The organism is Bradyrhizobium sp. IC4060, assembly GCF_020193715.1.
GTDB lineage: Bacteria > Pseudomonadota > Alphaproteobacteria > Rhizobiales > Xanthobacteraceae > Bradyrhizobium > Bradyrhizobium yuanmingense.
The window spans coordinates 957,774-1,015,444 of sequence record NZ_JADYVJ010000002.1 but is presented as its reverse complement, the minus strand read 5'-3'; the positions used below and the strand labels follow the sequence as shown (position 1 = coordinate 1,015,444).

Genomic DNA, 57,671 nt, shown 5'->3' with positions numbered 1-57,671 from the left:
ATCCCTATGCGAGCCTGAACCCGCGCTTCCGGGTCGATGCCATCATCTCCGAGCCGATCCGTGCCTTCGACCTGATCCAGGGCGAGCGCGACATCCAGGCTCGCGTCGGCGAGCTGCTCAGCCTCGTCGGCCTGCATCCGGACGACCGGCTGAAATATCCGCACGAATTCTCCGGCGGCCAACGCCAACGCATCGCGATCGCGCGCGCGCTCGCGTCCGACGCCGAATTCATCGTCTGCGACGAGCCGACCTCGGCCCTCGACGTCTCCGTGCAGGCGCAGATCCTGAACCTGATGCGCGACCTCCAGGACAAGTTCGGCCTGACCTACATGTTCATCAGCCACAACCTCGCCGTGGTGCGCCACATGGCGAGCCGCGTCGGCGTGATGTATCTCGGCCGCATCGTCGAGATCGCGGACGGACGCGAGCTGTTCGCAAATCCGCGCATGCCCTACACCAAGATGCTGCTGGGCGCCGTGCCTGATCTTGCCATGAGCGGCCGCCAGCGCATTCCGGTCAAGGGCGAGATCCCCAACCCGATCAATCCGCCCTCCGGCTGCGCCTTCAATCCGCGCTGTCCGCTGGCGTTCGATCTCTGCCGCAAGGAGACCCCGGAACTGATCGACGGCGTCGCCTGCCATGCGGTCAACACCGCGCCGGTCCCGGCGTGACGCGCGCGTGCCATGCAGCCTGCGCATTTGGAAGCGGCGTGGCCCTGTGATCAATTGCGCGCGCCGGAAATAAGGTGGTGAAGTCCCATGGGCAGTAATATCAATCCCGATCCGTTCACGACGAGGCCCGAGATCGAGGGCACGTTCGGGGTCGTCGCCTCGACGCACTGGATTGCGACTGCCGTGGGCATGGCCATCCTGGAAAAGGGCGGCAATGCCTTCGATGCCGGCGTTGCCACCGCCTTCACGCTCCAGGTGGTCGAGCCGCATCTGAACGGTCCCGGCGGCGACGTGCCCATCATCGTGCATGACGTCAAGCGCGGCCGCACCGAGGTAATCTGCGGCCAGGGCCCGGCGCCGGCGCGGGCCACCATCGCGCATTACAGAAGCGAAGGCCTCGACATGGTGCCGGGCACGGGTCTGCTCGCCGCCTGCGTTCCCGGCACCTTCGAATCCTGGATGATGCTGCTGCGCGACTACGGAACGATGCGCGTGCGCGACGTGCTGGAGCCGGCGATCTCCTACGCCCGCGACGGCTATCCGCTGGTCGAGCGCGCCTGCGCCACGATCCAGACCGTCGAGCAGCTGTTCCGCAGGCACTGGCCGACGTCCGCCGCGGTCTACCTCCCGAACAGTGAAGTGCCGAAGCCAGGCACGCTGTTCACCAACAAGACACTGGCTGCGACCTACGCCCGGATCCTGAGCGAGGCGGAAAGCGGCGGCGGTGGCCGCGATGCGGAGATCGAGCGCGCGCGCAAAGCCTGGTCGCAAGGCTTCGTCGCGGAAGCCGTCGACAAGTTCTGCCGAACCCAGGAGGTGATGGACGTCAGCGGCTCGCCACATCGCGGCGTGCTCTCCGCCGACGACATGGCGCGCTGGCAGCCGACAGTCGAGGCGCCGCTCACCTACGATTACGGCCGCTACACGGTCTGCAAGGCCGGCGTATGGAGCCAGGGCCCGGTCACGCTGCAGCAGCTCGCGCTGCTGAAGGGCTTTGCGCTCGACGGCCTCGACCCGACAGGGCCGGAGTTCATCCATCTCCAGATCGAATGCGCCAAGCTCGCCTTCGCCGACCGTGAAAAATTTTACGGCGATCCCAAGTTCAACGAGATCCCGATCGCAACGCTGCTGTCGGATACCTACAACGACGAGCGCCGCAAGCTCGTCACCGACAAGGCTTCGCTCGATTTCATTCCGGGCTCGGTTGAGGGCTTCGGCGGTGTCGTCAAGCTGCGCCGCGCCGAGGGCCAGCGCGAGGCGGTCGGCGCGCTCGGCGCCGGCGAGCCGACTGTGGGCCGCTTCGGCGAGGTCCGCGGCGACACCGTGCATTTCGACATCATCGACAGGGACGGCAACATGGTGTCGTCGACGCCGTCGGGCGGCTGGCTGCAATCCTCACCGATCATTCCCGAGCTCGGCTTTTGCCTCGGCAGCCGCGCTCAGATGTTCTGGCTGGAGGAAGGCCATCCCGCCGCGCTCGCGCCGGGGAAGCGGCCGCGCACCACCCTCTCTCCGACCATGGCGCTGCGCGATGGCGAGCCCTACCTGGCCTGGGGCTCGCCCGGCGGCGATCAGCAGGACCAGTGGATCACGCAATTCTTCCTGCGCCACGTCCATTGCAACTTCAATCTCCAGGAAGCGATCGACGCGCCGGCCTGGCATTCCGAGCATTTCCCGATCTCGTTCTGGCCTCGCACCGCGCGTCCCGGGGTGCTCGTGGTCGAGAACCGCGTGCCGAAGGCAACCATCGAGAACCTGCGCGAGCGCGGGCATATCGTCGAGGTCGGGCCGGACTGGTCGGAAGGACGCCTCACCGCGGCCTCACGCGTCGGAGTACGCCGGCGCGCCGCCGCCAATCCGCGCGGCATGCAGGGCTACGCGGCGGGGCGCTGAAGGCAGCACATGACCTGGTCGATCATCGCGCGCGATCCTGCCACCGGCCAGTTCGGCATCGCGGTTGCGACTCGCTTCTTCGCCGTCGGTGCGCGCGTGCCCTACATCGCCGCCGGTCTCGGCGCCATCGCGACCCAGGCTTTCGTCAATCCCTATTACGGCATCGACGGCGTCAAGCTGTTGCGCGAGGGCCTCAACGCCCACGACGTGCTCGCCGCGCTGCTGGCGACCGATGACGGCCGCGAGAGCCGACAGGTCCACGTCATGGATGCCAGCGGCGCCATCGCCGCGCATACCGGGCGCGACTGCGTCGATTGGTGCGGCCACGTCGCGGGCAGCGGCTTGTCGATCGCCGGCAATATGCTCACCGGGGCCGACGTGCTCGACGAGACGGCGAAGACCTATATCGCCAGCGACAGCCTGCCGTTCCCGCGCCGTCTGCTCGCAGCGATGCGCGCCGGCGAAGCCGCCGGCGGCGACAAGCGCGGCAAGCAATCGGCCGCGCTCGTGATCCACGGCGAGGAGGAATGGCCAGCGTTGGACATTCGCGCCGACGACCATCCCGATCCGCTCGGTGAGCTCGAACGGCTCGAGCGCGTCAGCCACGAGCTCTGGGTGCATTTCCGCGCCTCCATGCCGACGCGGCAGAACCCGGCCGGCAACACCGATCGCAGCGTCATCGACGCCAGCATCGAAGCGGCGCGCGCGAGACGATCATGAGCGCCAGCCCCCTCATCGAGATCAAGGATCTGCGTATCCGCTTTCATGGCGACGACGGCCGTATCACCCACGCGGTCGACAGCGTCGATCTCAGCGTCGCCAATGGCGCGACGCTCGGTCTCGTCGGGGAATCCGGCTGCGGCAAGAGCGTGACGTCGCTGGCGATCATGGGCCTGCTGCCGAAGCAGAGCGCGGAAATAAGTGGCGCGATCCGCTTCGACGGTTTCGACCTGCTGACCACGCCGGACCAGACCCTGCGCGATCTGCGCGGCAACCGGCTGGCGATGATCTTCCAGGAGCCGATGACCTCGCTCAATCCGAGCTTCACGATCGGCGACCAGATCGTCGAAACGATCCTGCGTCACCGCGGCGGCTCGCGGAGGAGCGCGCGCGAGCGCGCGATCGAGCTGTTGCGCCGGGTCCATATCCCTTCACCCGAGCGTCGCATCGACGACTACCCGCACAAGCTCTCCGGCGGGATGCGCCAGCGCGTGATGATCGCGATGGCACTCGCCTGCGACCCGCGGCTGCTGATCGCGGACGAGCCGACCACCGCGCTCGACGTCACCCTGCAGGCCCAGATCCTGGAGCTGATGCGCGAGCTGAAGGCCGCGAGCGGCGCCGCGATCATCCTGATCACCCACGATCTCGGCGTCGTCGCCGAGGTCTGCGACGAGGTCGCGGTGATGTACGCCGGCGAGATCGTCGAGCGGGCGCCGGTCGACGAGTTGTTCTCCGCGCCGCAGCATCCCTACACGGTCGGCCTGCTCGGCTCGATCCCGCGGCTCGACCACCGCGCCGAGCAGCTTGCGACGATCGAAGGCATGGTGCCGAACATGGCACAGCCGCCCGCCGGCTGCCGCTTCGCCGCGCGTTGCCCCTTCGTGCTCGACGCCTGCACCAAGGTGCCGCCGCCGCTGGTCGAACTCAGCGGCGGCCATCTCTCGCGCTGCATCCGCGCGCCGCTCGAATTGCTGGTGTCGTGATGGCGCTCCTCGAAGTCGAAGGCCTGGTCAAGCATTTCGTCGCTCAGCGCTCGCTGCTCGGCCGCGCGCTGGCGCACGTCAAGGCGGTCGACGGCGTGTCCTTCTCGCTGGAGGCCGGCAAGACGCTGGCCCTGGTCGGCGAATCCGGTTCCGGCAAGTCCACCGTCAGCCGCCTGGTGCTGCGGCTGATCGAGCCAGACGCTGGTATGATTCGCTTCGACGGCCGCGACCTGCTGGCGCTCGACGCCGGGACCTTGCGCGCCTTCCGCCGCGAGGCGCAGATCATCTTCCAGGATCCCTACGCCTCGCTCAATCCGCGCATGACAGTCGGCCAGATCCTGACCGAGCCGCTAGCGCTGCACGATCTGGTGCCGCCGGCGCGGCGGGCCGAGCGCGTCGCCGAACTGCTGCGGCTGGTCGGGCTGGAGCCGCGCCTCGCCCGGCGCTATCCGCATGAATTCTCCGGCGGCCAGCGCCAACGCATCGCGATCGCCCGCGCGCTCGCGGTCGAGCCGAAGCTCATCATCTGCGATGAGCCGGTCTCGGCGCTCGACGTCTCGATCCGCTCGCAGATCCTCAATCTGCTACGCGAGCTCCAGGACCGGCTTGGCCTCGCCTACATCTTCGTCTCGCACGACCTTGCCGTGGTCAAGCACATCGCCGACCACGTCGCGGTGATGAATCTCGGCCAAATCGTCGAGACGGCGGAAGCCGACGCGCTGTTCGCCGCGCCGCGCCACCCCTACAGCCGCGCGCTGCTGTCGGCGATCCCGCTGCCGCAGCCGAAGGCGAAACGAACGACGGTGCTGCTGGAGGGCGAAATCCCGAGCGCCCTCAATCCGCCCGCCGGCTGCCGCTTTCACACCCGCTGCCCGTTCGTGATCGAGCGCTGCCGCAATGAGGCGCCTGCGCTTCTAGCTGACCGCACCGGCCATGCCACCGCCTGTCACCGCACCGCGGAGCTGCCGTCTGCCGACGCCATTCTACCCACCGCCGGCGGGTTTTCGCCGGCGCTTGCAAAGCTGGTCGCGGCCTTCAGCCAAAAGACGGAAGGCAGCAGCCCCGACGGGGTTGGTATACAGTGCGCCGCGTCCGCAACGAAATAGCCGAAGCAATGGGGATTGACCGATGAAGATGTTTCGCCTGGCCGCAACAGCCGCCGCTGTGCTGGTGTCGATCGGGGCCGCGCAGGCCCAGACCACGTTGCGCATCGGCCTCGCCGAAGACCCCGATATCCTCGACCCTACGATGGCGCGCACCTATGTCGGCCGCATCGTGTTCTCCTCCTTCTGCGACAAGCTGTTCGACATCGACGAGAAGCTCAACATCGTGCCGCAGCTGGCGCTCTCGAGCGAAACCGCCGACGACGGCAAGGCGCTGGTCATCAAGCTGCGGCCCGGCGTGAAATTCCACGACGGTGAGCCGTTCGATGCCGAGGCCGCAAAATTCTCGCTGGAACGGCATCTGACGTTCCCCGGCTCGTTCCGCAAGCCGGAGCTCGCCTCGGTCGATCGCGTCGAAATCGTCGATCCCCTCACGATCAAGCTGGTGTTGAAGTCGCCGTTCTCGCCCCTGCTCGCTCAGCTCACCGACCGCGCCGGAATGATGATGTCGCCGAAGGCCGCCAAGGAGGCCGGCGACAAGTTCGGCCTTCGCCCGGTCTGCGCCGGCCCCTACAAGTTCGTCGAGCGCGTGCAGCAGGACCGCATCGTGTTCGAGAAATTCGCCGACTACTGGAACAAGGACAACGTCTTCATCGACAAGATCGTGTTCCAGCCGATCGTCGATGCCACCGTGCGGCTCGCAAACCTGAAATCCGGCGGCCTCGATCTGATCGAGCGCGTGCTCGCCACCGACCTCAAGGAGGTGCGCGCCGACTCCCGGCTGAAGGTCGCGACCGCCATCGAGCTCGGCTATCAGGGCATCACGCTCAACATCGGCAAGGACAAGGCCAAGGGCCCGCTCAGCCAATCCGCCAAGGTGCGGCAGGCACTCGACTGGTCGATCGACCGCGAGGCGATCAACCAAGTGGTGTTCAACGGCGAATTCAAGCCGGGCAACCAATGGGTCAATCCCGATCACCCCTATTATCAGGGCGCATTTCCGATCCACGGCCGCGACATCGCCAAAGCCAAGGCCCTCCTGAAGGAAGCCGGCGTCACTGGGCCAGTCAGCGTTGACTTCCTGGTACCAAAGGGTGCCGAGACCGAAGCGGTGGCTCAAGTGGTGCAATCCATGGCGAGCGAGGCGGGCTTCGATATGAAGATCCGCGTCACCGAGTTTGCGACGTCGCTGAAGCAGGCCGAGTCCGGCGAATACCAGGCCTTCATGCTGGCATGGAGCGGACGCATCGATCCCGATGGCAATTCCTACGTGTTCCTGCGCAAGGATGCGCCGCAGAACTACAGTGCCTGGACCAACGCCGACGCGGACAAGGCGCTCGACGATGCCCGCCGTACGTCGGACATGGCTCAGCGCAAGGCCGCCTACGAGAGACTTGCGAAGCTGGAGCTGGAAGATCACGCCATCCTCTACCTCTATCACCGCCGCATCATCATCGCGCACACGACCAAGCTCGAAGGCTATAGGCAAATGCCGGACGGCCTCGTCCGCGTTGTCGGCCTCAAGCTGAAGTGACGCTGCGAGGATGCTGAACTTCCTCGCCCGCCGCCTTGTGCAGATCGTGCCGACGCTGTTCTTCGTCTCGGTGCTGATCTTCTCGCTGCAGCAATTGCTGCCGGGTGACCCCGCGCTGGTGATGGCGGGCGAGGAGCGCGATCCCGCCGTGATCGAGCAGATCCGCCGCCAGTACCGGCTCGATCAGCCCGTCCCGGTGCAGTACGCCTACTGGATCAAGGGCGTGCTCTCTGGCGATTTCGGCGAGTCGCTGCGCAACAAGATGCCGGTGCGCGAGTTGATCGCACAGAAGCTGCCGGTGACGCTGCAGCTCGGCTCGATGGCGATTCTGATCGCGCTGCTGATCGGCATTCCCGCCGGCATCGTCGCGGCCGTGAAGAAGGGTTCCGCGTGGGACTACGGCGCCAATCTCTTTGCGCTGTGGGGCATCTCAACGCCGAACTTCTGGCTCGGAATCATGCTGATCTTCCTGTTCTCGATCGAGCTTGGATGGTTGCCGGCTTCCGGCTACGTGCCGCTCACCGAGAACTGGCGCGCAAGCCTGGCCGTCACCATCATGCCGGCCTTCGTGCTCGGCAATGCGATCGCCGCGATCCTGATGCGGCATACGCGCAGCGCCATGCTTCAGGTGCTGGAAAGCGACTACGTGCGCACCGCGCGCGCCAAAGGACTGTTGGAGCGCACGGTGATCCTCAAGCATGCCATGCGCAATGCGCTGACCCCCGTCATCACGCTCGGCGCGCTCGAGCTCGGTACGCTGCTCTCCGGCGCGGTCCTGACCGAGCAGATCTTCTCCATTCCCGGCTTCGGCAAGCTGATCGTGGATGCCGTATTCAACCGCGATTATGCCGTGGTGCAGGGCGTCGTCCTGGTGACGGCCACGGTCTACATCACGCTGAATCTGGTGGCCGACATCGCCTACATCCTCGTCAATCCGCGGCTCCGGGGCTGATCCATGACCGACGCCGCGCTGCCGAGCCCTCTCACGCGAGCCGACGAGCTGGATAGCCCGGCCCGCCGCGCGCGTCGGCGGCTGTTCAAGCGCAAGGCAGCGGTGTTCGGGCTCGTCGTGCTCACGATGTTCATCGCCCTTGCCGTGCTCGCTCCGCTCATCGTGCCCTATGATCCCGTCGCGACGAGCTGGAGCCTGGTGCGCAAACCGCCGACCTCGGCCCACTGGTTCGGCACCGACGAGCTCGGCCGCGACATCCTCAGCCGCGTCGTCTACGGCGCGCGCGCCTCGCTGCTCGCAGGCCTGATCTCGGTCGCGATCGCGCTCGGCATCGGCGTGCCGCTCGGTCTCCTCGCCGGCTACCGCGGCGGCTTCACCGACGCGCTGATCAGCCGCATCACCGATGCGATGCTGGCCTGCCCGTTCCTGATCCTGGCGATCGCGCTCGCCGCGTTCCTCGGCCCGAGCCTCGGCAATGCCATGATTGCGATCGGCATCTCGGCGACGCCGATCTTCATCCGCCTGACCCGCGGCCAGGTGCTCGTCGTCAAAGCCGAAGACTATGTCGAGGCCGCGCGCGCACTCGGCAATCCGCCGTGGCGGATCGCGCTCTCGCACATCCTGCCGAACATCCTCCCCTCGCTTCTGGTGCAGGCGACGCTCTCGATCGCTGCCGCCATCATCGCCGAGGCCGCCCTCTCCTTCCTCGGCCTCGGCCAGCAGCCGCCGGCGCCGTCCTGGGGCAGCATGCTCAACGCGGCACAACGCTTCCTGACCCAGGCGCCTTGGATGGCAATCTGGCCGGGCCTGGCGATCTTCCTCGTCGTGCTGTCGCTGAACTTGCTCGGTGACGGCCTACGCGACGCGCTCGACCCAAGGCAGCGCTGATTATTCCTCTTGGTGAGGAGCTCAGACCACCACCTCCCGCAGCACGCGGCGGCAATCCATCTCGAATTCCAGATCGACCACCGGCGGACGGGCGAAATGCCAGGTCAGCCCGGAGCGGAGCGCGCCGCGACGGACCAGTTCGTCCACCAGCGCATGGTGAAAGTCGTGCACGGAATAGGCCTGCACCCCGGTTGTATCCTTCCAGCCGAAGCCGAAGGCTGCCATCCGGTTTTCCATCTGCGACGTGGTGGTGAAGCGCACCTTCTCGCACAGCCCCTCCGGGCTGAGATCGCGGTAGCGCACCGTGCGCTCGACATAGGAGCCGCTGCCCTCGCGCGCCTCGGCGCCGCCGGCGATGACGAAGCTCGGCAAATCTGACCGCGTCGGACGCGTGAAGGAGAACGCATAGAACGACGGTTCGGACGGCGGATCGATCTCGGGGCAGACATTGCTGCGCGCCACCGGATTGGTGCTGCCGTCGAAGATGCCCCATTCGGACAGCGTCTTCACATAGTGCAGATTGAACGCGCGAAAGCCTTCCTCGCTGAAGGCCGCGGGCGAGCGCAGCTCGCAGGCACAGAATGCCGTCAGCGGACGCCCCGCCTCCTGGATGAACTTTGCGGCCAGCGCAAACCCTTCCGCGAGCGGCACCAGGCGGTCGAACCGGACCCGCTCGATCTCGTAGCCCTCATCCGCGGCAGCACCGGCGGAATATTGGAACACGGACGGGATGAAACGATAGTTGCCGGCCGAGAATTCGCGCGTCATGACGGACTCCTATTCCAGTTGCATGCGAGTGCCCTTGGCGCCGTTGAGCAGGCGCTTCAGGTGAAATCCGGCCAGCGGATCGTCGGCGTGCATGCCGACCAGCGCGGCGAAGGACGGCATGGCCGCGGCATCGCCGGCCTCCATCTTGGCAAACGCTTCGGCATATTGCGCCGTCGCTGGCGCCTCGAACCTCGCCTGCGGCAGCGGCTCGAATGCGCGCAGCGGCTCGCTGCGTCCGCGCAGCATCAGGTCGCCCACGGGACGGCCACGAAAGTTTTCGGCCCCATTCGCAACGCTGGCACTAACGCAAATGCGCGTTCCCAGGTGCTTGTTCGCCGCCTCAAGCCGGGCCGCAATATTGATGGTGTCTCCATAGGCCGTGTAGTCGAAGAAGCGGTTGCCGCCGAAATTGCCAACCAGCGCCGGACCGGCATGAGCGCCGATGCGGGTAGCTCCGAAATTCACGCCTCTTGCCTTCCAGCGCGCCGAAAAGTCCTCCGCCCAGGCGTCGAGAGCATGGGCACAGGCGACCGCGCGCGTTGCATAGTCCGGCTGGTCGCCGGGGGCGTTGAACAGCACCTGGATCGCATCGCCGATGATCTTGGCGACCGTCCCCTCATGGGCGAAGACGATCTCGGTCATGCCGCCGACATATTCGTTGAGGAGCTCGCCCAGGGTCTGCGGAGGCGCGGTCTCGACCAGCGAGGTGAAGCCTGTAATATCGGTGAACAGGGTGGCGACATCGCGCCACTGCACCTCAATGCCGTCGCCATCGACGTTCGCGGCCAGCCGCCTTGCAATCTCCGGCGAGAAGAAGCGCGACAGCGAGGCATGGGCGCGCTCGGCTTCCATCTGGCGCCGCCGCACCTCGCGCAGCATCTCCACATGGCGGACGGTCTTCTCGATCGTAGCTTCGAGGTCGGCGAAGTCGATCGGCTTGGTCAGGAAGTCGAACGCACCGCGGTTCATGGCGGTGCGGATGTTGCTCATGTCGCCGTAGGCCGAGACGATGATGGTCGACTTCTTCTCCTGGGCCTCCTGGAGCTTCGCGAGTAGCGACAGGCCGTCCATTCGCGGCATGTTGATATCGGAGACCACCATGTCGACATGCGGATTCTGCTCCAGCGCTTCCAGCGCCTCCAGGCCGTCGCGCGCGAAGATCAGCGCGAGCTGCCCATCGCGGATCTGCCTGCGGAATTTCTGCAGGATCAGCGCCTCGAGATCCGGCTCGTCGTCGACGAAGAGGATGGTCGCAGTCATGCGGCTTGCTCGAGCCTCGTGTCGATCTCCTGCCGCAGCAGCGCAAAGTCGATCGGCTTGGTGAGGAGCCCGACGGCGCCCCGTTCGATCGCCTTGCGGCGCGTCTCCGCATCGCCATAGGCCGTGATCATGATGACGGGAACATCGGGATGCGCGGCACGCACCTTCGGCAGCATGTCGAGCCCGCTCATGCCGGGCATGTTGATGTCCGACAGGATCAGGATCAGCGAGGGATCACGGACTTCGGCGGCGCGCTCGAGCGCCTCGGGGGCCGAGAGGGCAAACTCCATCTGAAACCGGCCGGCGCGCAGGTCGCGCCGGAACTGCTGCCGAAACAGTGACTCGACGTCGGGCTCGTCATCGACGACCAGGATGTAAACGTTCAAGACTTTCCTCCGGAAGTGTCGCCCGCTGCCATCGTCCGCGGCAGCGTGATGATGAACTCGGTGAATACACCTTGTGTGGTGTCCACGTCGATCGTGCCGCCGTGTTGTTTCACCACGATGTCGTGGCTCATTGAAAGGCCGAGTCCCGTGCCCTCGCCGGCCGGCTTGGTGGTGAAGAAGGGATTGAACATCTTTTCCTTCACCTCGGCTGGAATCCCGGTGCCGTTGTCGCGAATCCGGATCTGGATCCTGTCGCCGAGATTCTTCGTTGCCGCGCGCAAGGTGGGCTCGAATGCATCGCCCTCGCTCTCCTTGCGCTTGGTCGCGGCATAGAAGCCGTTCGAGATCAGGTTCAGCAAGACGCGCGTGATCTCCTGCGGATAGACGTCGATCATGCCGGCAGCCGGGTCGAAATCGCGCTGGAGCGTGACGTTGAAGGCAGGCCTTTCGGCGCGCGCGCCGTGATAGGCGAGATTGAGGCTCTCCTCGACCACCGCATTGATGTCGACGGCGCGATGCTCGCCGGAACCCTGACGCGAATGCAGCAGCATGTTCCTGACGATGGAATCGGCACGCTTGCCGTGCTGCACCACCTTCTCGAGATTGGCCCTGAGCATGCCGGTCAGCTCGTCGACCTCCTCCTTCGTCTTGCCGTCGAGCGCGGCCGATTGCAGGATCTCGTTGAGCTCGTCGATCAGCTCGGTCGAGACCGCGGAGAAGTTGTTGACGAAGTTGAGCGGGTTCTTAATCTCGTGGGCGATGCCGGCGGTGAGCTGGCCGAGGGAAGCGAGCTTCTCGGTCTGAATCAGGCGGTCCTGCGCGGTGCGCAGATTGTCGAGCGATTGCGATAGCTCGGTCGTACGCTCGCGCAATTGCTTCAGCAGGCGCGTATTCTCGATCGCGATGACGGCTTGCTTGGTAAAGTTCTCCACCAGCGCGACTTGTTTGTCCGTGAAGCCGCGAATCTCTTGTCGAAAAATCGTCATCGCGCCGATCAGATCATCCTCTTTCAGCATGGGTACGGAGAGAAGGGTTCGGGCGCCGGCAACGTCGGCCATTCCGACGACAAAGGGAACACCGGCCTTGTACCCAGGACTTTCCCTCAAGTCATTGATCTGCGCGGGCTGATGCGTCGCGATGATTGCAGCCAGCGTCGTTCCTGGATGTGGGAAGATCGGAGTCCGCTTACGGAAGGCGGAGAAATCGGGCGGAATGTTGTAGTCGGTGACGATGTTGAATTTCTGGCCGTCCCACAGATTCATCGTGCCGAAATTCGCACCGCAGACGCGGGTAGCATTCTCCAACATCTTCTGAAACACCGGCTCTAACTCTCCCGGAGAGGAGCTAATGACTTCGAGCACCTCCGACGTCGCCGTTTGTTGCTCGAGCGACTCCCGCAATTCGGCGGTCCGCTTCTCGACCTTGTTCTCGAGGTCCGCATAGGATTCCTGCAGGCGCGCGCCCATGTCGTTGAACTGGTCGGCGAGTCCTTCGAGCTCGTCGCCGGTCTTGATCGAGATGCGCTGGGAGAAATCACCACCGCCCATTCGTTCCGCGCCGCTCCGCAGCGCCTGGATCGGCCCGACCATGCGGCGCGCCAGGAAGATCCCGGCCAGCACCGCGAAGATGGATGCCGCGAGCAGCACGATTGCAAGGCGCTGCAGCGAAGCATAAAGCGCGGCATAGGCTTCCTCGACCGGCAGCTCGACGAACATGGTCCAGTGCAGCGGCTCGATCGGGGCCGATGCGGTCAGCACCTTCTGCCCCTGGATGTTGTGGGCCTCGGAAAGCACGTCTGGCATGGCGCCGCCGGCTTGCGCGGCGCGTACCTGCGCAAGGCCGGACATGTCGGTGTTGCGCAGCACGAGACTGATGTCGGGATGCGCGATCAAGCGGCCCTCCGGGCCGACCACGTAGGCGTTGCCGTGCTCGCCGACCTTGATCTGGGACACGACGTCCCAGATCAGCTTGAGATTGACCTCGGCGATGCTGACGCCGGCATCCTTGCGTGCGCCCGCCAGCGCCAGCGTCATGTAGGGCTCGGACTCCCGGCGAAAATAGACCGGCCCGTAATAGACCTTGCGCGCGACCGCTTCGGTGAACTTCGGATCGCTCGACAGGTCGATCCCGCTGTCGAGCACGTCCATCGCCAGCCGCGAGACCCGCAGCCGCTCCTTGCCAGTCGAATCCACCTGGGCCAGCTCGGTGATCGCAGGGACCTGGCGCAACAGGCGCAGCGCGTCGAACCGGCGCTGCTCGATCGAGCCGCCCGACCAGGGCAGCTGCGTGGTCCAGCCGAGCTGGCTCTCGATCTCCTTGACGAACCGGCCGATCTTGGCAGCGGCCGCCTCGGCCTGCTCGTGCTGGACCCGGATCAGAGAGGCCTTGTGCTCGCGATAGTAGAAGTAGACCTCGAACAGGCCATTGGCGAGCAGCGCAATGGCGACGACCGCCACGAAAAGCGCGACGTATTTGGCGAAGAGCCGGGTCCGGATTCCGCGCCCCGCAGTGTCGCCGGAGGCGACCTCGCCTGGGGCCGCGCTCGGCAATGTCCCGGCTCGAGGTGTATCGGGGTGGAGGGACAGGCTCATTCCACGGAACCTAGCAAGAAGACCGGACCTTGTCTCTCGCAAGCGCGGCAAGGAGCTCGCCCGAGACCCAACGAAAAGGGCGGCAGCGGATCACCGCTGCCGCCCTTTCGGGACTAGCCTGCCGGCGGCCTCAGGTCGGCCGTAGCGCCTTTGAATCGAGGTCCAGCTCGCCGATCTGCTTGTTCCGCTCCGAATCGGCCGCCGCGCGATGGTCGGTCGCCAGCACCACATAGACTGCCGGCAGCACGAACAGCGTGAACAGCGTGCCGATCGACATGCCGGCGACGACAACGAGACCGATCGAGAAGCGGCTGGCCGCGCCCGCGCCGGTCGCGGTCAGGAGCGGGATCAGGCCGGTCACCATCGCGGCCGTGGTCATCAGGATCGGCCGCAGACGGATGCGGGCCGACATCTCGATGGCCGAGCGGCGGTCGAGCCGCTCGTTAACCTGGAGCTCGTTGGCGAACTCCACCATCAGGATGCCGTGCTTGGTGATCAGGCCGACCAGGGTGAGCAGACCGACCTGGGTGTAGATGTTTATGGTCGCCATGCCGAAGAACAGCGGGATCAGCGCACCGACGATTGCCATCGGCACCGAGATCATGATGACCAGCGGGTCGCGCAAGCTCTCGAACTGGGCCGCGAGCACCAGGAAGATGATAATCAGCGCGAAGCCGAAGGTGATGGCAAGCTGATTGCCTTCCTGCACGTATTGCCGGGAGTCAGCCAGATAGTCGTGGCTGAAGCCTTGCGGCAGCTTCTTGGCCTCGCCTTCGAGGAAGTCGACCGCAGCGCCGACGGTCACGCCGGGCATCGGCACGGCGGAGAACGTCGCCGAATTGAGCTGGTTGTAGTGCGTCAGCGAATTCGGATCGGTCTTGGTCCTGATCGAGACCACGGTCGACAACGGAAGCTGCTGCCCGGTGTTGGTCGTCACATAGTAGCCACCGAGCGATTCCGGGGACAGCCGCTTGCCGCGCGGCACCTGCGGAATCACCTGATAGGAGCGGCCCTCGAGGTTGAACCGGTTGATGTAATTGCCGCCGAGCAGCACCGCGAGCGTCGAGCCGAGGTTCTGCATGTTGACGCCGAGGTCCTGAGCCTTGGTGCGGTCGATCGTCACCTCGACGTTCGGCTGGTTGTAGGCGAGGTCGCTATCGGAGACGATGAACATGCCGCTCTTGCGTGCAGCCTCCTTCAGCTTCTCCATCTGCTCATAGACGGTCTGGAAGCTGGCCGTGGAATTGATCACCATCTGGATCGGCAGACCGCCGGGTCCGCCCGGCAATGGCGGCAGGTTGAACGCGAACGCCTGCACGCCCTCGATCTTGGAGAGCTCGGCCTGCACCAGCGGCTTCAAGGCGATCGACGAGCGTGTGCGCTCGTCCCAGGGCTTCAAGAGCATGCCGGCAATGCCGCCTTGCGGGCCGTTGATGCCGTTCAGCACGAAACGCAGATCGGTCTCGGGGAATTTCTGGAATTCCTTGTCGAGCTTCTCGCCGTAGAAATCGACATAGTCGATGTTGGCGTATTTCGGCGCCTTGGTCACCGCGAACACGATGCCCTGATCTTCCTCGGGCGCCAGCTCCTTCGAAGTGTTCATGTAGAGGAAGCCGACGAGTCCCAGGATCGTCACGGCGAACAGGCCAGTGATGGCCTTGTAGTCGAGCGAGCGGTCGAGCTTGCGGCCATACCACCGCGTCATGGCGCCGAACACCCGGTTCACCAACTTGGCGAAGCGGCCCTCTTCGGTGTTCTTCAGCAGCACCGAGCACATCATGGGCGACAGCGTCAGCGCGATCACGCCTGATACGATGACCGAGCCTGCGAGGGTAAAGGCAAATTCGCGGAACAGCGACCCGGTGAGGCCACCGAGGAACCCGATCGGCGCGTACACGGCGGCGAGCGTGATGGTCATGGAGATGACCGGCCCGACGATTTCGCGCGCGCCTTGTAGCGAAGCCTGGACCGGCGTCTTGCCCTCCTCCAGATGGCGATGGATGTTCTCCACCACGACGATGGCATCGTCGACGACGAGGCCGATCGCCAGGACCATCGCGAGCAGGGTCAGCAGGTTGAAGCTGAAGCCCAGCGCCAGCATCATCGTGCAGACGCCGATCATCGACAACGGAATGGTGACGACGGGAATGATGACGGAGCGCAGCGAGGCGAGGAACAGGAAAATGACCACGATCACGATGATGACGGCTTCGCCCAATGTATTCCGCACCTCGTCGATCGAAGATTGGATGAACTTGGTCGAGTCGTAGGCGACCTTCATCTTCATCGAGGGCGGGAGGTTGCGTTCGAGCTCGGGGAACAGCGCGCGCACACCCTTGACCAGCGTCAGCGGATTACCCTGTGGCGTCGCCTGCACACCAATGAAGATCGCGCGCTCGCCGTTAAAGGCGACGCTGGCATCCGTGCTCTGGGCTGCAAGCTCGACGGTGGCGATGTCCTCCATCCGCACGAAGCCGCCGTCCTTTGCCTTGACGATCATCTTCTTGAACTGATCGACGTTGGTCAGGCCCGTGTTGGTCGAGACGTTCGAGACGATCAGATAGCCCTTGGTCTGGCCGGCCGCGGACTGGAAGTTGTTGGCCTGGATCGCCGCCGCAACGTCAGCCGGCGATACGTTGCGGCCCGCCATCTTCACGGGATCGAGCCACAGCCGCATCGCAAAGGTCTGGCCGCCCAAAATGTCGGCCGAGGCGACGCCGTCGACGGTCGACAGCACCGGCTGCACCACACGCGTCAGATAGTCGGAGATGGCCGAGCCGGACAGCTCGTCCGAGGAGAAGCCGAGATACATCACGGCCGTGGTCTGGCCGGTGGTCTTGGTGACGATCGGGTCGTTGGATTCCTTCGGAATCAGGTACTTCACTGAATTGGTCTTCGCCAACACCTCGGTGAGCGCCTGGTTCGGATCGAAATTCAGCTTGATGTAGACCTGGATCGTCGAGGTGCCGAGCACCGAGGACGAGGTGATGTAGTCGACGCCTTCGGCGGACGCGACCGCCTGCTCGATCGGCGTGGTGATGAAGCCCTGGATCAGGTCTGCGGACGCGCCGGGATAGACGGTCGTGATGTTGATGACCGTATTCGACAGCTTCGGATATTGCCGGATCGGCAGCACCATTGCCGCGCGCAGGCCGATCAGCAGGATCAGCAGGCTGACGACGACCGACAGGACCGGTCGTTTGATGAAAATGTCGGTAAAAGCCATCGCGGGCGATCTCGATTTCTTTTTTCAAGACGCGTGATCCGGCCGGGCCGGATCACGCGAGGATATTGTCAGTAGCGCGGCGGCTGCGCCGGGATCTGCGGGGCCGGATCGGTCGAGATCGATACCGGCGCGCCTGATTGCAGCTTGAGCTGGCCGAGAGCGACGACCTTGTCGCCTACCTTCAGGCCCTTGACGATTTCGACGCGACCCTCGACCCGGTTGCCGGTCTGCACGAAGGTGCGCACCGCCGACAGGCTGGTCTTGCCGTCCTCTTCCTTCTTCTCGGTGATCACGAACACCGAGTCGCCGTACAGCGTGTAATCGACTGCCGTTTCAGGCACCGTGATCACGGCCGGCTTTTCCGGCAGCACCACGGTCGTGGTGACAAACATGCCGGGCTTCAGGATCTTCTCCGGATTGGCAATCGTGGCCTGCACGCGGATGTTGCGAGTATCGGTCGAGATCTGGGGCTCGATCGTGGTGATCTTGCCCTCGAAGGTGCGGCCCGGATAGGCGTCGACCTTCAACCGCACGACCTGGCCGACCTTGAGGCTGCCGGAATCCTTTTCCGTCACCGTGAAGTTGGCCCACAGCTCGGACAGATCGGTCAGCGACACGATCGCCGTGCCGGCGGTCAGATACTGGCCGACCTCGACCTTGCGCATGCCGAGATCGCCGGCGAACGGCGCGCGCACCAGCTTCTGCGAGATCAACGCCTCGGTCTTGGCGATGCCCGCCTGGGCCTGGTCATAGGCAGCCTGCGCGGTATCGACGGTCGCCTGCGGACCGAACTGGCGCGAGGCCAGCTGCTTGGCGCGTTCAAGCGACAGCTGCGCGACGGTCGCTTGCGCCTTGTAATTGGCGAGATCGCCCTGCTCGGGCGCGTCGAACAGTTGCACCAGCGGCGTGCCGGCCTCGACGCGCGTGCCCGGCTCGAACTTGATCGCGGTGACACGGCCGTTGACGTCGGCGCTGACGTCGACCTGATGCACGGCGACGAGGCTGCCGACCGCGGTGAGCAGGTTCGGCACCACCTCGGACTTCGCCTCGGCCGCGCTGACAGCGGTCGGCGGCGGCTTGTTGTTGGCGAAGAATTGCTTGATCATCTGGCCGCGGAAGTAATTGAACCAGACGAGCCCTCCGACGAGCACGGCCAGAAGCGTGCCAACGATGATGAACCAGCGCACTGGCCGGACCGGACGCTTGGGAGCCTTGTTGTCGATCGGTTGCCCCGAAATCTTGTTTTCGGCCACGATGTTCATGTCATGCACTTTCTGCAATCGCCGCCCGGTTCGCATCCGCGGCCTGATTGCGGCCCAGATGCGAAGCAATTGCGGCGTCGTTAAGTCCGATACCCCTCAGGAGAAACTCACAGAGCTGCCGCTCCAGGTCGGTCGCCCTGCCGTAAGCAAGACAGGGCGTGGCCGGCAGCCTGGTCAGCGCCGCGGTCATCACCGCATGATGCGCGAACCAGAACAGGTTGAGCGGATCGCCAGCGCAGGGCCGCGCGTCACCGCTCGCAACCGCACGCTCGAGCGAGGCGACGAAGACAGCGCCGATCAGCGTCTCGATCTTGGCATACAGCAATCGGGCGAATTCGCCGTCATCCAAATGGCTCGTGGCCATTAGCCGCAGGCGCTGGGCCTCTTCCTGATCGGGACCGTCAGCGATCTGGAGGAAGTGCTCGACCATGCCGCGGATCACCTCGACCAGCGTAGCCGTCGACGGCTCGCGCTCGAGCAGCTCCATCAGAGCGGGATCCGCCTCGCATTCGTCGCTGAGGATCTCGGCGTAGAGCGCCGCCTTGGACGGGAAATGCTTGAACAGCAGCGCTTCAGAAATGGCAGCGGCGGCCGCCACGCTCTTGGTCGTGGTGCCGTTATAGCCGTGTCGGGCAAAGCAGCGCTTTGCGGCGCCGAGGATCAATTGACGCCTCAGGTCGCTCGTCATACGCAATGAGCTCATGCTCGGTGAGTAAGCACTCACCCACGCAGGAGTCAAGCACTATGTTGCATCGCAACCTGCGTGCGACCTAAAATCAATGGAAATTGGTCGAGCCTGCACGGCCCGCGTGCAGGCGTTCGGGGATGGACGGACCGCCTAGATCGGCTGGAAGCCGAGGTCAGCACGGATCCGGTTGACGATGTAGGTCCCGTCCCGCGTCGGCAGAATCCGCTCCAGGCCGGCGCTGTCGATCTTCACATTGGCAAAGCGCGGACCCGCAGAGACGTCGTGGACGGCTTTGGCGAAGGCTTCGACTTCGGCCATGGTCGTGACGGCCCGGCTGTCGATAATGCCGCAAGCCCTGGCGATGCCGACGAGGTCGGCGGCGGCGGAGGTGTGGCTGGTCTGGCCGCCGGTCTCGCCATAGGCCTCGTTGTCGAGCACTGCGATCGAGAGGTTGGCCGGCTTCTGCAGGCCGATGGTGGCAAGGCTGCCCATGCCCATCAGCATCTCGCCGTCGCCGGTGATAACCAATACCGGCAGCTTCGGTTGCGCCAGCGCCAGACCCAGCCCGATCATCGCGGCGCCGCCCATGCCGCCCCAGAGGTAGAAGTTGCGGGCGTGGTCGCCGGCGGCGCACATGTCGTTGGTGGAAGCGCCAAGGCCGCCGATCGCGACGACGTTCTTGCGGTTCGCCAGCAACGTGGACACCACCTGCCGGCGGTCGAGGAGATTGGCCTTGCTCATTTGGTGAAAACCTTGGCGCCGATCAGGCGCTGCGACAGAAGGACGGCGGTTGGCGTCAGCGCGTTGTAGGCCTGCGCCGCGGCCGCTTCCAAGACGGCAGGCACCTCGGCAGCGTGCGAGGCGCGCAGCACCTTGACGCCGGAGAGCTCGAACACGCCTTGCGTGGTCGAGCCCATCGGCACCTGCCACGGATTGAACTCGCCCCACTCGCCGCGCATCGTCACGAGCGTGAGGAACGGAAAGCGCAGGATCGGGATCAGCGACAGCATGTTGATGCAATTGCCGACGCCGCTCGACTGCATCAGCAGCACGCCGCGCTGTCCGCCGGCCCAGGCGCCGGCGAGCAGCGCCACGCCCTCCTCCTCCGTCGTCAGCGCAATGCCGCGCATGGTGGAGGAGGCCAATACGCGCTGGATCAGCTTGGAATGACCGGCGTCCGGAACGTAAGGCACCTGCCGGACGTCGAAGCGCTGGAGGGTCGCGAAAATATCGTCGGGCCAGTTCGGCGCCGTGTCGGCAGCGTCAGCGCGTGCGTGCATTTTCCTGTCCGGTCGGCTAGCAAGGTAGAAAGACTGTAGACGCATGCATGCGCCGACCAGAACAACAAAAACGGCATATCGGCTTTAACCGGCGAGTATAACGGGATGAACGCAGATGCGAAGGCGCTGGCCGCAAGCTTCGACCTCGAGAAGCTGACGCCGGAGTTCTACGACAACCCCTATCCGACCTATCGTGCACTGCGGGAGAACGAGCCGGTCAAGCGCCTGCGCAACGGCACCGTGTTCCTGACCCGCTACGATGATCTCGTCACCACCTACAAGAACACGAAGTCGTTCAGCTCGGACAAGAAGCGCGAGTTCGCGCCGAAATACGGCGACACCCCGCTCTACGAACACCACACCACGAGCCTCGTGTTCAACGATCCGCCGTCCCATACCCGCGTCCGCCGCCTGATCATGGGCGCGCTGTCGCCGCGCGCGATCGCCAGCATGGAGGGGGACCTGATCAAGCTGGTCGACGGCCTGCTCGATGCCATCGAAACCAAGGGCGCTTGCGAACTGATCGAGGATTTTGCCGCTTCGATTCCCATCGAGGTGATCGGCAACCTGCTCGACGTGCCTCACGAGGAGCGCGGGCCGCTGCGCGACTGGTCGCTGGCGATCCTGGGTGCTCTCGAACCCGTAGTGTCGCCCGAAGTAGCTGCGCGCGGCAACAAGGCGGTGGCGGACTTCCTCGCCTATCTGCAGACGCTGGTGTCGCGGCGGCGCGCGAAGCCGGGCAATCCCGAGCGCGACGTGCTGACGCGTTTGATCCAGGGGGAAGAGAACGGCGAGCGGCTGACCGAGAAGGAGCTGCTGCACAATTGCATCTTCCTGCTCAATGCCGGCCACGAGACCACCACCAACCTGATCGGCAACGGCCTCGTGGCGCTCGACCGCCATCCCGACCAGAAGCAGCGCCTGATCGAGAACCCGGACATGATCAAGACTGCGGTCGAGGAGATGTTGCGCTACGAGAGCTCCAACCAGCTCGGCAACCGCATGACCACCGAGAAGGTCGAGCTCGGCGGCGTCATGCTCGATGCCGGCACGTCGGTGACGCTGTGCATCGGGGCTGCCAATCGCGACCCCGCGCAGTTTCCCGACCCCGAGCGTTTCGATATCGCGCGCACGCCGAACCGGCACCTCGCCTTCGCCACAGGCGCGCATCAATGCGCAGGCATGGCCCTGGCGCGGCTGGAAGGGGCGATTGCGATCTCGCGCTTCCTGGCGCGCTTTCCGAACTATGCCGTCAGCGGTCAGCCGGTGCGCGGCGGACGGGTGCGGTTCCGCGGCTTCTTGAGCGTGCCCTGCGCGCTTGGCTGAGGGGCCGGCAACCAAACTGCGAAAACAACCCCATGCACAGTAGAGCCTGGGTCGCGGAACGGTGCCCTGTGGCCCGGCAGAACCACCTGACATTTCGGGACTATCAGGCCGCGCCGCGCCATCGGCGCATCAAGGCTTCCGAGCTGACAAACCGATACCCACATTCATTTGGGCGCGACCCGCTGGTGCAGTCGATTGACGCCCCCGCACGCTGCAATGGAGTGACGGCAGATGAGCTCGTCGGTCATTGATTTCATCGCAACAGAAGCGCGCTTCGGGGCCCATAATTACGAGCCGATCGGGGTCGTCCTGTCGCGCGGCGAAGGTGTCTGGGTCTGGGACACCGAAGGCAACCGGTACCTTGATTGCCTGTCCGCCTATTCGGCGGTCAGCCAGGGCCACTGCCACCCCAAGATCCTGGCGGCGATGGTCGAACAGGCGCACAGGTTGACGCTCACCTCGAGGGCCTTCCACAACGACCAGCTCGCCTTGTTCTACGAGGAGATCGCCGCGCTCACCGGTTCCCACAAGGTGCTGCCGATGAACAGCGGCGCCGAGGCGGTGGAAAGCGCGATCAAGTCGGTCCGCAAATGGGGCTACGAGGTGAAGGGCGTGCCGGACGGCCAGGCCGAGATCATCGTCTGTGCCAACAATTTCCACGGACGCACGCTGGGCGTCGTCGGCTTTTCAACCGACCCCGAGACACGCGGACACTTCGGGCCGTTCGCGCCGGGCTTCAAGGTCATCCCGTTCGGCGACGCCGCGGCGCTTGCGGAAGCAATCACCCCAAATACGGTCGCCTTTCTGGTCGAGCCGATCCAGGGCGAAGCCGGTGTCGTCATTCCTCCGGCCGGCTATTTCACTGATGTCCGGGAGCTCTGCACCGCCAACAACGTGATGCTGGTGCTCGACGAGATCCAGACCGGGCTCGGTCGCACCGGCAAGCTGCTCGCCGAACAGCACGAGGGAATTGAGGCGGACGTGACGCTGCTCGGCAAGGCCCTGTCCGGCGGCTTCTATCCGGTCTCGGCCGTGCTCTCGAACAACGACGTGCTCGGGACATTGCGACCCGGGCAGCACGGCTCCACCTTCGGCGGCAACCCGCTTGCCTGCGCCGTGGCCCGCGCGGCGATGCGCGTGCTGGTCGAGGAAGGCATGATCGAGAACGCGGCGAGGCAAGGCGCGCGCTTTCTGGAGGGCTTGAAGGACATTCGCGCCAATACGATCCGCGAGGTGCGCGGGCGCGGCCTGATGCTGGCGGTCGAGCTGCATCCCGAGGCCGGGCTGGCACGCCGCTATTGCGAGGCGCTTCAGGGCAAGGGCATCCTCGCCAAGGATACCCATGAGCATACGATCCGCATCGCCCCGCCGCTCGTGATCACAAGCGACCAGGTCGACTGGGCGCTGGAGCGGTTCGCCGCGATCCTGACGCAGGATTTCTCTTGAGACTGGCTGCGTCGGAAGATCGCAATGCCGGCTGTGACCAAGGACGAACGATTCCACAGTCTGTGCGTTGAAAGTCGTGGGCGATTACGAGTTGGGAGCTAGGATCATGCTTCCGCGTGGCGTTTGCCTGACGGCTGTTTTGGTTGGCGTCTCGATGCTGACGACGAGCGCGCCAGCCCAGGGACCTCTCGGACACGGACGGGGTGGAGGACCACCAGGACCAGCCGCAGCGCCGCCATCAGCACCACCGGCAGCACCACCGGCTATGGCTCGTCCAGCCGCACCGCCAGCAGCACCGCCAGCCATGGCACGTCCGGCCGCTCCGCCGGCCATGGCGCGTCCGGCGGCTCCGCCAGCCATGGCGCGTCCCGCCGCGCCGCCAGCCATGCCGCAGCGACCGGCGATGGCGCCACGTCCGGCGCCCCACATCGCCTCACCGCCACCGCGTCCGACCCCACAAATCAGTGCCCCCCGAGCCGCCCCGCAGGTGGCAGCGCCCCGGCGCGAAATCCATCGCCCGCCGGCAGCGCCGCAACGTCCGGCCATGGCGCCGCGGCCGACGCCGCAGATCGCCGCCCCTTCGCGCCCAAGTGCACCCCCGGCCGTGAGCGAGCGTTCGGGACCGCCGCGTGAGATGCTTTCGCGCCAATCCGCGGAACGCCAAGACCGCATCGACCGCTTGCAGCAGCGCGTGCAGCAACTGCAATCGCAGAAACCGGAAGGCGCAAGGGCGCAGCAACAGCAGCAACGGCTGCTGCAGTCGCAGAGCCGTCTTCTTGAGCGCGAGCAACGCGTGCAACAGCGCTCGCAGCACGTCGAGCAGCGGCAGCGCGACATGCTGTCGCGCCAGACGACGGAGCGCCAGGCCCGCATCGAACGCCTGCAGCAGCGGGTGCAGCAATTGCAGTCGCAAAAGCCCGAAGGCGTGCAAGCGCAACGGGCGCAGCAGCGAATGCTCCAGGCGCAAAACCGCTTGCTTGGCCGAGAGCAGCGCGCGCAGCAAATTGACCTGGCGCGCCAGCAGCGGCTTGGGCTGCAGGCTCCGGCGGAGCGCGCTCCGGCACTTGCAGCCGCTGCGCAGGCCGCCGAGCGCGGACGGTTTGCGGAACGCTTCCGCGAGCAGTCCACTGCGCTGACCCAAGCGGCTCTCGTCACGCGCCAAAGCGGCTGGGCACCCCGGCAGGCCTGGCGTCACCGTCATCCCGCGGTGTTCGTGGCTTGGCTTGGGCCCGTGTTCTGGCCTTACGCCTATTCCGACATCTTCAACTACACATTCTGGTCCTATGGCTACGAGCCCGGATATTGGGCGTACGCCTATGACGACTTCGTCGACACCGTGTTCTGGGGCGGTGACGGCCCCTACTCCGCTTATGCCAGCACCAACTCGTATGACTACCCTCAAGCCGGCGGCGGCTACCGCGCGCGCCAGCGTGCCAGCGTGAGCCCGCAGACGCTTCAGCAATTGTGTGCCACGCCGGACAAGGGCGTGACCGCCTGGCCGCTTGCCGATATCGCACAGGCGGTGCGGCCGACGCCGGAGCAACGCGCATTGCTGGACGAGCTGAAGACGGCGGCGGCCAACGCTGCCGGTGTGTTCAAGGATTCCTGCGCGGAGACTTATGCACTGACTCCCCCTGGCCGCTTGCGCGCGATGATGAACCGCATCAGCGCGACGCTTGAAGCCGTCAAGATCGTTCGACCAGCACTGGAGAATTTCTACAACTCGCTCAGTGACGAGCAGCAGGCCCGCTTCAACGCGCTTGGCCCCAATGTCGGCGAGCGCTCGCCGCAGCAGCAGGAGGCGAGTAGCGAGGGCTGTGGCGATCCGAAGTCCGGGCTGACGCAGTTGCCGATCCAGAGGATCGAGGCTGTGCTCCACCCAGCCGGCAAGCAGAAGGAGGCGCTCGACCGCCTCAGCGAAGCGACGGCGAAGGGCGTTGAGGGCCTACAGGCGGCCTGTCCGAACGATGCGCCGCTGACACCTGTCGGACGGCTGGAGACGATGCAGCATCGGCTCGAGGCCATGCTGACGGCCGCCAAGCTGGTCGAACCCGCCCTGGACGAGTTCTATGCCACGCTGAGCAGCGAGCAGAAGGCGCGCTTCAACAGGCTGCAACAGTTCGCAGCCCAATGAGGGCGTCGCGTTCCCTCGTTGCAATTTGCAGCGGTCGAACGACGTCAGGTGACGTAATCGTTCTCCAACGAAAGCAAGCCCGCGATTGAGGGAGGGATCATGACAGCCTTAGCTTCCTCCATAAAACACGACATTGCTGCGGCGTACGCCGCGTGGGATTCAGCATTCAACAAAGCAGATGCCAGGGCTATCGCGGCGACTTACGTGCCAGACGCCAAATTGTTGCCGCCGACGCATCAAGTGATATCCGGTCCGACAGAGATCGAGAGCTTCTTTGCTGGGCTGTTTTCAAGCGGATTCACCGATCACAGGTTGGTCGTCATCGACACCGGTGGAGATGAGAAGATCGTCTACGGCACGGCCCATTGGAGCGCCAACGGTAAGACACCGGATGGCACCCGCCAACCTGCAGGCGGCATCGCAACCCACGTGTTTGAGCGACAGGAAGATGGTTCGCTGAAGCTGAAGTTGCATACTTTCAATTGAGCTGACCGTCGCCTGATCCGGCACGAGGAGGCTTCTCGTGGATATCGCGCAATGGCTTCGCGGTCTCGGGCTGGAGCGCTACATAAAGACCTTTTGTGACGCTGAAATCACGTCCGAGGTTTTGCCAGAACTGACCGAAGCCGACCTGCGGGAGCTTGGCTTGCCACTCGGCCCGCGCAAGGCTGTGCTAAGAGCAATCCATGCACTCGCTCCACCGATCACCCCGGTGGCGGTCGAGGCCAATCGCCCTACCGGCTACGTGAAGCCATCGATCCCTTCGGACGCGGAGCGTCGACAGCTCACGGTCATGTTCGTCGACCTGGTCGGCTCGACTGCACTTGCTTCAGGGCGCGATCCCGAGGAGCTGCGTGACCTCTTGCAGGCCTACCACAACACCGTGGTCGGCGAGATCGACCGATTCGAAGGCCACATAGCCAAGTTCTTGGGCGATGGCGTACTCGCTTATTTCGGCTGGCCGCGGGCGCACGAAGATGAGGCGGAGCGCGCCGTTCGCGCTGGGCTTCGGGTGACCAAGGCGGTCGCATCGCTTACCGAACCCAGTGGTGCAGCGCTCGCCGCTCGCGTCGGCATCGCAACGGGTCTCGTCGTCGTCGGCGAGTTGATTGGCGAGGGAGAGGCTCGCGAGCGCGCAGTCATCGGCGAAACACCAAACTTAGCAGCCCGACTGCAGGGTTTGGCCGAGCCCAGTGACGTGGTGATTGCCGAGTCAACGCGCCGCCTACTCGGAGAAGCTTTCACATACCACGACCTCGGCAGAGTGCCTCTCAAGGGGTTCCCGGAATTGGTGCAGGCGTGGCTGGTCATTGGTGAAGGCGCAGCAGAGAGCAGGTTCGAGGCCCAGCACGGCATGGCAACGACCGCACTGGTCGGACGGAATGAAGAACTTGCATTGCTCTTGGACCGCTGGGAGCAGGCAAAGGAGCGGGAAGGACAGATCGTCCTGCTCGGCGGCGAAGCCGGCATTGGCAAGTCGCGGCTCGTGCGAGCCTTACGCGACCAAGTCGCACGTGTGCCGCACACGCCACTGAGCCATTTCTGTTCACCATTTCATACCAACACCGCATTGTATCCCGTCGTTGGCCTCCTTGAACGAGCAGCGGCAATACGGCGGGAGGACGCTTCCGACGAACAGCTCGACAAGCTCGAGGCCATGCTCGCGCTTGGTACGGACGATGTGCAGGAGAGCGCGCCGATTCTCGCGGACCTCTTGGCAATCCCGACACGGGACAGATACCCACCCCTTGCACTTAGTCCACACCAGAAGAAGGAGCGAACATTCCAGGCCCTTCTGGAACAGATACAAGGCTTGGCGGCAAGACAGCCGGTCCTTGCCATTTACGAGGACGTCCATTGGGCGGACCCTACCATGCTCGAATTTCTCGATCGGCTTGTCGACGAGATGCAGCGGCTTCCGATCTTGATGATCATTACCTTCCGGCCCGAGTTCGTTCCGCGCTGGACGGGTCATGGACATGTGACAGCGCTCTTTCTAAGCCGATTAGGACGTCGGCAAGGGGCGGCAGTCGTTGACCGGATCACGGGCGGCAAAACACTCCCTCAGGAGGTGCTTGAGCAGATTCTGGCCAAGACCGATGGCGTGCCGTTGTTCGTCGAGGAGCTCACCAAAGCCGTCGTCGAATCCGGGCTGCTCAAAGACCACGGCAGCCGTTATGAGCTGATCGGCCCATTACCGCCGCTGGCGATCCCGACGACGCTGCAGGACTCCTTGATGGCCCGGCTTGATCGGTTGGCGCCGGTCAAGGAGGTTGCCCAGATTGCAGCTTGCATCGGACGCGAATTCGGACACGATCTTCTCCGCTCCGTAACGGCGCTCGACGAACACGCGCTCCAGCATGCTCTCAATGATCTATTGGCGGCGGAACTGATATTCCGTCGTGGCGTGCCTCCGAATGTTGGCTACAGCTTCAAACATGCGCTGGTGCAGGACATCGCGCACGAGAGTCTTCTAAAGAGCAAGCGGCAGCAGATCCATGCCCGCATAGCTGCAGCTCTCGAACAACATTACCCTGCCCATGCTGAGGCGGAGCCGGAGACGATCGCTCTGCATCTCACCGAGGGTGGACTGGCAGGAAAGGCGGTGGACTATTGGCTGCGGGCCGGCCGCATTGCGGCTGGGCGTTCCGCAAATCTCGAAGCGATCACTCATCTCACAAGGGGGCTGGAGGCGCTCAAGTCCAATCCACCAGGCCCGGAGCGCGATCGTCAGGAACTCGCTCTGCAAACAGCAATCGGAGGTCCACTGATTGCCATCCACGGATACACGGCTCCGCAGCTTGGCACAGCCTTCAGCAGGGCTCATGCGCTCTGCTATGAACTCGACGACACGGGCGCCTTGTTCTCCACCCTTAGCGGCAAATTCATTTTCCACTTCGTGCGCGGCGACTTTGCTGCCATGCAGAGCCTCGTTGCCGAGGCGCAGCGCGCCGCCGAGCGCACCAGTGACACAGCGCTGGAACTAGCTGTGCATCGTCTGGCCGCGCTCACCGCCATGCATGCCGGTGATTTTCTAACCGCACGCTCGGAGTTCGAAACGATCTTGAGTCGCTATCAGCCGGAGGAGCATCGGCCTCCACCTGTGCACTACGTACATGACCCAAAAGCCTCGGCGCTACCCTACTTGGCGATTGTGCTTTGGGTTCTGGGTTACCCCGAACAGGCTCAGCGGACTAGCCGTGCCGCATCCCAATACGCCATGGAGTTGAACCAGACGAACCTTACCGCGCATGTGCAGGTCTATGGCGAGGCGGCTCTTGCGGAGCTCATGGGAAACGTGGCGGCCGTCCATGCGCACGCCGACGCCATCATCGATCTCGCCGATCAGAACAGCTTGAACTATTGGCGCGTGAGCGGCCTCATCCTGCGGGGCTGGGCAATGGCGCAAGAGGGCGACGCGGAGGCCGGCCTGGCCATCATGCGCCTCAGCCTGAACGAGCGGAACAGGCTCGGAGCCAGTTGGTACCAAGTTCGGTACTTATGGATGCTCGCGACCACCTACCTCTACTCAGGTGACTACGACAACGGCGTCGCCGCCCTTGCCGAAGCAAAGGTCCTTGCCGCGCGCAGCGACGAGCATATGTGGGAGGCAGAACTTGCATGCATCGATGGCGAACTGCACCGGATTCGTGGTGCTCCAGCTGACGAGGTCGAGGGGTATTTGCAAACTGCACTCAAGGTCGCCCAAAGCCAGAGCGCAAAGTCCTTTGAATTACGTGCCGCAATGAGTTTGGCTCGGCTTTGGCGCGACCAGGGTAGGATAGCCGACGCGCGGTGCCTTCTTGGCTCGGTTTACGGCTGGTTTACGGAAGGCTTCGAAACGCCGGACCTTCGTTCCGCCAAGGCGCTCATGGAGGAGCTTTCCCGATCATGATCGCGCGCTTTTCAAGCTTCAGACGTTGCCGTACAGCGAGCGCACGGGTGATACGGCAACCCTCTACTTGCGTTATTGGATCTGAACACGAGGCAATTCCGCTGTGGGTCACAAGCAGTGCTGCTCTGGACGATCAGCCCGACCCTTCCTTTCATGAGTACAGGCCTTTCTGTCCTCACGCGGCCGAAATCGTCTTCCGCTCAGCACGTCGCATCTGCGATCGCTTGAGGCTGCTCTACCTCATTCAAGACGATGGCGTTGCATTGTTGGAAATGGGAAGATAGCTCGAGGTCAGCCAGATGATCCCAGTATTCTGCCTCTGCGAGCAGCTTCCATTTGTTCATGCTGTTGTACGCGGCCTGTTGACGGCAGAGTGAGCTCATCGCACGCAAGCGTCGCACTTTCTCCACTGCGAACCTCCCTCCGCGCCTTCTTGGTTGCAAGCGCATTTGTGTCGTCAGAGCTTCGCAGATCGAATTGACGAGTGATAGTCCGGGATTCAACGGAAAAATCGATGATAGCGCAATCGTCTGACTTTTCACGAGACACTCGAGGCAACTACACCACCGTCCTATGCCGCGTGATGCAGGTGCGCAGCACCTCGTCCATCGGCTTGCCCCACCAATCGTTGGAGAAAATCTCGATCTCGGAATAGCCGGCAAAACCCTGCGCTTCGACCGCCGCACGCACCGATTTGATGTCGATGACGCCATCTCCCATCATGCCGCGGTCGTTGAGGATGTCCTTGGTCGGCACCAGCCAGTCGCAGACGTGGAAGGCGAGCAGGCGATCCTTTCCGGCGCGCGCAATCTGGCTCATCAACTCAGGGTCCCACCAGATGTGATAGACGTCGAGCGCGACGCCGAGCATGCCGGTGCGGCCGGGGTCGAGCCGGTCGCAGATATCGAGCGCCTGCTTGGTTGTGTTTACGCAGGCGCGGTCGGCCGCATAGGCCGGATGCAACGGTTCGATCGCCAACGGCAGCTTGGCTTGCCTCGCGTAGTCGAGCATGTCAGCGAGCGCTTCCTCGACCTGCCCGCGCGCTGCCACCAGATCCTTCGAAGCCTCACTGCCCGGCCGCGAGTATTGCGGCAGGCCGCCGACGACAAGGACGATACAGGGCGCGCCCAGTGCCTTGGCTTCATCGACACAGCGCCTGTTATCGTCGCGCACTTCGCCCCGGCGCGAGACATCCGAGGTGAACATGCCGCCGCGGCAATAGCCTGAGAGATCAAGGCCAGCCTCGCGCACCGCGCGCGCGACGCGGTCGAGACCGACGTTCGCGACCTGGTCGCGCCAGGGATCGATGGCTCGGATGCCGTGCTTCGCGCAGGCCTCGATGATGGCGACGAGGTCACCCTGCTTGCGGACGGTCGCCGTGTTCAGCGACAGCCAGCGGTGGTCGGACGAAAAATCGCGCATCAGGATTCGATACCGTGGGTGGCGAGCACGGTTTTCATCCGTTGCGTCGCGAGTTCAGGGTTGGCGAGCAGGCCGGCCTTGTCAGCGAGACGGAACAGTTCGGCCAAATGCAGCGTGGACCGCGTGCTCTCCTGTCCGCCGACCATGGTGAAATGATCCTGGTGTCCGTTGAGGTAGGCCATGAACACGACGCCGGTCTTGTAGAACCGCGTCGGCGCCTTGAAGATGTGACGCGACAGCGGCACCGTCGGGCCCAGCACGTCGTGGAAGCCTGCCTCGTCGCCTGCCGCCAGCCGCGACAGCGCGTAGGACGCCGCCGGCGCGATCGCATCGAAGATACCGAGCAGCGCGTGCGAAAAGCCCTGTTCGTCGCCGGCGATCAGCTCCGCGTAGTTGAAATCGTCGCCGGTGTACATCTTGATGCGGCTGTCGAGGCGGCGACGCATGTCGATCTCGCGCTGCTTGTCGAGCAGCGAGACCTTGACGCCGTCGACCTTGGCGGCGTTGCCGTTGATGATGCCGACGGCAATGTCCATCGCCTTGTCGAGATCCCTCGTGCCCCAATATCCCGCCAGCGCCGGATCGAACATGTCGCCGAGCCAGTGGATGATCACGGGCTCACGGACCTGCGAAAGCACGCGGTCATAGACTTTGGCGTAATCGTCCGCATTGCGACCGAGTTTTGCGAGAGCCCGCGAGGCCATCAGGATGATGCGGCCGCCGACTTTCTCCACCGCCGAGATCTGCTCTTCATAGGCGCGGATGACGTCGTCGAGGCTCCCAGCGTCCTCCACTGCGAGATGATCCGTGCCGGCGCCGGAGAACACCAGCGCGTTGCGCCGCTTGGCGGCGCCGACCGAGCGCGTGATCAGCTCCAGCGAGGTCGGCCAGTCCAGCCCCATGCCGCGCTGCGCGGTGTCCATGGCTTCGGCAACGCCGAGGCCGAGGTCCCAGACGTGCTCGCGGAAGGCGATGGTCTTGTCCCAGTCGACCGCAACCGACAGCCAGGGATCGTTGTCGGCGAAGGGATCGGCGACCGTGTGCACGGCCGAGAAGGCGATGCGGTTCAGCGGCCCTTCGAGCCTTGCGGGGAACGTGCGCGAGGCCGCGAGCCGATAGGTCTCGATCGAGCGATCGGCTTTGGGCAGCTTCAGCGACAGGGATGACATTGGTTGGACTGGCTTGTTCATTTTGGTCCTCTCTCCGTCATTGCGAGGAGCGAAGCGACGAAGCAATCCAGGGTCTTTCCGCGGAGGCAGTCTGGATTGCTTCGCTTCGCTCGCAATGACGAAATCATGAGCATCGGAATGTCACACCTTGATGGGCGCGACGTCGATCCAGCGCCGCTCCTTCCAGCTCTTCAGCGCGCATTCGGCGAGCTGCACGCCCTTGGCGCCTTCGAGCAGCGTGAACTTGTAGGGCGCATCCTCGTAGACGTGGCGGATGAACATTTCCCACTGCTCTTTGAAGCCGTTGTCGTAGGTGACGTTATCCGGGAGCTTCTGCCAGTCGCCGTAGAAGTCGTGCAGCCGCTTCTCGTCGGGATTCCACACCGGGCGCGGTGTCGCCTGCCGCGCCTGGATCATGCAGTCGGTGAGGCCCGCGACCGCCGAGCCGAGCGTGCCGTCGACCTGGAAGGTGACGAGATCGTCGCGATAGACGCGCGTAACCCAGGACATGTTGATGTGGGCGATGACGCCGCCTTCGAGCTGGAATGTGGCGTAGGCGGAATCGTCCGCAGTTGCCTTGTACTTCTGGCCCTGCTCGTCATAGCGCTCGGGGATGTCGGTGTTGCCGATGCAGCTGACGCTCTGGACGTTGCCGAAGAGGTTGTCGAGCACGTAGCGCCAGTGGCAGACCATGTCGAGGATGATGCCGCCGCCATCCTCATCGCGATAGTTCCAGGACGGCCGCTGCGCCTCCTGCCAGCCGCCCTCGAATACCCAATAGCCGAACTCGCCGCGCACCGAGAGGATGCGCCCGAAGAAGCCGGAATCGCGCAGGAAAGCGATCTTCTTCAGCCCCGGCAGGAACAGCTTGTCCTGCACCGTGCCGTGCTTGACGCCCTTGGCATTGGCGAGCTTCACGACCTCGACGGCCTCCTCGAAATTCGTCGCGATCGGCTTCTCGCAATAGACGTGCTTGCCGGCGTTGATGGCCTGGGTCAGCAGGCCGGGCCGCGCCTGCGTCGTCGCGGCGTCGAAGAACATGGTGTCGTTCTTGTCGGAGAGCGCGGCATCGAGATCGGTGGTCCAGCGGGTAATGTTGTAGCGCTTGGCCAGCGCCTCGACCTTGTCGGCGCTGCGGCCGACCAGGATCGGGTCGGGCATGACACGGTCGCCGTTCTTCAGGCGGACGCCGCCCTGGTCGCGGATCGCGACGATCGAGCGGATCAGATGCTGATTGAGCCCCATGCGGCCGGTGACGCCGTTCATGATGAGGCCGAGGCGTTGGGTGGTCATGCCAATTGCTCCTGAATTGGTGTTGGCTGTGCGAGCGGATGCAGTGTCGACCATTCAGGATGGACCGACGAGGCGAAGCCCGCGCAATGAAGCGATCCCGTCAGGAGATCGCCGTCGTGAATGGAGAGCCGGATGCCCCGCCTGGCATCGGCATAGAGATCGGGATGCGCGGCGGCGAAGGCCTGAGCTTCTGCTATGGGCGTTTCACCGAAGCCATCGACGTAGTGGTGGCCGTTGCGCTCGGCGTGGGTGACGCCGATGAAGGCACCGAGCGCAAGATCCTGCTGCACGGCAAGGCCGGCCTGGCAGGTGAGGTCCTCACCAGTGATGAAGAAGGCTTCGCCTTGCGCGCTCCATTTCGCCACACGCGTGGCGTTGATGATTGACTTGTAAAGTCCCTTGCAAGATTTCGAGGAGATGCCGCGATAGCCGAGCGCCCGTGCTGCCGGGAACGCGTCGTAGGAATCGTCGGCTTCGTCGATGATGAAGCCGCGTGTGCCCAGCGCGCCGAGCGGCGTTCGCCGCGTAATGTCGCGCGGCATCGGCTGCTCGACATAGAGCAGGCGCGCGGCAATCGGGCGCAGCGCGGCGTCGCGATTGAGCCCGTCCATCAGCGCCTGTAACGCGGCGAGATCGGCATACTGCTCGTTGGCATCGAGCGTCACCTTGTAGTCGCGTCCAAGCGTGTCGAGCTGCTTGCCGATCCGGGCGAGCCGCGCCGCATCGGCAGCCGGATCGCCGGACAGCTTGAGCTTGAAAAAGCGCGCGCCGGTATTCTCGCGCGGATCGGCAATGCCGCCCTCACCCTCGACGACATCATCAAGGCCCACGGTATGCCTGATGGCAACACGCGCCAGCGGCACCCGGCCGGCGAGAAACGTCCTGATGTCCCGCTCGCTCAGGTCAGGAGAAAGCCGCGCATCGATGCCGGCGATGTTCGCGGCCATTCCTTCAAAGAAGCTGGTACTTATCGCGCGCAGCAGCGCATCGAGGATGGCCTTGTCGATCTCCGCCGGGCCATAGGCCGCAGCCAGCCCCGGAATGTTCTCCTTCGCGCAGGTCGCGATCTGGGCACCGATGCAGGAGGCATGCAGATCGAACGCCGTCTGGAAGCCGGTCCGTGCCAGATAGAGTCCGCGCGCGATCTCCAGCGAGCGACGCAACTCGTCCACCGTCTGCGCTGGCGACAGCTCCGGCCGCTTGTCGAACCACTTTGGTACCAGCAGCTCGGCGCTGGCACCGACGGCGGTGCCCCGGCCCTCGACCTCGATCTCGGCCCGCACGAACAGCTGCGGCGTCGCGTTGATCGTGATCGCACCGAAGCGGAACGGCCGCGCGAACTGCACGGGACGTTCGAAGAAGGCGATGTCTCGCAGCTTCAGGCGGGGGGACATGGTTTCAGTCCAACGCCCCTTGCGAGAAGAAATGCTTGCGGATGCGCTGCACCAGCTCCGTAAACACCGGGTCGGCCATCGCGTCGAGCGAGCGCGGGCGCGGCAGCGGCACGTCGTAGATCGCGGCGATCGCGCCGGGGCGCTCGGTCATAACCAGCACGCGGTCGGCGAGGAACACGGCCTCCGGAATCGAATGCGTGATCAGGAGCACGGTCTTCTTCGTCTCGCGCTGGATCCGCATCAATTCGACATTCATGCGCTCGCGTGTCAGCGCGTCGAGCGCGCCGAACGGCTCGTCCATCAGCATGATCTTCGGATCGTGCACCAGCGCGCGGCAGATCGAGGCGCGCTGCTGCATGCCGCCGGAGAGCTGCCAGGGCAGCTTCTTCTCGAAGCCTTCGAGGCCGACCAGCTTCAGCAGCGACTTGGCGCGGTCGAGATATTCCTGGCGCGGCAGCCGCTTCATGTCGATCGGCAGCATCACGTTGGAGAGGATGTTGCGCCAGGGCAAGAGCAGCGCGTTCTGGAACACGATGCCGACATTGCCGTGCGGCGTCGTCACCTTCTGGCCCTCGACCAGGATCTCGCCCGTGGTCGGCGCCAGCAGGCCCGAGATCAATTTGAGCAGCGTGGACTTGCCGCAGCCGCTTGGGCCGACCACGACGAAGAACTCGCCGTCATTGATGTGGAAGTCGAGCGGCCGCAGCGACGGCACATCGCCGTCGCGCGTCCGGTAGGTCTTCGACACGCCCGACAGCTTGATGCCCGACGCATCGCCGGCAGCCCGGTCGCTCACCAGTCTCAGATGAGCGGCCGACTGCGCGTTTTCACTCATGACCGTCGCAGGTTTCACGAGCCGCTCTTCGGCAGATAGTCGTTGGTGTAGAAGGCCTTCGGGTTCTCCTTGGCCTTGGCGTCTAGGCCGCCATATTCCACCAGCAGGTTGACGGTCTCGGTCATGTTCTGCTCGGTGACCTGGAACGGACGCTTGCCCTTGGTCTCCGCGGTCCGGTAGAGCGGGATGGTCAGCTCAAAACCCTGCGTCAGCGTGTCGATCTTGCCGCCCTTGGGGTTGGCATCGAGGATCGATTGCGCCGCCGCCTTCGGCTCCTTCTCGGCAGCTTCGACCGCCTTGGTCGTCGCCGACATGAAGCGGCGGACGAGGTCCGCATTGGCCTTCACGTAGTCGGTGTTGGCGATGACGCCCGAGGAGACCATGTTGATGCCGTAGTCGGCGAACTTGATCGGATAGACATCCTTGCCGGTGGCGTCCTTGATCTTCATCGACTGGTCCATGACGTAGCCGAGCAACAGATCCGCCTGGCCGTTGATGACGGCGTTGAGCTTGGTCTGGCCGTCGCCGGCGACGGTCTTGAAGTCGCTTTCCTTCAGGCCGGTCTTCTTCAGGAACAGCGGCCAGATCTGCGTCATGGAATCGGCCGGCGTGATCGCCACCGTCTTGCCCTTGATGTCTTCAGGCTTCCTGATGTTCTTGTCGGCGAAGCCCATGGCGGACATCGGGCTCGTTTGCAGCAGCACGCCGGTTGCGACCACGGGCGCGCCCTTGATCGCGGCGCGCATCATGGTGGGGACGTCGACATAGCCGAAGTCCGCGGTCTTGGCGGCAACCGCCTGCGTGGTCGCAGCCGAGCCGCGGCCTTCCTGGATCTCGAGCTCGATGCCTTCGGCGGCGTAGATGCCCTTGGCCTTGCCGTAATAGAACGGCGCGTGCTCGCCATAGACGTACCAGTTCAGCATCAGCACGACCTTGTCGGCTGCCTGCGCCGGCATGGCTGCGAACGCCATCAGTGCTAAGGATGCAGCTCCAATCAACCGCTTCATCGTTTCTCTCCCTTGCCGTTGGTTGCGTCGGCCGTTGGTGGCCGCTCGTTGCTTTAGTCAGGATGCAAAGATCACGTCCTCGCGCTGGCTGACATGCCAGGGAATGACCAGCTTCTCGATCCGGTCGACGATCCAGAACAGGATCACGCCGAGCAGCGCCAGGATCACCAGCGCCGCGAACATCGTCGGCAGGTCGAAAGTTCCGATCGAGCGCTGCATCACGTAGCCGATGCCGGAATTGGAGCCGACGAACTCGCCGACCACCGCGCCGACCACGGCCAGCGTCACCGACACTTTGAGACCGGAGAAGATCGCCGGCAGCGCATGCGGCAGGTTCACCGCGCGGAACACCTGCAGGCGGCTGCCCTGCATGGCACGGGCGAGATCGACCATATCGGGATCGACCGATTTGAAGCCTTGCACCGCGGAGACCACGACCGGGAAGAAGCCGAGCAGGAACGCCGAGATCACCTTGGGAATGATGCCGAAGCCGAACCACACCACAAACAGCGGGGCGATCGCGATCTTCGGCACCGATTGCGAGAACACCAGCAGTGGATAGACGTAGCTCTCCACCGTCTTCGAGCCCGCGATCAACATCGCGACGGGAATGCCGAACAGCGCCGACAGCAGGAAGCCGCAGACGGTCGCATAGGTGGTCGGCCAGGACTGGCGCAGCAGCTCCGGCCATTCGGTGCGCAGCACGGCGACGACGTCGAGCGGCGCCGGTATCTGGTAGGCCGGGATTCTGAACAGCCGGATCGCGAGATCCCAGGCGACGACGATGAAGACCAGGAACAAGAACGGCCGAACCCAGGCTGCATTCAGCAGCTTGGAAACAGCGTTTTGCGGCTTCGGCTCGGCCAATTTTCACTCCCGGCAGTCTTCTTCATTATGGGGAGAAATTAACCCGTTGGATAAATACTGTCCAGAGCTTTCCCTGTGACGTTTTGCGGCGGCAGTTCCCCGTCATGCCCGGGCTTGTCCCGGGCATCCACGTCTCTCCTACGCGCGGATGCACGTGGATGGCCGGGACAAGCGCGGCCATGACGGATACGGAAAGCTTTGAGAACTACACCGCTTGCACGACCGCGGCGTGCGGCTTCGGCATCTTGCCGATCTCGAACAGCGCGGCGGACTTGCCTGTCAGCGCCGCCAGCACGAGGCCGGACATGTGCGCCAGCCGCTCGTCCTTGGCCTTCTTGTCCAGGAGATCGCGGCCGAAGATCACGCTGAGCGTTGCCGAATTGGAGAGATAGAAGAAGCTGAGCGCTGCAATCGAGATGTAGAGCTGCACCGGATCGACCGCGACCTGGAAATCGCCGCTGTCGACGCCGCGGCGCACCACGGTGCGGATCATCTCGACGAAGGGCGAATGCATGGACTTGACCTTGGTCGATTTCTTCAGGTGCTTGGCGCGCGCGAGGTTCTCGGTCTGCAGCAGCGACAGGAATTCGGGATTGCGCAGGAAGTAGTTCCAGGTGAACTCGATCAGGCGGCGGATCGCCTCGGGCGGATCGAGATGTTCGAGGTCCAGCCCGCGCTCCTCGCTGCGGATCTTGTCATAGGCGCCTTCGAGCACGGCGAGATAGAGCTCGTCCTTGTTGCCGACGTGATAGTACAGCATGCGCTTGTTGGCGCCGGCCTTGGCCGCGATGCGGTCGACGCGCGCGCCGGCAAGGCCATGGGCGGAAAACTCCTGCTTGGCGGCTTCGAGAATGCGCAGCCGCATCCCCTCGGGGTCGCGCTGCCATTTCAGAGTTCGCTTTGCCTTCGCCAAACCGGGTGCTCGCTGGGTGCCGACAAGACGCGTGTAGCACGCGAGCGTGAGTTTGAGAATGTTCGTCATTCCGGGGCGCGCCTCTTGGCGCGAGCCCGGAATCCATTGGGCGGCAGAGTCAGCCGCGAAATGGATTCCGGGTTCGATGCTACGCATCGCCCCGGAATGACAGAATCACTCCACCGGCTTCGGCGAACGCTCCAGCAGCACGGTCTGGATTCCGCAGGTGCCGTTGCGCACGGTCATGATGCGCGTCCCCGGCTTGCGGCCGGTGCGCACCTCGCTGACGTCGAGTCCGCTCGCGATCAGGCGGGCGCGGGTGGCGTCGATGTCGCCGACCCGCCAGCTCAGGCCCCAGAGCCGGTCATGCGCGGCATCGCCGCCCGCGACCGGGCGGCGCACCACCTCGACGATGAGATCGCCGCAGCGGAAGAACATCAGCTGGCCCCAGTCCTGGTGCGAGCGGTCGAGCGCGAGATCAAGGCCGAGCCGGGCGCCGTAGAGCGCGGCGGCGCGCTCGGAATCCTCCGTGGTGACGACGACGTGGTCGAGCCCCTCGATCGGCGCGATGTCGGTCGCGGCCGACTTCGGACGCTCGTCGGCCAGCTCCAGGAAGAACATGCGCACGCCGCGCGTCAGCTCCGTGGCGGCCCGCGTGCGCTTCCAGTGCAGCACGGCGTCAGTGGCGGCGTCGCTGCTTTCGACCTCGGCGACCGTATCAGGCCTCAGGGCCACCCGCTCCAGCCGGCGGTGCATCTTGCCGATGTCGGCGACACGAAAGCACAGGCTGGCGAGGATGCCTTCCTGGTCGCCGAGCAGTGCGCGCATACGGTCGGCGGTGACGCTGAAGCCGTGAGGGGCCATCAGCTCGACGGTCACGTTGTCGAGGGTGAACAGCACCCGGTCGGCGCCCTCGCCCGAGTTCTGCCAGGCCGGCGCGCGGGCGAGCAGCGTTTGATAGGCCGCCTTGGCCGCGCCGATATCGCCTACGAGAACGACGATGTGATCGAGGCCGGTGATCATTCTGCACCCTTTTTGTGGACCGGGAACCCCGGGAGCGAAAGACGGCGTTTGTCCGGGCTTGGCATGGGCCAGTGATGGTCGTATTCCCGGACCATGCTGACCTCAAGCGCTTCGGACGGCAGTTTTGCGAATAATTTCAGCGTCCCTCCGGAGCGGAACCGGTGCTAGAGTAATCTCGCCGGCCGGGACCACAAGCGCATCACGGACAAGCAATGCAGGCTCTCTTCATCGGACAGACCTATATCGACGTCGTCTTCATCACCGACCACATGCCGACCGGCGACGAGAAGCACGTGGCGCGCGACTACGCGGTCTCCTTCGGCGGCAATGCGGTGACGGCGGCGTTCTGCTGCGCCAAGCTCGGCATCGTGCCGGACCTGATCGCGACCGCAGCCAATGACTGGCTGGGGCGCATGTTCCAGGACATGTGCGCGAAGTACGGCATCTCGCTGCACGGGCGCAAGGTCAACCAGTCCTCGCTCTCCTTCATCATGCCCAAGGACGGCAAGCGCGCCATCGTCCGCTGCCGCGACGACGAGCACATCCACCCCTTTCCGATGCTCAATCTCGGCGGCTGCCGCGCGCTGCATGTCGACGGCCACCAGCCGGATGCCGCCATCCACTACGCTAAGGTGTGCCGCGAGGCCGGCATCCTGACCTCGCTCGACGGCGGCGGCCTGCGCACCAACACCCATGAGCTGCTCGAATTCATCGACGTCGCCATCGTCGCCGAGCGCCTGTGCGAGCAGATGGATCTGACGCCGGAGAAGATGCTCGACTATCTCAAGAGCCGCGGCTGCAAGATCGGCGGCGTCACCATGGGCGAGAAGGGCCTGTTCTGGTACGACGAAACAGGCACGGTGCAGGTGATGCCGGCGATGCCGATCCCGCGCGAGCGCGTGATCGACACCAACGGCGCTGGCGACGTCTTCCACGGCGCCTATGTCTATTCCTACCTCGCCCATCCCGGCAAAAGCTGGCGCGAGCATTTCGACTTTGCCCGCGCCGCCTCGACCTACAAGATCCAGCGCCTCGGCAACGAGGCCGGCTTGCCGACGCTGGTCGATATCGCCAAGGTCAGGCACGAGTTCGAGGTCAGGGTCTAGAAAGAGATGGGGCGGGTCTTCGTTGCCGGCAGCATCAACATGGATGTGGTGGCCACGGCCGATCGCCATCCGCGCGTCGGCGAGACCGTCGCCGGCCGCCAGGTCCTGTATTTCCCAGGCGGCAAGGGCGCGAACCAGGCGGTCGCGGCCTCGCGGTTAGGGGCGCGGACCACGCTGATCGGGCGGCTGGGCAGGGATTCGTTGGGCGCTGAGCTGAAGGCCTTTCTCGGCGACCAGGGCATCGACCTCGGCTATGTCGTGGAGACGGCCGAGGCGCACACCGGGACGGCCATCATCACGGTGGCCGAGGCCGACAACACCATCGTCGTCGTTCCCGGAGCGAACGGGCTGGTCGGCGCTGATGACGTCAAGGTCGTGCCGCTGCTGAAGGGCGACGTCGCCGTCAGCCAGTTCGAGATTCCGCTGCCGACGATCGCTGCCTTCTTCCACCGCGCCCGCGCGGCGGGGGCAGTGACCGTGCTGAACCCGGCGCCGGCGCAGAAGATGCCGGGCGAGCAGCTGGCGCTGGTCGACATCCTCGTGCTGAACGAAACCGAGCTCGGCTTCCTCGCCGGCGTTGAGCTCTCCGAGAGCGACGCGGCCGGCCGCATCATCGATGTCGCGCGAAAACTTCAGGCGCGCGAGGACCAGACCATCTGCGTCACGCTCGGCAAGCGCGGCGTGCTCGCGCTCGCCGGGCACGAGGAGATCTCGGTGGCCGGCCGTGTGGTGAAGGCACTCGACACCACCGGCGCCGGCGACTGCTTCGTCGGCGCGCTCGCCGCGCAACTCGCTGATGGCGCGCCCTTGCGTGAGGCGCTGACGTTCGCCAATGCCGCCGCCTCGATCAGCGTGCAGCGCATGGGCGCCGGACCGTCGATGCCGACGGGGGCGGAAGTGGCGGCGATACTGTAGAGGCCTCTTCGCCTCTCCCCGCTTGCGGGGAGAGGTCGGAATTTGCGAGAGCAAATTCCGGGTGAGGGGGAGTCTCCGCGAGTCCGACTGCCACCGTGTGCGCGGAGAAAGCCCCTCACCCCGACCCTCTCCCCGTAAGAACGGGGAGAGGGAGAAGAACATCACGCCAGCGCGCTCTTCAGGTCAAAGCTTTCGTCCGCGGCCTGCTCCGGCGTGATGGAGCGGTCCATAGCCTGCAATCTCCGGCCGAACATGTGATCGCCGGCGCGGTTGATGGATTCGATTCCGAGCAGCTTGTCGCCGTGATAGCAGAACGCCGAGAATGCCTTCTTGGCGGGATCGCCGCGCAGCACGACGCGGTCGTAGCCGGTCGTCAGCCCCGCGATCTGGAGCTTGTCGTCGCCCTGATCGCTCCAGAACCAGGGATGGCTGTCGTACGGTTTCTTATCCCCGGTCAGCTTTGCTGCGAGGCAGCGGGCCTGATCGGTGGCGTTCTGCACCGATTCCAGCCGCAGCGATCCGCCGAAGCGCGGGCTTGCGAACAGCGCGCAATCGCCAATGGCCGAAATGTTGGGATCAGCCGTCGACAGATATTCATCGACGATGATGCCGGCGGCGACCGGCAGCCCTGCCTCGGCCGCGAGCTCGATGTTCGGCAGCACGCCGACGCCGACCACGACAAGGTCGGCCGGCAGATGCCGCCCGTCGCTCAAGGACACGCCGGTGACCTTGCCGGCCTCGGCTTCGATCGAGGTCGCCTGCACACCGAGATGGATACGGATGCCGGCCTCGCGGTGGCGGTCCTGGAAATACTCCGAGACCTCCGCCGTCACCGCCCGCGCCATCACACGCGGGGCGAGCTCGAGCACGTCGACCTCGAGGCCCTTGATGCGGGCGGTCGCGGCAAATTCGAGGCCGATGAAGCCGGCGCCGATGATCACGGCGCGCGTCTTCGACGGCATGATCGCGCGCAGCGCCTCGCTGTCATCGAGAATGCGCAGATATTTCACGTCGGGCAGATTGGCATTGGGCAGATCGAGCAGGCGATTGCGCGCGCCGGTCGCCAGCACGAGGTGCCAATAGTCCAGCGTCTCGCCGGATGCGAGATGCACCTTACGCGCGGCGCGGTCGATCGAGGCGGCGCGGCCGGCGATCAGCTCGATGCTCTGGTCCTGGTAAAACTTCTCAGGCCTGAACATCAGGCTCTCCGGGCCCGCGGAGCCCTTGATGTAGGCCTTGGACAGCGGCGGCCGCTGATAGGGCAGATGCGGCTCGTCATTGATCAGGCAGATGCGCTCGGCAAAGCCGGCCTGGCGCAGCGATGCCGCGATCTGGTAGCCGCCATGGCCGGCACCGACGATGATCACCGGGCCAGTCATCGGACAGCCCATTTCCGGAAGACACGAGCGTGACCCATGCCGCCTCCTCTCTCGCTGATTTTGCTTGCTGGCCTTGCGAGGAGCCGGCGCTCGTGTCCGTCCCTTGGCGAAAGCGGCTCCATTTGAGCCTATCGTTCCGCCCGGCGCAAGAGCGGTGGTTCGGGGATTGTCACCCCTGCCCTTCTGCGATTTAGTTCGAGCCTCGACCTCCTGCCGGAGAATCCAGATGACCGCTCCCGTCTCAAAGCCCGACGATCCCGCCCTGCTCAAGGTCGACGGCCCGATCGCGACCATCACGCTGAACCGCCCTGCCGCATTCAACGCGATCGATCTTGCGATTGCCCAGAAGCTCGAGCAGCTCGCAACCTATATCGAAGGCGCCGACGACATCCGCGTCGTGGTGCTCGAAGGCGAAGGCCGCGCGTTCTGCGCCGGCGGCGATCTGCAGACGATCGGGGCCGCAGCCGAAGCCGGCACGGTGACACCCGTCGTCGGCGAGCTATTGAAGCACTATCACGCCTTCATCGAGATCATCAGGCGCATGCCGAAGATCTCGCTGTCGAGCGTGCACGGCTCGGCCGCCGGCGCCGGCATGGGCCTCGCCTTCGTCACCGATCTCTGCATCGCCGCTGACGATGCCAAGTTCACGCCGGCCTATGCCAAGATCGGGGTGTCGCCGGACGGCGGCTCGACGGTCGGCATCGTCGGCACGGTCGGCTCCCGCCGGGCGCTGCAGATCTTTCTCGCCGAGGATAATTTTACCGCGCAGCAGGCCTATGAATGGGGCCTGGTTGCGAAGGTCGCTCCTGCCGCCGAGCTGAAGACCGCGACGCGAAAACTTGCCGAGCGTCTCGCGCAGAACCCGCCGGCTTCGATCGCCGGCACCAAGCAGCTGGTCTATCAGGCGGCGACCACGCCGGTGAAGCAGCAGCTCGATGCCGAGGAGCACAAGATCATCATGGCGATGAACACGGAAGCGTTCCGCACCGCCGTGAAGAAGTTCACGAGCAAGAGCAAGTAGCGGCCACACGATCGGTGGCAGGGCGGCGCCGGTGCGTACGCCTCGTCCTTCGAGACGGCGCTTACGCGCCTCCTCAGGATGAGGCTCATCAGCGTCAGTGCCCGTTGAAACTGCAGCCGCGCACTCCGACCTCATCCTGAGGAGCCCGCCTAAAGCGGGCGGCTCGAAGGATGGCCGCAGGGAAAGCTCCCAAATGCGATACCACTGCGGTCGGTGGCTCAGCCCTTCGCGGGGCCCGTTCTCTGCATGAAGTCGAAATCGCAGCCCTCGTCGGCCTGCAGGATGGTCTCGTTGAACAGCCAGGCGTAGCCGCGCCGCGCCTCTTCCGGCGCGGCCACCGGCTTCAACGCAGCGCGGCGCCGCTCCAGCTCGGCGGCGTCAACCAAGAGCTCGATGCTGCGCTTGGCCACATCAAGGCGGATCATGTCGCCGTTCTCAACCAGCGCCAGCGGCCCGCCGACGGCGGATTCCGGGGTGATGTGCAGCACGATGGTGCCGAACGCGGTGCCGCTCATGCGCGCATCCGAGATGCGCACCATGTCCTTGATGCCGCCGCGCGCGAGCTTCTTCGGGATCGGCAGATAACCGGCTTCCGGCATGCCCGGCGCGCCCTTCGGGCCGGCGTTGCGCAGCACCAGCACGTCGTCGGCGTTGACGTCGAGATCGGGATCGTCGACCCGCAAGGTCATGTCCTCGACGGATTCGAACACGACGGCGCGCCCGGTGTGCTGCAGCAGCTTCGGGCTGGCGGCGGATTGCTTGATGACCGCGCCGCGCGGGGCGAGATTGCCGTGCAGGATGGCGAGGCCGCCCTCCTTCTTGATCGGATTATCACGCGGACGAATCGCATCCTGGCCTGGCACGTCCTCCGCATTCGCCGCGATCTCCCGCAACGTCTGGCCGCTGATGGTCTTGGCATCGAGGTCGACGAGATCGCCGAGCTGCGCCAGCAGCTTCGGCACGCCACCAGCGTGGTGGAAGTGCTCCATATAATGCTCGCCGGACGGCTTGAGATCGACCAGCACCGGCACCTCGCGACCGATCTGGTCGAACGCTGCGAGATCGAGCCGGTGCGGCGAGCGATGCGCCATCGCGGTCAGATGGATCAAGCCGTTGGTCGAGCCGCCGATCGCCTGCAGCACGACTTGCGCGTTCTTGAACGAGGCCGGCGTCAACACGTCGCTCGGCTTCGGGCCCTTGGCCTTGGCCATCTCCGCGGCAACCTTGCCGCTGGCCTCGGCGAGACGGAAACGCTCGGCATGCGGCGCGGGAATCGTCGCGCTCATCGGCAGCGACAGGCCCATCGCCTCGATCATGCAGGCCATGGTCGAGGCCGTGCCCATCACCATGCAGGTGCCGACCGATGGCGCCAGCCGGCCGTTCACCGCCTCGATCTCGGCATCGTCCATGTCGCCGGCGCGATATTTCGCCCAGAGGCGGCGGCAATCGGTGCAGGCCCCCAGCACCTCGCCCTTGTGATGACCGACCACCATCGGCCCGACGGGGATGACCACGGTCGGCAGATCGGCGCTGATCGCGGCCATCACCTGCGCCGGCAGCGTCTTGTCGCAGCCGCCGATCACGATCACCGCATCCATCGGCTGGGCGCGGATCATCTCCTCGGTGTCCATCGCCATCAGATTGCGCAGGTACATCGAGGTCGGATGCGCAAAGCTCTCCGCGATCGAGATGGTCGGGAACACGAAGGGCATCGCGCCCGACAGCATCACGCCGCGCTTGGCGGCTTCGATGATGTCAGGGACGTTGCCGTGGCAGGGATTGTAGTCGCTATAGGTGTTGGTGATGCCGACGATCGGGCGCTCCAGCGCGTCGTCAGAATAGCCCATGGCCTTGATGAACGCCTTGCGCAGGAACAGCGAGAAACCGGCATCGCCATAGCTCGTCAGACCCTTGCGCAAGCCACTCGTCATCAGGGCGCTCCCTTCAGCTTTTGTCGTGGTGGTAAGGCCAGCGCCCTGATTGTCAATAACTCGACTTGCAGGCCTGACGCTTGGTTTCTGGCACTCCTGAGCACCGCGCGGCATTGCCGCACGGGACGGCGCCGAACGCGCAGGGAATCTCCCGTTTCCAGCCTCTCCAGCGTGGATCGGACCCGACCCGCCGCCCAGCCGAAGTGAATTCCATTGAACGCAACTAAGAATGATTAGCAAGTAGTTGCACGGCCGGCCATTCTGTGGAATTGTTCTTGCGAATGACTTGCAATCGCAGGGGCTTCGCGTGAACCAAGCTCCTTGCGTCGATCAGTGTCCTTGGTTCGCGCGGGTTGGTGGATGTCGTGCTGAGAAAGTTGAGCTTGCGGGGCGCAATAACGGCCGCAATTGTCGTCGCCGGTCATCTGGCGAGTTGCGTCTCCGCCTCTGCCGACGACGGTCCACGCGGCCTCGCCTATGCCTGGCCCGGCTCAGAACCGGCCCCCGGCGTCAGCAAGCTGACGGGAGGTTTGCCGTCGGCTCATTCGGAAATCGACACCGAGCACATCTTCGGTTTCAGCATGGGCTCCGACATCGGCAAGCCCGGCGAAATGGAGATCGAGTTCGAGAATGTCGGCGCATTCGGCAAGCGCTCCGGCACTTACGCAGCCTGGGCCAATCTCAATCAGGTCAAATACACGGTCTCGGACAACTTCCGGATCGCGCCAGGATTTGCACTGACCGGACATCACATCAATGGCGTTCCGGGACTTGCCGATCATCGCGACCTCGCTTTCGGCGGGGTGGCGCTCGAACTGCGCTACAAGCTGCTCGATCGTGCCGTCGCGCCCTTTGGGCTGACTCTCCATGCGCAGCCCGGCTGGAGCCGGATCGACGACGGCAGCGGCATGCACATCGCGCAATATGGCGCAGAATTTGCCGCCCTGTTCGATCGCGAGCTGGTCAAGGACAGGCTGTTCGCCGCCTTCAACGTCTGGTACGGGACCGGCGGAACCCGCGAGACCCTAACCAATCTTTGGCGACACGATTCCGAGATGCAGCTCCAGGCCGCGATCTCGTACGCAGTGCATCCCGACCTCGTGCTCGGCCTCGGCGTACGCTACGCGCGGGCCTATGACGGCGGCGGCCTCGACCGCTTTTTGGGAGACGCAGTCTTTGCTGGCCCAACCTTCTCCTACAACATCTCGAAGGAGGTCGGCATCTCCGGCACCTGGCAGATGCAGGTTGCCGGCCAGGCGATCGGCGACGTTCGCAGCCTCAACCTCGATCAGTTCGAGCGGCACCAGGCGCTGTTGCGGCTCAACCTGCATTTCTGATGTGCGGGCCCGCAGTTACGCCCGCGGCCTCCGCGGCGCAACGTTGCCGGGACTGTCGGCCAAGCGCGCCCTCAGGCGCGGCCCTGCGAAGTCGAGAAACGCTCGCAGCTTCGCCGGCATGAAGCGGTTGGGCGAGTAGACGAAGCTGACCGGCTGCGGCGGCGGTTGAAAGTCCTGCAGGACCGCAACGAGCTCTCCAGACCTCAGCGCATCCGACGCCAGATAGGAGAACACGACGGTGATCCCGATGCCTGCGCGCGCGGCATCGATGGCCGATTCCAGATTGCTTGCAATGAAGCGCGACCGCACCGGCACTGCATACTCGGTCTGCCCTCGTTTGAATCTCCACGTGCCCGGCGATTGAAGCGGAGGATAGCTGATGCAGTCGTGGGCGGAGACATCATCGGGAGCCTTCGGCGTTCCCCGCAGCTTCAGATAGGACGGGCTGGCGCAGGCGACGCGGTGAATTTCCCCCACGCGCACGGCGATCAGGCCGCTGTCGGCGAGATCGCCGACGCGAAGCGCGACGTCAATGTTCTCGTCCAGAAGGTTAAGCGTCCGGTCCTGCAAGATGAGCTGAACATCCACCTCCGGAAATGCCGCAAGAAACTCGGCAAGGATCGGCTGCAAGCATAGCCGACCGAGCGCGACCAGCGTCGTGATGCTGAGATCGCCACGCGGCGTGGTGTATTCGCCGGAGGCAACGCGCTCGGCTTCGGTGAGGTCGGCGAGAATTCGCTTGGCCGCGGCGATGTAGGAGCGACCGGCGTCCGTTGGGACGAGCGCGCGGCTCGAGCGATGAAACAGCTTGGTCTGGAGGTGCTCCTCGAGCTCCGAAACCTTCCGGCTCACCGTTGCCAACGGCATTTTTTGACGGCGCGCGGCGGCAGACAGGCTGCCCGCCTCCGCCACCGCCAGGACCACCGACATGCTTTCGAGACGATCCATGGGACACTTCCATATTCTGGAAGGAAAGATCCCGATTTTGCCAGATACCCACCATTTCCGGAAGTGCCTATTCCTCTCCGCACCCAATCCGAAGGAGAGACGAAAATGACCCAGACCAGAACAGGCACTGCCCTCATCACCGGAGCTTCGACCGGAATCGGCGCGATCTACGCCGATCGCCTGGCGAAGCGCGGCCACGACCTCATCCTCGTTGCGCGCAACAGGCAGCGGCTCGCATCGCTCGCGCGCAGGCTCGGCAACGAAACTGGCCGCAAGGTGGAAACGGTGGAAGCCGATCTCACATCCCCTGCCGACCTCCGCCGCGTCGAGCAACTCATCAGAACCAACGGCGACATTTCGGTGCTGGTCAACAACGCCGGCGTCGGCGCCTCGGCCCCGCTGATCGATTCCGACATCGACAAGATGGAAGACATGATCCGTCTCAACGTCGGTGCACTGACGCGCCTGACCTACGCAGCGGTGCCCGGATTCATCGCCCGCGGCCACGGCACGATCATCAACATCGCTTCCATCGTCGCGATCGCGCCGGAGCTGCTCAACGGCGTCTACGGCGGCTCGAAAGCTTTCGTGCTCGCATTCACCCAGTCACTCGTTCACGAGCTCGCCGGGAAGGGCATCCGCATTCAGGCCGTGCTGCCGGGCGCCACTGCGACGGAGTTTTGGGACATCGCGGGCACGCCGGTTCACCAGCTTCCGGCAGAGATCGTCATGTCGGCCGACGACCTGGTCGACGCCGCCCTCGCCGGTCTCGACCTCGGCGAAGTCGTGACGATCCCGGCGCTGGCCGACAAGTCGGAGTGGGATCGCCACGAGAGCGCGCGGCTTGCCATGACGAACAAGCTCTCGAGCACTATTCCCGCCCCTCGCTACAACCTGCACACGCACGTGAATGCGTGAGCGAACAACCGGCATCAAACGGAGATCACCATGTCACGCATCATCAGCCAATCGTCCACCTTATCCATCGCCCTGCGCCGCACGATCAGTTGGCGCGAACGTTCTGAACGCCTGCTCGCTTACGCCGAACCGATCAGCCGGATCGGTCTCTACGCCTCGCTCGCAATCATCTACGCCTGGTTCGGCGGGATGAAATTCACCGACTACGAAGCACAGGGACTGGTGCCCCTGGTCGAGAACAGTCCGCTGCTGCGATGGTTCTACACGCTGTTCTCGGTGCGCGGCTTCTCGACCTTTCTCGGCTTCGTCGAACTCAGCATCGGGCTCCTGATCGCGCTCCGCCTGTCCAGCCCGATCTACTCCGCGGCCGGCGGCCTGTTGTCGGCCGGGCTGTTCGTCACCACGCTGAGCTTCATGATCTCGACGCCCGGCGTCGTCGTGCCGGAGCTCGGGGTCCCCGCGATCACGGTCGCTCCGGGTCAGTTCCTGCTGAAGGACGTCGGCCTGCTCGCCGCTTCCTTCTGGGTGTTCACGGACTCGCTGAAGGCTGTCATCCGCAGGTGAGAGCTCACACCACAGCGCAATAACCGAAATCGAAAAAGAGTCCCGCCCTGAAAATACGATTCAACCTCGGCGGGGCTCACGCTGCTCACAATGTTCGTCGTGACAGCAGCGAGAAGGATCTGACCACCGCCGTCCAGCAGAATCATCGTCAAGGAGAGAAACATGAGTAAGCGTCTCGACTATAACCAGATCGCCCCGGCAGGGATCAAGGCGCTCGGCGGCGTCTACGGCTACGTCCTGCAGAGCCGGCTTTCCGCCACGCTGATCGAGCTGGTTTATCTGCGGATCTCTCAGATCAACAATTGCGCCTACTGCCTGGACATGCACACCCGCGACCTGCTCAACAAGGGAGAAAAGGTCGAGAAGATCGCGCTGCTGCAGGCATGGCGCGAGGCCGGCAATCTGTTCGACGAACGCGAACGAGCCGCCCTTGCCTGGGCGGAGACGGTGACACGGGTTGCCGAGACCGGCGTGCCCGACGAGGCATACCAGGCCGCACGCGCTGTGTTCGAAGAACGTGAGCTCGTGGACCTCACGATCGCGATCAGCCTGATGAACGCCTACAACCGCATGGCCATCAGCTTTCGCGCAATGCCGGCGGCTGCCGCCGGCTGATGCGCTCACCGACAACATCCTGCACAATCCGAAAGGACATTCACATGACGAAACGTGGAACCGTGGTTGCGGCGGCGCTGATCGCCGCAATCAGCCTGGCTTCACTCTCGGCACGATCCGAAGAGCCACGACTGGGCGACATCAAGCGCACACATCTCATGAAGGAAGCGCTGAGTGCGCCCGGGCGCGAGGTCATCCAGGTTCGCGTCGACTTTCCTCCGGGCGTCGTTGCCGTCAGGCACAGTCACCCGGGCGAAGAGCTCGTCTATCTGATCGAAGGCGAGCTGGAATATCGGCTCGACGGCAGGCCGCCCGTCATCCTGAAAGCCGGGGACGTGCTGCTCATTCCTCACGGAGTGCATCACGCCGTGAAGAATGTCGGCAGCGGCAACGCCGCGGAGCTTGCGACCTACATTGTCGAGACCGGCAAGCCGCTGTTGACGCTCGGCCGGTGAACGATCTCTACCGCTTATTCCAGTCGATCACACGATCCGGATCAGCGTCGAACTCCATGCTGCAGAACGTGCCGCCCTGGAAATAATCGCCGACCGGATCCGGCTTCAGCTTGGCCTGCTCGGCCATGGCGTGGTCGCGGAACTCTTCGGCGCGGCCGGTGGGGCGATAGCCGAATTCGTAGGCGCGGTGGTTGTCCCACCAGGCGCGCTCGTTGAAGGAGGCGCCGTAGAAGATCTCGAAATGGATGTCGGGATGCTCGAGCCCGATGCGGCAGAGCTGCACGAGATCGTCCGGCTTGAGCCAGATCGAGAGCCGGCGCTTGTCGAGCGGCATGTCGCCGAAATTGCCGATGCGAAGGCAAGTCACCTTCATCCCGTGCTTGTCGGCGTAGAGCGCGCCGACGGCCTCGCCGAACACCTTGCTGACGCCATAGCGGCCGTCGGGGCGCGGGGTGACGTCGGTGCCGATCTTGTGATGGCGCGGATAGAAGCCGACGGCGTGGTTCGACGAGGCGAACACCACGCGCTTGACGCCCTTGCGGTAGGCGGCCTCGAACAGATTGTAGCCGCCGATGATGTTGGCCTGGAGGATCTGATCCCAGGTGCCTTCGACCGAATAGCCGCCGAAATGCAGGATGCCGTCGACGCCCTCACAGATCGCCTCGCATTGCGCGAGATCGGCAAGGTCCGCGGCCTTAAATTTTTCATCGGGGCCGAGATCAGCCGGTGGCTTGATATCGGACAGTAGGAGATCCGGGTAGATCGGCGGCAACAGCTTCCGCAGGCTCGTGCCGATTCCGCCCGAAGCTCCCGTCATCAAAATACGCGGCATGTCGTCCCTCGCCGTTGGTGACCGAATTTGCGATCACGTGTCTCTAATGATAGCAGGATTGTCCAGAGGGAACGAAACGAGAGAACCGGCATGAATGAGGCATCGTCCCACACGGAGGAACGGCCTGGTTGGCGGCCGGCGACCTATTATCCCGATCCCGCGATCAAAGCGCTCGATCCCCGCTTCGAAAAATACTGGCTGAAACTGTCGGCGGTGGAGCGGCTGGCGACCGGCCTGCGCTGGGCCGAGGGGCCGGTGTGGTTCGGCGACGGACGTTATCTGCTGTGCAGCGACATCCCGAACCAGCGCATCCTCAAGTGGGAGGAAGAGACCGGTGCGGTCAGCGTGTTCCGCAAGCCCTCGAATTTTGCCAACGGCAACACGCGAGACCGGCAGGGCCGGCTGATCACCTGCGAGCACGGCGGCCGGCGCGTGGTGCGCACCGAGTATGACGGCAGCATCACCGTGCTGATCGATCAATTCAACGGCAAGCGGTTGAACTCGCCGAACGATGTCGTCGTTAAATCGGACGGCTCGATCTGGTTCACCGACCCGACCTTCGGCCTGCTCGGCAATTACGAGGGCTACAAGGCCGAGCCCGAGATCGATCCGAACGTCTATCGACTCGATCCCGCGACCGGCAAGGCGACGATCGTCGCCGAGGGTGTGCTCGGGCCGAACGGGCTGTGCTTCTCGCCGGACGAGAAGATCCTCTATGTCGTGGAATCGCGGGGCGTTCCGAACCGAAAGATCCTCGCCTATGACGTCTCGCCCGAGGGCACCACGATCTCGAACAAGCGTATCCATATCGATGCCGGGCCGGGCACGCCCGACGGCATGCGCTGCGACATCGACGGCAATCTCTGGTGCGGCTGGGGCATGGGCGATCCCGAGCTCGACGGCGTCGTGGTGTTTGCGCCCGACGGCGTCCTGATCGGCCGCATCGCCCTGCCCGAGCGCTGCGCCAACGTCTGCTTCGGCGGCGTCAAGCGCAACCGCCTGTTCATGGCCGCGAGCCAGTCGATCTACGCGCTTTACGTGAACACGCAAGGTGCTGTGGGGGGATAGACGCGCCGCGAGCACGGTCTCGTAGGGTGGGCAAAGCGAAGCGTGCTCACCATCTCTCGTTCGTCGCGCGATGGTGGGCACGTCGCGCAAAGAGCGCGCCTTTGCCCACCCTACGAGATCTTTCCTCGGAATGCGAAACTCTCTGGCGCATTCCGGGGCGCGCCTGTTCGGCGCGAACCCGGAATCCATTGTGCGACGGAGTTTGTGGAGGAATGGATTCCGGGCTCGTCGCTTCGCGACGCCCCGGAATGACAGGACAGCGCTAAAAAACGCCGGAGGGGTTGCCCGCTCCGGCGCTTCGTTTGTTCAGACGGAAGAACTTACGCCGCGTTGAAGCCGGCGACCGCCTTCACTTCGAGGAAGTCCTCGAGGCCGAACTTGCCCCACTCGCGGCCGTTACCGGACTGCTTGTAGCCGCCGAACGGCGCGGTGCGGTCGTTGGGCACGCCCTGCAGGTTGACGTTGCCGGCGCGGATCTGGCGGCCGACGCGCTTGGCGTCCTCGACCGTCGCACCCGTGACGTAGCCGGCGAGGCCATACGGCGTATCGTTGGCGATCTTGACCGCGTCGGCCTCGTCCTTGGCGCCGATGATGGTCAGCACCGGCCCGAAGATCTCTTCGCGCGCGATCGTCATGTCAGGCGTGACGTCGGCGAAGATGGTCGGACGGACATAGAAGCCCTTGTTGACGCCTTCGGGCAGGCCAGGACCGCCGGCGACGAGCGTTGCGCCCTCGTCGATGCCCTTCTTGATCAGGCCCTGGATCTTGTCCCACTGGCCGCGATTGACGACCGGGCCGATGGTGGTGCCTTCGGCGCGGGGATCACCGGCCTTGGTCTTGTCGGCGACGGCCTTGGCGATCGCGGCGACTTCCTTCATCTTCGACAGCGGCACGATCATGCGCGATGGCGCGTTGCAGGACTGGCCGGAATTGTTGAACATGTGCATCACGCCGCCGGTCACCGCCTTCGTGAGGTCGGCGCCTTCGAGGATGACGTTCGGCGACTTGCCGCCGAGCTCCTGGCTGACGCGCTTCACGGTGGGCGCTGCGCGCTTCGCAACGTCGATGCCGGCGCGGGTCGAGCCGGTGAAGGAGATCATGTCGATGTCGGGGTGCTCGCTCATGGCGGCGCCGACCTCGGGGCCGAGGCCGTTGACGAGGTTGAACACGCCCTTGGGCACGCCGGCTTCATGGAGGATCTCCGCGAAGATCAGCGCCGAGGTCGGCGTGAACTCGCTGGGCTTTAGGATCATGGTGCAGCCGGCGGCGAGCGCGGGCGCGACCTTGCAGGCGATCTGGTTCAGCGGCCAGTTCCAGGGCGTGATCATGCCGACCACGCCGATCGGCTCGCGCAGCACCATGGCGGTGCCGACCGGCTCCTCGAAATGATAGTTCTTGAGCACGTCGAGCGTGGTCATGAGATGGCCGAGGCCGGCGCCGGCCTGCAGCTTCTCCGCCATCGGCAGCGGTGCGCCCATCTCGTCGGAGACGGCGGCGCCGATCTCCTTGAGGCGGCCCTTGTAGACCTCGATGACCTTGCTGAGCAGCGCGACGCGCTCCTCGCGGCTGGTCTGGGAGAAGGTCGCGAAGGCGCGCTTGGCGGCGGCGACCGCCTTGTCGACATCGGCCTTGGAGCCGAGCGCAACCTCGTACATCGCCTCTTCCGTCGCCGGATTGATCACGGCGGTGGACTTCTTGACGGCGGGGTCGACCCAGGCGCCGTCGATGTAGAATTGCATGCGATTGACCATCGTTAACCTCTTCTTTGGGGGCTTGGAGGGGGCGTTTCGGCAAGCATCCTTGCACGAAAGCGCCGGCAATTGAACCCGCCATATGCGGGGCCAGCGTTGCGGCGAGCGGAGGTTATATGAGCCGATGGCGGGAACGTGGCAAGGTGGCCCCGCAGTCATTCCGGGGCGCGCCTTTTGGCGCGGGCCCGGAATCCATACTCCCGATCGTGGTTATGGATTCCGGGCTCGACGCTGCGCGTCGCCCCGGAATGACGAGGCAGTTACCTCCGCTACACCGCCATCTTCCGGTGCAGCACCGGCGCGCCGGTGGTGAGGCTTTCGGCCGCATCGATGATGGCGTTGGCGTCGATGCCATAGTGCCGATAAAGGTCCGCGATGCTGCCGGTCTGGCCGAACTGCTCGACGCCGAGCGCCTCGACGCGATGGCCACGGACGCTGCCGAGCCAGCCGAGCGCAGACGGATGGCCGTCAATCACGGTCACGATGCCGCAGTCGCGCGGCAGCGGCGCGAGCAGCTTTTCGATGTGGCTGAGATGCTGCACGCCGCGGCGGTCGCGCCGTAATTTCCGCGCCGCGGTCCACCCCGAATGCAGACGGTCGGCCGAAGTGATCGCGAGCAGGCCGACGTCGCGGCGGCTCTCGCCGATGAAGCCGGTCGCCTCGATCGCCTCGGGCGCGACCGCGCCCGTATAGGCGATCACGACCTCGGCATTCGGGCCCGGCTTGCGCAGCCAATAGGCGCCGTCGGTGATGCCCTGTCGCAGCTCCGGTGTCATGATCCGCTGCGCCTGCTCGATGGCGCGTGTGGAGAGGCGCAAATAGACCGAACCGCCCTCGCCCGGCTCGCGCTGCATGTGCTCGAAGCCGAAAGCCATGATCACGGCGAGCTCGTCGACGAAGGCCGGCTCGAACGAGGCCAGGCCGTCCTGCGCCATGCCGATCAAGGGCGTTGCGATCGACTGATGCGCGCCGCCTTCGGGCGCGAGCGTGATGCCGGACGGCGTCGCCGCCACCATGAAGCGCGCGTCCTGGTAGCAGGCGTAGTTCAGCGCATCGAGGCCGCGCTCGATGAAGGGATCGTAGAGCGTGCCGACCGGCAAGAGCCGCTCGCCGTTGATCTGGTGCGACAGGCCGAGCGCCGAGAGCATGATGAACAGGTTCATCTCGGCGATGCCGAGCTCCAGATGCTGGCCCTTTGGCGAAGCGTCCCAATTGTAGGTCGAGGGAATTTTCTCGCTGCGGAACAAGTCCGCCTTCTCGGCCCGCGCGAACAGGCCGCGGCGGTTGACCCAGGGGCCGAGATTGGTGGAGACGGTGACGTCCGGCGAGGTCGTGACGATGCGCCTGGCGAGCTCGCTGTCGCTGCGCGCGATCTCGTTCAGCACGAGGCCAAAGCCCTGCTGGGTCGACATCTGCGGCGACGGCTTGAAGGCGAGCTGTTGCGGCACCTCGACGACGGGCGCCGTGAGCCGGCGGCCATCCTGATTGAACGGCACCCGCGCGAGGAAGGCCTCGAGCTCGGCCGCATCCTGCGGCAGCCCTTCGAACTTGTCCCATTCGTGGCCCGGCCGGATGTTCTGGCTGTCGCGATATTTCTCCATCTGCGCGACCGTCATCAGGCCGGCGTGATTGTCCTTGTGGCCCTGGAAAGGCAAGCCGACGCCCTTGATCGTGTAGGCGATGAAGCAGACGGGGCGGTCGTGGTCGATGGAATCGAACGCCTCCAGCACGCTCGCCATGTCGTGGCCGCCAAGGTTCGACATCAGCGCCAGCAGCTCCTCGTCGCTGCGCTTGTCGATCAGTTTTGTGATCGGGCCCTGGTCGCCGATTTCGTCATGGAGGTGCTTGCGGAAGGCCGCGCCGCCCTGGAAGCACAGCGCCGCGTAGAGCGCATTCGGGCAATTGTCGATCCACGTCTTCAGCGCCTCGCCGCCGGGCTCGGCGAAGGCGTCGCGCATCAGGCGGCCGTATTTCACGATGACGACGTCCCAGCCGAAATTGCGGAACATGGTCTCGAACTTTTCCCAAAGACCTTCGCGCACAACGGCATCGAGCGACTGCCTGTTGTAGTCGACCACCCACCAGGTGTTGCGCAGGCCGTGCTTCCAGCCCTCCGCGAGCGCCTCGAAGATGTTGCCTTCGTCCATCTCGGCGTCGCCGACGAGCGCGATCATCCGCCCCTCGCGGCGATCCTTCATCCAGCCATGCGCCTTGACGTAATCCTGCACCAGCGAAGAGAACAGCGTCTGCGCGACGCCGAGGCCGACCGAGCCGGTGGAGAAGTCGACGTCGTCGACGTCCTTAGTGCGCGAGGGATAGGACTGCGCGCCCTTGAAGCCGCGAAAATTCTCCAGCTTCTCGCGGCTCTGCCGGCCGAACAAATACTGGATGGCGTGGAACACCGGGCTCGCATGCGGCTTCACCGCGACGCGGTCCTCAGGGCGCAGCACGTGGAAGTACAGCGCCGACATGATGGTGGCTAGCGAGGCGGACGAGGCCTGGTGGCCGCCGACCTTGAGGCCATCCGCATTGGAGCGGATGTGGTTGGCGTGGTGGATGGTCCAGGACGACAGCCACAGCGCCTTGCGGCTGAGGGCGGTCAGGATGTCGAGACGGGCGGGGTCAACGGGCATGGCGATGCTCCGGAAAATATGCACCGATCATACGCCTGCGCGGTGCGTCAAACTTCTCAATTTTTCGCGCCATACCCGCCGATATTGGGATACTTTACCAACGTAGCGGACAAAATGCAGGTTTCATCCCAATGCCCGAGCTCGACGCCATCGACCGCAAGATCCTCAGCCACCTTCAGAACGACAGCCGCCTGACCATGCAGGAGCTCGCCGACAAGGTCGGCCTCTCGGTCTCGCCCTGCCATCGCCGGGTCAAGCTCCTGGAGGAGCGCGGCGTCATCTCGCGCTATGTCGCGACCGTCGACCAGAAGGCGCTGGGACTGCATGTCAGCGTGTTCATCTCGATCAAGCTGGCACGGCAGAAGGAGGAGGATCTCAACCGCTTTGCCCGCGCCATCTCGAAATGGGACGAGGTGCTGGAATGCTATCTGATGACCGGGAACCGCGATTATCTGCTCCGCGTCGTCGCCGCCGACCTCGCCTCCTACGAGGCGTTCCTGAAGACCAAGCTGACCCGGCTCGACGGCATTGCCTCGATCGAATCGAGCTTTGCGCTGAGCCAAGTGAAATATTCGATCGCGCTGCCGGTGTAACCAAGCGTCCGCCGGATTGCATGTTGTCACATGGGCGCAACAAACCCCGCCGATGGTCGTTGTGCTGGTATCCGAGCCGAGAGAAGAACCCATGACCGCAGCCGATCGCAAATCCGAGATCTCCAAGCGCGAGCGCATCATCCAGGAAATGGCCGACGATCTCGACGAGGAACTGGAGATGGAGATGGATGATACCCGTCTCGACGAGCTCCTCGACGAGACCGGAACCCTGAGGCCGATGGTCGATCGCAGGCTCTATTTCCGGGAACTGCTCCGCCTCCAGGGCGAGTTGATCAAGCTCCAGGACTGGGTGCAGAGCGAGAGGAAGAAGGTCGTGGTGCTGTTCGAGGGCCGCGACGCCGCCGGCAAGGGCGGCGTGATCAAGCGCATCACGCAGCGCCTCAATCCCCGCATCTGCCGCGTCGCGGCGCTTCCGGCGCCGAACGAGCGCGAGCGCACGCAATGGTATTTCCAGCGCTACGTCGCGCACCTGCCGGCCGGCGGCGAGATCGTGCTGTTCGATCGCAGCTGGTACAACCGCGCCGGCGTCGAGCGCGTGATGGGCTTCTGCTCGGAGGAGGAGTACCAGGAGTTCTTCAAGACCGTGCCGGAATTCGAGCGCATGCTGATCCGATCCGGCATCATCCTCGTCAAGTACTGGTTTTCGATTACC

49 protein-coding genes (2 of these 49 cut by a window edge) are annotated in these 57,671 nt (G+C 64.6%); 24 read left to right on the top strand and 25 right to left on the bottom strand.

The window, feature by feature from the left end; all coding sequences use genetic code 11:
* The 8 genes from I6F16_RS11630 to I6F16_RS11595 all read left to right on the top strand — a co-directional run.
* Positions 1–671, top strand: partial view of an oligopeptide/dipeptide ABC transporter ATP-binding protein gene (locus I6F16_RS11630; RefSeq protein ID WP_036025780.1) — the 3' portion only. 319 nt of this gene lie to the left of the window's left edge; only the last 671 of its 990 coding nucleotides appear in the window; its start codon lies beyond the left edge, outside the window; the stop codon is at positions 669–671.
* Positions 672–758: 87 nt separating this feature from the next.
* Positions 759–2,564: a gamma-glutamyltransferase family protein gene (locus I6F16_RS11625; protein ID WP_225114429.1), complete on the top strand. Its 1,806-nt coding sequence runs from the start codon at positions 759–761 to the stop codon at positions 2,562–2,564.
* A 9-nt stretch (positions 2,565–2,573) separates the two neighbouring features.
* Complete coding sequence (locus I6F16_RS11620) at positions 2,574–3,284, top strand: DUF1028 domain-containing protein (protein ID WP_225114428.1); 711 nt, start codon at positions 2,574–2,576, stop codon at positions 3,282–3,284.
* A complete protein-coding gene (locus tag I6F16_RS11615; RefSeq protein WP_225114427.1) occupies positions 3,281–4,270 on the top strand; it encodes an ABC transporter ATP-binding protein in 990 nt (329 codons plus the stop codon). The genes I6F16_RS11620 and I6F16_RS11615 overlap by 4 nt, the downstream gene beginning before the upstream one ends.
* Positions 4,270–5,376 carry a dipeptide ABC transporter ATP-binding protein gene (locus I6F16_RS11610; RefSeq protein WP_225114426.1) on the top strand — a complete coding sequence of 369 codons (1,107 nt, stop codon included), beginning with the start codon at positions 4,270–4,272 and terminating at the stop codon, positions 5,374–5,376. Before I6F16_RS11615 ends, I6F16_RS11610 begins: the two co-directional genes overlap by 1 nt.
* A 22-nt stretch (positions 5,377–5,398) precedes the next feature.
* Positions 5,399–6,907 carry an ABC transporter substrate-binding protein gene (locus I6F16_RS11605; protein ID WP_225114425.1) on the top strand — a complete coding sequence of 503 codons (1,509 nt, stop codon included), beginning with the start codon at positions 5,399–5,401 and terminating at the stop codon, positions 6,905–6,907.
* Between the two features lie 10 nt (positions 6,908–6,917).
* Entirely contained in the window at positions 6,918–7,859 is a 942-nt protein-coding gene (locus tag I6F16_RS11600) for an ABC transporter permease (RefSeq protein ID WP_025034874.1), read from the top strand.
* Between the two features lie 3 nt (positions 7,860–7,862).
* Positions 7,863–8,747, top strand: a complete 885-nt coding sequence (locus I6F16_RS11595) for an ABC transporter permease (protein ID WP_225171735.1) — start codon at positions 7,863–7,865, stop codon at positions 8,745–8,747.
* A 21-nt stretch (positions 8,748–8,768) separates the two neighbouring features.
* On the opposite strand, the gene I6F16_RS11590 is transcribed toward I6F16_RS11595, so the two are convergent.
* The 9 genes from I6F16_RS11590 to I6F16_RS11550 form a co-directional block, all read right to left on the bottom strand.
* Positions 8,769–9,515: a hypothetical protein gene (locus I6F16_RS11590; protein WP_225173702.1), complete on the bottom strand. Its 747-nt coding sequence runs from the start codon at positions 9,513–9,515 to the stop codon at positions 8,769–8,771.
* A 9-nt stretch (positions 9,516–9,524) separates the two neighbouring features.
* Entirely contained in the window at positions 9,525–10,775 is a 1,251-nt protein-coding gene (locus tag I6F16_RS11585) for an adenylate/guanylate cyclase domain-containing protein (protein WP_036004735.1), read from the bottom strand.
* Entirely contained in the window at positions 10,772–11,161 is a 390-nt protein-coding gene (locus tag I6F16_RS11580; RefSeq protein ID WP_225173701.1) for a response regulator, read from the bottom strand. Before I6F16_RS11580 ends, I6F16_RS11585 begins: the two co-directional genes overlap by 4 nt.
* Positions 11,158–13,752 (bottom strand): ATP-binding protein, encoded by a 2,595-nt coding sequence (locus I6F16_RS11575; protein WP_225173700.1) that lies wholly within the window; start codon positions 13,750–13,752, stop codon positions 11,158–11,160. Before I6F16_RS11575 ends, I6F16_RS11580 begins: the two co-directional genes overlap by 4 nt.
* A gap of 130 nt (positions 13,753–13,882) precedes the next feature.
* Complete coding sequence (locus I6F16_RS11570; RefSeq protein ID WP_036025801.1) at positions 13,883–16,978, bottom strand: MexW/MexI family multidrug efflux RND transporter permease subunit; 3,096 nt, start codon at positions 16,976–16,978, stop codon at positions 13,883–13,885.
* A gap of 68 nt (positions 16,979–17,046) precedes the next feature.
* On the bottom strand, positions 17,047–18,240 hold the full coding sequence (locus I6F16_RS11565) for an efflux RND transporter periplasmic adaptor subunit (protein WP_036004727.1): 1,194 nt from the start codon (positions 18,238–18,240) through the stop codon (positions 17,047–17,049).
* Position 18,241: 1 nt separating this feature from the next.
* Positions 18,242–18,943: a TetR/AcrR family transcriptional regulator gene (locus tag I6F16_RS11560; protein ID WP_063822469.1), complete on the bottom strand. Its 702-nt coding sequence runs from the start codon at positions 18,941–18,943 to the stop codon at positions 18,242–18,244.
* Between the two features lie 135 nt (positions 18,944–19,078).
* Positions 19,079–19,669, bottom strand: a complete 591-nt coding sequence (locus tag I6F16_RS11555) for a thiamine pyrophosphate-dependent enzyme (RefSeq protein ID WP_225173699.1) — start codon at positions 19,667–19,669, stop codon at positions 19,079–19,081.
* Positions 19,666–20,208, bottom strand: coding sequence for a phosphonopyruvate decarboxylase (locus tag I6F16_RS11550; RefSeq protein ID WP_036004713.1), 543 nt, complete (start codon positions 20,206–20,208; stop codon positions 19,666–19,668). The genes I6F16_RS11555 and I6F16_RS11550 overlap by 4 nt, the downstream gene beginning before the upstream one ends.
* Positions 20,209–20,313: 105 nt before the next feature.
* Here I6F16_RS11550 and I6F16_RS11545 point away from each other — a divergent pair, with 105 nt between their 5' ends.
* Entirely contained in the window at positions 20,314–21,534 is a 1,221-nt protein-coding gene (locus I6F16_RS11545) for a cytochrome P450 (protein WP_225149925.1), read from the top strand.
* A gap of 231 nt (positions 21,535–21,765) precedes the next feature.
* Positions 21,766–22,980: an ornithine--oxo-acid transaminase gene (rocD, locus tag I6F16_RS11540; protein WP_225173698.1), complete on the top strand. Its 1,215-nt coding sequence runs from the start codon at positions 21,766–21,768 to the stop codon at positions 22,978–22,980.
* Positions 22,981–23,243: 263 nt separating this feature from the next.
* Here rocD and I6F16_RS11535 read toward each other — a convergent pair whose 3' ends face one another.
* Positions 23,244–23,417 (bottom strand): hypothetical protein, encoded by a 174-nt coding sequence (locus I6F16_RS11535; protein WP_225173697.1) that lies wholly within the window; start codon positions 23,415–23,417, stop codon positions 23,244–23,246.
* A gap of 242 nt (positions 23,418–23,659) precedes the next feature.
* Between I6F16_RS11535 and I6F16_RS11530 the strand changes: the two genes are divergently transcribed.
* From I6F16_RS11530 to I6F16_RS11520, 3 genes are all read left to right on the top strand, one after another.
* Positions 23,660–25,114: a Spy/CpxP family protein refolding chaperone gene (locus I6F16_RS11530; protein ID WP_225173696.1), complete on the top strand. Its 1,455-nt coding sequence runs from the start codon at positions 23,660–23,662 to the stop codon at positions 25,112–25,114.
* A gap of 99 nt (positions 25,115–25,213) precedes the next feature.
* A complete protein-coding gene (locus I6F16_RS11525) occupies positions 25,214–25,600 on the top strand; it encodes a nuclear transport factor 2 family protein (protein WP_050995959.1) in 387 nt (128 codons plus the stop codon).
* Positions 25,601–25,637: 37 nt separating this feature from the next.
* On the top strand, positions 25,638–29,009 hold the full coding sequence (locus I6F16_RS11520) for an adenylate/guanylate cyclase domain-containing protein (protein ID WP_225114416.1): 3,372 nt from the start codon (positions 25,638–25,640) through the stop codon (positions 29,007–29,009).
* Positions 29,010–29,567: 558 nt separating this feature from the next.
* On the opposite strand, the gene I6F16_RS11510 is transcribed toward I6F16_RS11520, so the two are convergent.
* The 9 genes from I6F16_RS11510 to I6F16_RS11470 form a co-directional block, all read right to left on the bottom strand.
* Entirely contained in the window at positions 29,568–30,431 is an 864-nt protein-coding gene (locus I6F16_RS11510; protein ID WP_225114415.1) for a sugar phosphate isomerase/epimerase family protein, read from the bottom strand.
* Positions 30,431–31,621, bottom strand: coding sequence for a dihydrodipicolinate synthase family protein (locus I6F16_RS11505; protein ID WP_225114414.1), 1,191 nt, complete (start codon positions 31,619–31,621; stop codon positions 30,431–30,433). The genes I6F16_RS11510 and I6F16_RS11505 overlap by 1 nt, the downstream gene beginning before the upstream one ends.
* A 120-nt stretch (positions 31,622–31,741) precedes the next feature.
* Entirely contained in the window at positions 31,742–32,893 is a 1,152-nt protein-coding gene (locus tag I6F16_RS11500; protein ID WP_225114413.1) for a Gfo/Idh/MocA family oxidoreductase, read from the bottom strand.
* Entirely contained in the window at positions 32,890–34,287 is a 1,398-nt protein-coding gene (locus I6F16_RS11495; protein ID WP_225173695.1) for a hypothetical protein, read from the bottom strand. The genes I6F16_RS11500 and I6F16_RS11495 overlap by 4 nt, the downstream gene beginning before the upstream one ends.
* 4 nt (positions 34,288–34,291) lie before the next feature.
* The gene (locus I6F16_RS11490; RefSeq protein ID WP_197424383.1) at positions 34,292–35,122 is read right to left on the bottom strand and encodes an ABC transporter ATP-binding protein; all 831 of its coding nucleotides are present in this window, start codon (positions 35,120–35,122) and stop codon (positions 34,292–34,294) included.
* A gap of 14 nt (positions 35,123–35,136) precedes the next feature.
* Positions 35,137–36,129 carry an ABC transporter substrate-binding protein gene (locus I6F16_RS11485; protein ID WP_036004654.1) on the bottom strand — a complete coding sequence of 331 codons (993 nt, stop codon included), beginning with the start codon at positions 36,127–36,129 and terminating at the stop codon, positions 35,137–35,139.
* A 57-nt stretch (positions 36,130–36,186) separates the two neighbouring features.
* The gene (locus I6F16_RS11480) at positions 36,187–36,996 is read right to left on the bottom strand and encodes an ABC transporter permease (RefSeq protein ID WP_109144530.1); all 810 of its coding nucleotides are present in this window, start codon (positions 36,994–36,996) and stop codon (positions 36,187–36,189) included.
* Positions 36,997–37,201: 205 nt separating this feature from the next.
* A complete protein-coding gene (locus I6F16_RS11475) occupies positions 37,202–37,978 on the bottom strand; it encodes a TetR/AcrR family transcriptional regulator (protein WP_225146113.1) in 777 nt (258 codons plus the stop codon).
* 105 nt (positions 37,979–38,083) lie between these two features.
* Complete coding sequence (locus I6F16_RS11470; RefSeq protein ID WP_225173694.1) at positions 38,084–38,932, bottom strand: VOC family protein; 849 nt, start codon at positions 38,930–38,932, stop codon at positions 38,084–38,086.
* 212 nt (positions 38,933–39,144) lie between these two features.
* On the opposite strand from I6F16_RS11470, the gene I6F16_RS11465 reads away from it, so the two are divergent.
* On the top strand, positions 39,145–40,038 hold the full coding sequence (locus tag I6F16_RS11465; RefSeq protein WP_057027031.1) for a sugar kinase: 894 nt from the start codon (positions 39,145–39,147) through the stop codon (positions 40,036–40,038).
* A 6-nt stretch (positions 40,039–40,044) separates the two neighbouring features.
* Positions 40,045–40,953, top strand: coding sequence for a ribokinase (locus tag I6F16_RS11460; protein ID WP_225173693.1), 909 nt, complete (start codon positions 40,045–40,047; stop codon positions 40,951–40,953).
* Positions 40,954–41,114: 161 nt separating this feature from the next.
* Here the strand turns inward: I6F16_RS11460 and I6F16_RS11455 are convergent, their stop codons facing one another.
* Complete coding sequence (locus I6F16_RS11455) at positions 41,115–42,332, bottom strand: FAD-dependent oxidoreductase (protein ID WP_225173692.1); 1,218 nt, start codon at positions 42,330–42,332, stop codon at positions 41,115–41,117.
* Positions 42,333–42,558: 226 nt separating this feature from the next.
* Between I6F16_RS11455 and I6F16_RS11450 the strand changes: the two genes are divergently transcribed.
* On the top strand, positions 42,559–43,353 hold the full coding sequence (locus I6F16_RS11450) for an enoyl-CoA hydratase/isomerase family protein (protein WP_225173691.1): 795 nt from the start codon (positions 42,559–42,561) through the stop codon (positions 43,351–43,353).
* Positions 43,354–43,571: 218 nt separating this feature from the next.
* Here I6F16_RS11450 and I6F16_RS11445 read toward each other — a convergent pair whose 3' ends face one another.
* Complete coding sequence (locus I6F16_RS11445) at positions 43,572–45,284, bottom strand: IlvD/Edd family dehydratase (protein WP_057027028.1); 1,713 nt, start codon at positions 45,282–45,284, stop codon at positions 43,572–43,574.
* 365 nt (positions 45,285–45,649) lie between these two features.
* Here I6F16_RS11445 and I6F16_RS11440 point away from each other — a divergent pair, with 365 nt between their 5' ends.
* A complete protein-coding gene (locus I6F16_RS11440; protein WP_225173690.1) occupies positions 45,650–46,621 on the top strand; it encodes a hypothetical protein in 972 nt (323 codons plus the stop codon).
* 15 nt (positions 46,622–46,636) lie between these two features.
* Here the strand turns inward: I6F16_RS11440 and I6F16_RS11435 are convergent, their stop codons facing one another.
* Positions 46,637–47,569 (bottom strand): LysR family transcriptional regulator, encoded by a 933-nt coding sequence (locus tag I6F16_RS11435; RefSeq protein WP_109144533.1) that lies wholly within the window; start codon positions 47,567–47,569, stop codon positions 46,637–46,639.
* 105 nt (positions 47,570–47,674) lie between these two features.
* Between I6F16_RS11435 and I6F16_RS11430 the strand changes: the two genes are divergently transcribed.
* The 4 genes from I6F16_RS11430 to I6F16_RS11415 all read left to right on the top strand — a co-directional run bounded on the left by I6F16_RS11430 (position 47,675) and on the right by I6F16_RS11415 (position 50,121).
* Positions 47,675–48,487 (top strand): SDR family oxidoreductase, encoded by an 813-nt coding sequence (locus I6F16_RS11430; RefSeq protein ID WP_036004628.1) that lies wholly within the window; start codon positions 47,675–47,677, stop codon positions 48,485–48,487.
* 30 nt (positions 48,488–48,517) lie between these two features.
* Positions 48,518–49,051, top strand: coding sequence for a DUF417 family protein (locus tag I6F16_RS11425; protein ID WP_225146120.1), 534 nt, complete (start codon positions 48,518–48,520; stop codon positions 49,049–49,051).
* A gap of 162 nt (positions 49,052–49,213) precedes the next feature.
* Entirely contained in the window at positions 49,214–49,666 is a 453-nt protein-coding gene (locus I6F16_RS11420; RefSeq protein ID WP_036025851.1) for a carboxymuconolactone decarboxylase family protein, read from the top strand.
* 44 nt (positions 49,667–49,710) lie between these two features.
* Complete coding sequence (locus I6F16_RS11415) at positions 49,711–50,121, top strand: cupin domain-containing protein (RefSeq protein ID WP_036025852.1); 411 nt, start codon at positions 49,711–49,713, stop codon at positions 50,119–50,121.
* A 7-nt stretch (positions 50,122–50,128) separates the two neighbouring features.
* On the opposite strand, the gene I6F16_RS11410 is transcribed toward I6F16_RS11415, so the two are convergent.
* Positions 50,129–50,953: an NAD(P)-dependent oxidoreductase gene (locus I6F16_RS11410; RefSeq protein ID WP_036025853.1), complete on the bottom strand. Its 825-nt coding sequence runs from the start codon at positions 50,951–50,953 to the stop codon at positions 50,129–50,131.
* Positions 50,954–51,043: 90 nt separating this feature from the next.
* Here I6F16_RS11410 and I6F16_RS11405 point away from each other — a divergent pair, with 90 nt between their 5' ends.
* The gene (locus I6F16_RS11405) at positions 51,044–52,021 is read left to right on the top strand and encodes an SMP-30/gluconolactonase/LRE family protein (RefSeq protein ID WP_036025854.1); all 978 of its coding nucleotides are present in this window, start codon (positions 51,044–51,046) and stop codon (positions 52,019–52,021) included.
* A gap of 320 nt (positions 52,022–52,341) precedes the next feature.
* Here I6F16_RS11405 and I6F16_RS11400 read toward each other — a convergent pair whose 3' ends face one another.
* The gene (locus I6F16_RS11400) at positions 52,342–53,772 is read right to left on the bottom strand and encodes an aldehyde dehydrogenase family protein (protein WP_036025855.1); all 1,431 of its coding nucleotides are present in this window, start codon (positions 53,770–53,772) and stop codon (positions 52,342–52,344) included.
* Between the two features lie 269 nt (positions 53,773–54,041).
* Positions 54,042–56,405, bottom strand: coding sequence for a transketolase (locus I6F16_RS11395; RefSeq protein ID WP_036004600.1), 2,364 nt, complete (start codon positions 56,403–56,405; stop codon positions 54,042–54,044).
* A gap of 131 nt (positions 56,406–56,536) precedes the next feature.
* On the opposite strand from I6F16_RS11395, the gene I6F16_RS11390 reads away from it, so the two are divergent.
* Positions 56,537–56,998: an Lrp/AsnC family transcriptional regulator gene (locus tag I6F16_RS11390; protein ID WP_036004597.1), complete on the top strand. Its 462-nt coding sequence runs from the start codon at positions 56,537–56,539 to the stop codon at positions 56,996–56,998.
* Between the two features lie 91 nt (positions 56,999–57,089).
* On the top strand, positions 57,090–57,671 hold the 5' portion of the coding sequence (ppk2, locus tag I6F16_RS11385; protein WP_036004675.1) for a polyphosphate kinase 2. It continues 339 nt past the right edge of the window; only the first 582 of its 921 coding nucleotides appear in the window; the start codon lies at positions 57,090–57,092; its stop codon lies off the right edge, out of view.

Excerpts from the sequence above, each read along its gene's own strand:
- I6F16_RS11625 (WP_225114429.1), top strand. The coding sequence starts at position 759 with ATGGGCAGTAATATCAATCCCGATCCGTTCACGACGAGGCCCGAGATC.
- I6F16_RS11620 (WP_225114428.1), top strand. The coding sequence starts at position 2,574 with ATGACCTGGTCGATCATCGCGCGCGATCCTGCCACCGGCCAGTTCGGC.
- I6F16_RS11615 (WP_225114427.1), top strand. The coding sequence starts at position 3,281 with ATGAGCGCCAGCCCCCTCATCGAGATCAAGGATCTGCGTATCCGCTTT.
- I6F16_RS11610 (WP_225114426.1), top strand. The coding sequence starts at position 4,270 with ATGGCGCTCCTCGAAGTCGAAGGCCTGGTCAAGCATTTCGTCGCTCAG.
- I6F16_RS11605 (WP_225114425.1), top strand. The coding sequence starts at position 5,399 with ATGAAGATGTTTCGCCTGGCCGCAACAGCCGCCGCTGTGCTGGTGTCG.
- I6F16_RS11600 (WP_025034874.1), top strand. The coding sequence starts at position 6,918 with ATGCTGAACTTCCTCGCCCGCCGCCTTGTGCAGATCGTGCCGACGCTG.
- I6F16_RS11595 (WP_225171735.1), top strand. The coding sequence starts at position 7,863 with ATGACCGACGCCGCGCTGCCGAGCCCTCTCACGCGAGCCGACGAGCTG.
- I6F16_RS11590 (WP_225173702.1), bottom strand. The coding sequence starts at position 9,515 with ATGACGCGCGAATTCTCGGCCGGCAACTATCGTTTCATCCCGTCCGTG.
- I6F16_RS11585 (WP_036004735.1), bottom strand. The coding sequence starts at position 10,775 with ATGACTGCGACCATCCTCTTCGTCGACGACGAGCCGGATCTCGAGGCG.
- I6F16_RS11575 (WP_225173700.1), bottom strand. The coding sequence starts at position 13,752 with ATGAGCCTGTCCCTCCACCCCGATACACCTCGAGCCGGGACATTGCCG.
- I6F16_RS11570 (WP_036025801.1), bottom strand. The coding sequence starts at position 16,978 with ATGGCTTTTACCGACATTTTCATCAAACGACCGGTCCTGTCGGTCGTC.
- I6F16_RS11565 (WP_036004727.1), bottom strand. The coding sequence starts at position 18,240 with ATGAACATCGTGGCCGAAAACAAGATTTCGGGGCAACCGATCGACAAC.
- I6F16_RS11560 (WP_063822469.1), bottom strand. The coding sequence starts at position 18,943 with ATGAGCTCATTGCGTATGACGAGCGACCTGAGGCGTCAATTGATCCTC.
- I6F16_RS11555 (WP_225173699.1), bottom strand. The coding sequence starts at position 19,669 with ATGAGCAAGGCCAATCTCCTCGACCGCCGGCAGGTGGTGTCCACGTTG.
- I6F16_RS11550 (WP_036004713.1), bottom strand. The coding sequence starts at position 20,208 with ATGCACGCACGCGCTGACGCTGCCGACACGGCGCCGAACTGGCCCGAC.
- I6F16_RS11545 (WP_225149925.1), top strand. The coding sequence starts at position 20,314 with ATGAACGCAGATGCGAAGGCGCTGGCCGCAAGCTTCGACCTCGAGAAG.
- rocD (WP_225173698.1), top strand. The coding sequence starts at position 21,766 with ATGAGCTCGTCGGTCATTGATTTCATCGCAACAGAAGCGCGCTTCGGG.
- I6F16_RS11525 (WP_050995959.1), top strand. The coding sequence starts at position 25,214 with ATGACAGCCTTAGCTTCCTCCATAAAACACGACATTGCTGCGGCGTAC.
- I6F16_RS11510 (WP_225114415.1), bottom strand. The coding sequence starts at position 30,431 with ATGCGCGATTTTTCGTCCGACCACCGCTGGCTGTCGCTGAACACGGCG.
- I6F16_RS11505 (WP_225114414.1), bottom strand. The coding sequence starts at position 31,621 with ATGAACAAGCCAGTCCAACCAATGTCATCCCTGTCGCTGAAGCTGCCC.
- I6F16_RS11500 (WP_225114413.1), bottom strand. The coding sequence starts at position 32,893 with ATGACCACCCAACGCCTCGGCCTCATCATGAACGGCGTCACCGGCCGC.
- I6F16_RS11495 (WP_225173695.1), bottom strand. The coding sequence starts at position 34,287 with ATGTCCCCCCGCCTGAAGCTGCGAGACATCGCCTTCTTCGAACGTCCC.
- I6F16_RS11490 (WP_197424383.1), bottom strand. The coding sequence starts at position 35,122 with ATGAGTGAAAACGCGCAGTCGGCCGCTCATCTGAGACTGGTGAGCGAC.
- I6F16_RS11485 (WP_036004654.1), bottom strand. The coding sequence starts at position 36,129 with ATGAAGCGGTTGATTGGAGCTGCATCCTTAGCACTGATGGCGTTCGCA.
- I6F16_RS11475 (WP_225146113.1), bottom strand. The coding sequence starts at position 37,978 with ATGACGAACATTCTCAAACTCACGCTCGCGTGCTACACGCGTCTTGTC.
- I6F16_RS11470 (WP_225173694.1), bottom strand. The coding sequence starts at position 38,932 with ATGATCACCGGCCTCGATCACATCGTCGTTCTCGTAGGCGATATCGGC.
- I6F16_RS11465 (WP_057027031.1), top strand. The coding sequence starts at position 39,145 with ATGCAGGCTCTCTTCATCGGACAGACCTATATCGACGTCGTCTTCATC.
- I6F16_RS11460 (WP_225173693.1), top strand. The coding sequence starts at position 40,045 with ATGGGGCGGGTCTTCGTTGCCGGCAGCATCAACATGGATGTGGTGGCC.
- I6F16_RS11455 (WP_225173692.1), bottom strand. The coding sequence starts at position 42,332 with ATGACTGGCCCGGTGATCATCGTCGGTGCCGGCCATGGCGGCTACCAG.
- I6F16_RS11450 (WP_225173691.1), top strand. The coding sequence starts at position 42,559 with ATGACCGCTCCCGTCTCAAAGCCCGACGATCCCGCCCTGCTCAAGGTC.
- I6F16_RS11445 (WP_057027028.1), bottom strand. The coding sequence starts at position 45,284 with ATGACGAGTGGCTTGCGCAAGGGTCTGACGAGCTATGGCGATGCCGGT.
- I6F16_RS11435 (WP_109144533.1), bottom strand. The coding sequence starts at position 47,569 with ATGGATCGTCTCGAAAGCATGTCGGTGGTCCTGGCGGTGGCGGAGGCG.
- I6F16_RS11430 (WP_036004628.1), top strand. The coding sequence starts at position 47,675 with ATGACCCAGACCAGAACAGGCACTGCCCTCATCACCGGAGCTTCGACC.
- I6F16_RS11425 (WP_225146120.1), top strand. The coding sequence starts at position 48,518 with ATGTCACGCATCATCAGCCAATCGTCCACCTTATCCATCGCCCTGCGC.
- I6F16_RS11420 (WP_036025851.1), top strand. The coding sequence starts at position 49,214 with ATGAGTAAGCGTCTCGACTATAACCAGATCGCCCCGGCAGGGATCAAG.
- I6F16_RS11415 (WP_036025852.1), top strand. The coding sequence starts at position 49,711 with ATGACGAAACGTGGAACCGTGGTTGCGGCGGCGCTGATCGCCGCAATC.
- I6F16_RS11410 (WP_036025853.1), bottom strand. The coding sequence starts at position 50,953 with ATGCCGCGTATTTTGATGACGGGAGCTTCGGGCGGAATCGGCACGAGC.
- I6F16_RS11405 (WP_036025854.1), top strand. The coding sequence starts at position 51,044 with ATGAATGAGGCATCGTCCCACACGGAGGAACGGCCTGGTTGGCGGCCG.
- I6F16_RS11400 (WP_036025855.1), bottom strand. The coding sequence starts at position 53,772 with ATGGTCAATCGCATGCAATTCTACATCGACGGCGCCTGGGTCGACCCC.
- I6F16_RS11395 (WP_036004600.1), bottom strand. The coding sequence starts at position 56,405 with ATGCCCGTTGACCCCGCCCGTCTCGACATCCTGACCGCCCTCAGCCGC.
- I6F16_RS11390 (WP_036004597.1), top strand. The coding sequence starts at position 56,537 with ATGCCCGAGCTCGACGCCATCGACCGCAAGATCCTCAGCCACCTTCAG.